We start from the raw sequence: 55,563 nt of genomic DNA, 5'->3' as shown, positions 1-55,563 counted from the left end.
CCGGATGACCCGCGAGCTCAAGGCCTACGTGCAGGCGCTCACCGCCAGCCGCGACCAGCTCCGCGGCCACCTCGCGATCCTCGGCGAGACCCTGTCCAGCACCCACGACGTCGACCGGATCCTGCAGGTGATCCTGCGCACCGCGCTCGCCGCGACCGGCGCCCGATCGGGGCTCGTGCTGCTGCTCGACCCGGCCGGCGGCCAGCTGGTGGCGCGCTGCGCGATCGGGCTGACCGGCGCCTGGGACCTGCCCGACGACAAGCTGGCGACGATGCGGCTGCCGGTCGGCTCGGGCGTGCTCGGCGCGGTCGCGGCGGCCGGCGAGCCCCGGCGGGGGCACGGCGAGCTCGCCTCCACCGAACCGCCGTGCCGAACCTATGTGGCAGTGCCGATCCGGGCTCCCGTGGTCGACGATCCGCTGCTGCCCAGCGAGCCGACGCCCGCCACGCTCGGAGTGCTCGCCCTCTACGACCGGGTCGGCGGGGACGACTTCGACGACGCCGACCTGCGCACCCTGCGCACCTTCGCCGGCCAGGCCGGGGTTGCCGTGCACAACGTGCGGGTACACGAGGAGGCGCAGCGGCTCTCGCTCACCGACCCGCTCACCGGACTCTGGAATTACCGTTACCTGCGGGAATCGTTGCGCCGGGAGGTGGAGCGGGCCAGCCGGTTCGGCCGGATGCTGGCGGTGCTGGTGCTCGACCTCGACCACTTCAAGGAGGTCAACGACACGTACGGCCACGCGGCCGGTGACGCGGTGCTGGGCGAGTTCGCCCGCCGCATCCGGATCGGGCTGCGCGAGGTGGACGTGGCGTTCCGCCAGGGCGGGGAGGAGTTCGTGGTGCTGCTGCCGGAGACCGACGCGTACGGCGGGGCGATCGTGGCCGAGCGTCTGGGCGCCGTGGTGCGCGACCGGCCGGTGCCGATCGAGGGGCGCGGCGCGATCCCGGTCACGGTCTCGATCGGGGTGGCGGTCTTCCCCGAGCACGGCGCCGACGCGCAGCGGGTGCTCCAGGCGGCCGACGACGCGCTGTACGCGGCGAAGAGCGCCGGGCGCGACACCTACCGGCTCGCCGACCCTTCGGTGGGCGTGCCGACCGGTGGGCCGCAACCGCCGCGCCAGGCACACGGCCGATAGTCTCACGGCATACCAGGGCATGATCTGAGCGAAGGTGCGGTGACCTCGATGACCCCGAACGCGCATGCGACCGGCCGCAGGGCGGTCAAGGCCGTCATTCCCGCGGCCGGTCTGGCCACCCGGTTCCTGCCGGCGACGAAGGCGGTGCCCAAGGAGCTGCTGCCGGTCGTGGACCGGCCCGTCCTGCAGTACATCGTGGAGGAGGCGGCGGCCGCCGGCATCACCGACGTGCTGCTCGTGACCGGCCGCGGCAAGACCTCCATGGTGGACCACTTCGACCGCCGCCCCGACGTCGAGCAGCGCCTCGAGGAGAAGGGCGACCTCGAGCGGCTCGCGGCCGTGCGCCGCACCAGCGAGCTCGCCGATATCTACACCTGCCGCCAGGGCGAGCCGCTCGGCCTCGGCCACGCGGTCGGCACCGCCGCCTCGCACGTCGGCGACAACCCGTTCGCGGTGCTGCTCGGCGACGAGTTCGTCGAGGAGGACAAGCCGCTGCTGCCCGCGATGCTCGACCTGCAGGCGCGCACCGGCGGCATCGTGCTCGCGTTCATGGAGGTCAAACCGGAGGAGACCTCGCGGTACGGCATCGCGTCCGTCGCCCCGTCCGATCTTGGCGACGACGTCGTCCAGGTGACCGGCCTGGTCGAGAAGCCCTCGCCCGACGAGGCGCCTTCGAATCTGGCAGTTCTCGGCCGCTATGTGCTGCCCGGGAGCGTCTTCGAGGCGATCGCCAACACCAAGCCCGGCAGCGGCGGCGAGATCCAGCTGACCGACGCGATGTACCAGCTCCTGCAGGACGGCGTTCCGGTGCACGGCATCGTCTACCGCGGTCACCGCTACGACACCGGCATGCCGCTGGGATACCTTCAAGCCGTGGTGATGCTGGCCAGCAAGCGCGCCGACCTCGGCGCGGAGTTCCGCACGTGGCTCGCCGACTTCGTCGCCGGCGGTGCGAAGGGATGACCGCGACGGCCGATGCCGAGGCGGCCGCCAACGAGCTGATGCCTCTCGCCGAATACCTGGGCAGCGTGCTGCGCAGGTTGCGGGCGCTGCCTCCGCTCGACCTCGACCTCACCCAGGCGCACGGCAACGTCCTCGCCGGGGACGTGCTCGCGCCGCACCCCTACCCCGCCTTCGACCAGGCCGCGATCGACGGGTACGCGGCCCGGTGGGAGGACCTCGCGTCGGCCGGCCGGGTCGGCTCGCACCCGTCCTTCGGCAAGTTCGAGGGCGGGCCGCGACCGGTCCGGCTCAACGTGGTCGGCGACCTCGGCGCGGCCAGCTGGCGTCCCGTGCGGCTCACTCCCGGCACCTGCTTCTCGGTGGCGGCCGGGGCGCCGCTGCCGATCGGCGCCGACGTCGTCGTGCCCGTGCACTGGACCGATCAGGGCATGGCCGCCGTCGAGATCCTGCACGCTCCCAAACGAGGGTCCGGCGTCCGGCGTACGGGCGAGGAGCTGGCCGCCGGTCAGGTCCTCGCCTCGGCCGGCGCCTACGTCACCCCCGCCATGGTGGCCACCTTCGCCGCCTCCGGCATCGGGCACGTGATCGTGCGACCCAGCCCTCGCGTCGTGGTCGTGGCCACCGGCGACGAGCTCGTCGACGTCGGCCGGCCGAGCCAGCCCGGGCAGGTCGTCGACGCCAACTCGCACGCGCTCACCGCCGCCGCGGTCGAAGCCGGCGCGCTCGCGTACCGGATCGGCATCTGCGACGACGACCCGGAGGGCCTGCGCGGCCTGCTCGAGGACCAGACCCTGCGGGCCGACCTGATCATCACGACCGGGGGCACCGGAACCGGCCCCGGCGACATGCTCCGCCGCGTCCTCTCCCGCCGCGACCCCGGCCGCGGCGCCGTCGAGTTCACCGACGTGGCCCTCTGCCCCGGCGCGACCCTCGGCTTCGGCACCGTCGGTGGCGAGGAGGTGCCGGTCGTCTGCCTGCCCGGCGAGCCCGGCGCCGCCCTCATCGGCTTCGAGGTCCTCGCCCGCCCGGTCATCCAGCTCCTCGCCGGCGCCGAGCCGGTGTTCCGCCGCAGCGTCAAGGCCCACCTGCTGGAGACCGTCTCCTCGCCCGGCGGCCTGCGCGAGTTTCGCCCCGCCCACGTGGCCGAGCGGCGCGGTGGCGGCTACACGGTGCAGCCCCTCGCCGGTGGGCCGTACACTCTCTCCGGCCTTGCCGAGGCCAACGGTCTGCTGGTCCTCGGTGAGCGGGTCACCACGGCGGCCGCCGGCTCGACCGTGGACGTGTTGCTCCTCGACCGGAGGCGATGATGCTCGGATCCACGCCCGGATGGCCTGCCGTCCTGGCTGATGGGCCCGTGCTGCTGCGCCCCTACAAGAGAAGCGACGCGCGGGCCTGGTCCGAGGTGCGCATCGCCAACAAGGCCTGGCTCGCGCCCTGGGAGTCGTCGCCGCCCGGCCCGTGGGCCGAGATGAATTCCACCCGCGCGTACGGGTACGTCTACCAGGACATGAAAAGGGCGGCCCGGCGCGGCGACAGCATGCCGTTCGCGGTCTGCTTCGAGGACCGGCTCGTCGGGCACATCAACCTGGGCAACATTGTGCGGCGGGCGTTCAGCTCGGCGTACGCGGGCTACTGGGTCGACGCCCGGGTCGCCGGCCGCGGCGTCATCCCGACCGCGCTCGCGCTCGCCGTCGACCACGCCTTCGGCCCCGGCGGCCTACACCGCATCGAGGTCAACATCCGCCCCGAGAACCGCCCCTCCCGGCGGGTGGTGGAGAAGCTCGGCTTCCGCGAAGAGGCCTACCACCAGCGCTACATGCACATCGACGGCGCCTGGCGTGACCACCTTGGATACGCCCTGACCAGCGAGGAGGTGGCCGCCGAGGGCGGTCTCCTGGCGCGCTGGCGACGCGTACGTGCTTGAACCTTCGATCTTCGCAGCGTGACGCGCCCGGCGCGGCGCGCGCATTTCCGCAGCTCGCGCCCGTAGCCTCGGGGAGATTGGGTCTTGCGGTCCGCAGCTATTACCGCTAAAGCGGGCCGCCCGTAGCTGACGGGAGGGGTGAGGGTGCCGACCTCGGTGCTCCTCGCCGTCCTCGCCGCGGCCGGACTGCTCGCCCTCGCTCCGGCGCTCGTGCGCCGGTACGACGCCACCGAGCGCCTGGCCGCGGAGCGGGCGTCGTCGACGGCGCGGGTGCTGCAGCGCCGCCGCCGTCGCCGCACCGTGCCCGGGCGCCGACCGATCAACCCCGCGCGGGCGGTGACGGTTACGGTCCTGGTTCCGACATCGGCGCCGCCGGCCGCCCCGCAGCGCCGCCTGCGGTTGGTGACGGGCAAGCGGCCGGCGCGCCACATCCCCGCCCGGCGGCACACGCCGGCGGTGGTCCGGCGCCGCCGTGTCTTCGCGGCACTGCTGCTGCTCAACGTGATCGAGCTGGTCGGCGTGCTGGCGGTCGGACCGGGGTTCTGGATCGGGTTCGCGGTGACCGGCTCGCTGCTGGCGCTCTACCTGGTGCACCTGCGGAACCGGGCGCTGGCGGACCGGCGCCGGCGGCGGATCGAGGCGCGGGAGGCGGCGTGGCTGGCGGCGCGGCAGGCCGAGGTGCGGCGCGAGCAGGCGCGGCGGGCGGCGGCGCGGCGGGAGGCCCAGAGGCGGCTGGCGGCACAGCGGGAAGCGGTGCGGCGGGCGGCGATGGGGCTCGACCGGGATCCGTCGGAGCTGCCGGCGGCGTCGGTTTCGTACCGGCGGGCTGGTGGTTTGCGGGGCCGGGCGTACGAAGCTGGGGGAGGGGGCCGGTTCGCGGGCTGACGGGCTGACCTGTTAGCCTTGCTGCGGTTCGACGGACGAAAGTTCGTCGAGGGGCTGTGGCGCAGACTGGTAGCGCACCTCGTTCGCATCGAGGGGGTCAGGGGTTCAAATCCCCTCAGCTCCACAAGTGTTTGGGTGGCCCTTGCTCACGTTGAAGCGTGAGCAGGGGCCACTTGTCATTTCTGCTCCGGGGGCCGAGCCCCCGGAAACCCCGCGGTGCGGTGTCGGGTCCGGGCTGAACCTCGGGTTTGCGCGCGGTACGCAAAGTTATACGAATATTGAGCGACCCTGTGATGCGTTCGAATAACTGCGCATAACTGTGCCGCACCGAACCGACGCCGAGACAAACTCCGGCCGGTTGTGTGCGGATCCGTGGCTTTGAGTCACTCCAACAGGAGCAGACGGTGTTGCAGTACGTGGATGCTCATGGGAAACGGCGCTGGACAACGTAGTGATGCCCGGCCCGCGTTTCGCGCGGACCGGGCCGATTGCGTCTCAGAGGCTGCGAGCGGTGACGTTGCCGTAGTTGGTGGTGGCTCGGATGGTCAGGGCGGGCTCGCCGTCGGTGTTTCGCAGGGCGTTGTGGATGCGGCCGTAAGGGGTGCCGGCGTCCAAGGAAGCCGAGGCGCCGGAGGCCGCGTCGATGGTGATGTCGCCGGACTGGGTGGTCAAGGTGACGGCGCCCTGAGTGGCCTCGGCGACCTTGATGTCGCCCTTCTGGGTGGAGATCTCGGCGGGGCCCAGGAGGCGGGCGACCACGACGCTGCCGGACTGGACGGTCAGGTGGGCGGAGGCGGTCTCGTCCAAGGTGATGTCGGCCTGGGCGGCGTCTACGGTGACTTCGCCGAAATTGCCTGTGCCGTGGAACTGGGCGGCGGCGACCTTGGCGTTGACTCGGGAACCTGTCGGCAGGTGGACGGTGACGTCGGCGGCGCCGGAGTTGCCGAAGAGGCGGTTGCTTGGGGGTGCGGCCTCCACCCGGAGGACGCCGTCGGCGTAATCGACCCTGATCTGGTCGGCCGCTTTGACGTCGCGCTCCTTGGTGGCGTCGGCCGGCCGGACCTCGACGGTGGTGTCGGGGCGGTCGGCGGCGACCAGACGGATCCGCGCGGCGGGGATGTCGAGGACGGCGGCGATCGGGGCGGTGGTGTCGAACTTCTGCATCGGGGGCTCCTCGTTGCGGTTGGTGTTTCCGATGTCAGAAACGCTACGTTGCGTTCGAGAAACTGGCAACACAGATATTGCATTGAGTGGGCATACGATCAGGTCAAGGACTATATATCATTGCAACGGCGCTGAATCTAACGCAACGTCGGGCTCCAAGGGCAGGCGGGTGGCACGGGCCACGAAGCTGATCGCGTGGTACCAGCCGCAGAGCAGCAGGAGGTCGATCAGCTGGGGTTCGTCGAAGGTCGCGGCCAGGCGGGCCCACAGTGCGTCGTCGATGTCGCTGGTGTCGTGCAGGGCGTCCACGGCCTCGATCAGGAGACGCTCGGTGTCGTCGGACCAGCAGGCATCCGCGGCGGAGCCGTGGGCCAGGGAACGCTGCTGGTCGGGGGTGAGGCCTACCCGGGCGCCGAACATCTGGACGTGGACGGACCACTCGTACGCGCAGCCGCAGCGGGCGCAGGTGCGGTCGATGACGATCTCGCGTTGGCGCATGGTCAGGGTGAGATCGCGGCCCAGCTCGTAGCGGCCCCAGCCGTGCATGGCGCGGGCCATCGGCAGGTTGCGGGCGAAGAGGCGGAACAGGCCGATCGGTGGTCGCCCGGGCGGCATCATGGCGGCCAGCAGGGTGGCGGCTTCTTCCGGGTACGGCGGCTGGAGCGTGGCGATGCGCGACATGAGCCCCTCCTGTTTCGGATTTAGAAACGGACGCTAGTGTTTCTGAAAACGAAACGCAAGGAGGTGCGCATGCCGGCTCCACGTCCGGGACGGCCGGTCCGCGGCTCGACGACCGGGCGGCCGATCATGGCGGCGATGGATCTGCTGGGGCGGCGGTGGGCGCTGCGGCTGATCTGGGAGCTGCGGGACGGGCCGGCGGGGGCGCGGGCGCTGCTGGCGCGTTGTGAGGGGTTGTCGTCGAGCGTGCTCTACCAGCGGCTCGGGGAGCTCACCGAGAGCGGGCTGGCGGTCGCGGGCGACTCGGGGTACGAGCTGACGGCGCTGGGGAAGGACCTCGGACGCGCGTTGGGCCCACTCGACGAGTGGGCCAACCGCTGGGCGGCCAAATAAAGCTAGACGCGAGTGAGCGAACGGTCCGCGACCGGCCAGCCGAGCAGGGTGCGCAGCTCCTCGGGGGTGGCCAGCTCGTCGGCGCCCAGCTCGGCGCGGGCGATCTGGCGGGCGGCCGTCTCGTCGGGGTCGTAGCCGTACACCTCGGGCCACTGCCGGCGCAGGCGCGGCTCGCCGCCGAACGTCGGGTCGGCGTTGTCGAGGACCATCGGGTCGCCGTACACCGCGCCCTGGCAACCGGCGAGCAGGCCGTACCAGATGGCGCTGCACAGGCGGTTGGAGACGACGCGGCGGTGCCGGCGCAGCTCGGCGAGCTGGCGCACCAGGAAGCCGCGGTCGTGGTCGCGCCACCAGAAGCCGCGGTAGCCGTGGCAGATGACCCGGAAGCCGGCCCTCTCGTACAGCCGGCGGATCGCCTTGACCCGGTGCTCGTTCCAGTACAGGCAGACCGTGACGGGGCCGGACTCGTGGGCCTTGAGCTCGGCGATGAGGCGGCGGTGGTCGCCCATCACCTCCTGACCCTCCCAGCCGTGGAACGGGTAGAAGATCGTGCCCTCGCGCTCCTCGTCGGCCGGCTGCAAGGGGTCCATCTCGAGCAGGTACGCGAACGGGGAGCCGACCACCACCGCGTCGCGACGGCCCTGGGACCAGGCGCGGCGGCGCACCTGCTCGGACCAGACGAGCAGGCGGCTGCCCTCGACGAACGGCACGCCGGGGGCGAGACCGTCGCCGATGTTCCACCCGTGCTGGAGGTAGCCCTGGATCCGCGGCGGGTGCAGGGGCTCGGGCAGCGCGCAGTACTTGGCCAGCACATGGGCGTGGCCGTAGTAGTAGTTCGCGTGATGCATGCCCTCACCGACCCCGAAATCTCGCCGGAAACCCGACCGGAATACGTTCGGTTCCGGCGCTGAAGCCTAGCGCGGCGCCGAGGCGGGCCCGGCGCGTGCGGCCACGTTGAACAGCGGATGAACGGGAAGTGTGGCCCATGAGAAGACGGCAGCGCGGCGATTATTCGCAGTCGGCGCTGGTGCTCGGAACGGCCCAGCTCGGCGGCGCGTACGGCATCGCCAACCGCACCGGCGTGCCCGGCGCGACCGCACGCGAGCGCCTGCTGGCCACCGCCCGCAAACTTGGCGTGACCCATCTCGACACCGCCCGCGCGTACGGCGAGAGCGAGGAGCGCATCGGCGCCGTCGACCACGGCCTCTCGGTGATCACCAAGGTGGCGCCGGGCGGGGATGTGCGCGCGAGCGTCGACGCCAGCCGGGCCGCCCTGCGCGCCACGGGGCCGCTGACGATCCTGCTGCACCGCGCGGCCGACGTCGAGGCGAGCTGGGCCGAGCTGCGGAAGTGTCTGGGGACGGGGGAGGCCGATCGGGTCGGCGTCTCCGTGCAGTCGCCCGGCGAGCTGCGGCGGGTTCTCGACCTGCCCGATCTCGGGTACGTCCAGCTGCCCTGCAACATCCTCGACCGGCGCTGGCTGGAGATCGATCTGGCGTCCCGGCCCGAGTTGGTGGTGACCGTGCGGAGCGCGTACCTCCAAGGTCTGCTTGTGGCCGGCACCGCCGTGACCTGGCCTCATCTGCCGGACGCCGACCGCGACGGCATCGTCGCGACCCTGGACAAGCTCGCGGCCGATCTCGGCCGTGACGGGCGCGCCGACCTGTGCCTCGCCTACCTGTTCTCGCTGCCGTGGGTGACCTCGCTGGTGATCGGCGCCGAGACCGAGGAGCAGTTGTGCGCCAACGCCGCGCTGGTCGACCGCGAGCCGCTCACCGACGGCCAGCGCGAGCTGGTGCTCGCCGCCCTGCCCGAGATGCCGGTGGACCTGCTCGACCCGAGCCGGTGGTCGAAATGATCACGCCGAACGATCTCTTCGGCCTGGACGGCAGGGTCGCGGTCGTGACCGGCGCGACCGGACGGCTCGGCCGGGTGATGGCCGAGGCCCTCGCCGGGGCCGGCGCGACCGTCTGGTTGGTGGGCCGCGACCAGGGCAAACTTGACGCCTTGGCGGCGACGCTTCCGAAGGCGGAAAAAGCCCGCTGCGACGTGACGGTCGACGAGGAAGTCGCCGCGCTGGGAACGAGAATCCGCGACGAGAGCGGTCGCCTCGACGTGCTCGTGCACAACGCGCATGTCGGCAAGGCCGGCTCGCTGCGCACCGCGAAGCCGTCCGATTATCTTCAGGCCGCCGACCTGGCGCTGTCCGCTTTCCAGCGGCTGCTCGACGCGACTCGTGACCTGCTGGTCGCCGCGGCCGCCGACAGCTCCCCGTCGGTGATCGCGGTCGCCTCGATGTACGGGCTGGTCAGCCCCAAGGCGCACCTCTACGACACGCCGGAGGGCGGCAACCCGCCGTTCTACGGCGCGGTCAAGGCCGGCCTGATCCAGCTGGCCCGCTACGCCGCGGCCGAGATGGGCCCGGCCGGCGTGCGGGTGAACTGCCTGACCCCGGGCGCGTTCCCGGGCGGTGGCGGCGATCCCGCCCTGATCGCCCGGCTCGGTCAGCAGACGCCGCTCGGCCGGGTCGGTGACCCCGCCGAGATCGCGACCTCGGTGCTGTACCTCGCTTCGCCGCGCACCAGCTACGTCACCGGTGCGAACGTGGTGGTGGACGGCGGCTGGACGGCCTGGTGAGCTTGCGTTAGGCGACCGCCGTCACCTTGCAGGTCATCGACGCGTCGGCGTTCGTGGTCAGGAGCGTGCTCTGCTCGACGTTCTCGGTGTCGCCGCCGCCGATGTCGCGCACCAGCGCCGTATCGGTGTCCAGCAGCTTGCCGGCGCCGTCGTGGTACTCGATGCGGACCGTCGCGGTCTGGGTGTCCGAGCTGCGGTTGTGCACCTCGAGGCCGACGGTCGCGACGCTGCCGCTGGCGCTGCACTTGGTCACCTTGGCGTCGAAGCCACTCCCCGAGGAGCGGCCGAACAGGTAATACGCGCCGAAGCCGAGAACCAGCACCACGACGCCGATGAGCACCGCGTACGTCGCGGAGAAACCCGAGTGCTGGGGCGGCGGCGGGATCTCACGCGGCGGCGGGGTCTGCTGCCAGTCCGAAGGGGACGGCGCCGGCTCCCAGTTGGGCCGCACGGGAAGCTGCGGCGGCGTGACCGGCTGAATCTGCGGCTGCCAGCCCGGCTGCTGCGCCCAGGAAGGCTGCTGCGGCTGTTGTTGCTGCGGCGGTGTCCAGGCGGGCGGCTGCCCGCCCGCATGCCGGGGCCCCTGCTCACCGGCAGGTGGCCAACGGTCGGGTGAGGGAGGATATCCCTGCGGGGGATTCGCGTAAGACATCGAGCGTCCTTGCACGATGGTGTGGGGGCGCTCACAGCGTGGTCTGAAATTTGATCGACGTCGAGAGTCCGACCAGAGACTCGGATGATCGTCAAGGGAAACTGGATGATCGGATGAATTCACCCTGCGTAACAAAGGTGAGCGTCACTTTCTCGAAGGCATAGCTCAGACCTTTCTGTTTCGTAAAACCCGAAAAATGCTACTTTCGGGTGGTATCTCTGGAGCAAGTCTTCGGAGGTGACGCATGCAAGCTCCCCTGCCCGACAACGAAACCGACCGTCTGGCCGCTCTTTACGCGCTCGACATCCTCGACAGCGCGCCGGAGCAGGACTTCGACGACATCGTTGCCCTCGCCGCGAACGTGTGCGGCACCCCGGTAGCCCTGGTCACCCTGGTCGACACCGACCGTCAGTGGTTCAAGGCACGGGTCGGCACCGACCTCACCGAGACGTCTCGCGACCTCTCCTTCTGCGCGCACGCGATCCTCGGCCGCGACCTGCTCGTGGTCCCCGACGCGGCGAAGGACGCCCGATTCTCCGACAACCCTTCGGTGGACATGGAGGGCGGCATCAGGTTCTACGCCGGCGCGCCGTTGATAACCACCGACGGGTACGCGCTCGGCACGCTCTGCGTGATGGACAAGAACCCGCGCAAGCTCGACGTCGAGCAGCAGCAGGCGTTGCGCGCGCTGGCCCGCCAGGTCACCTCCCAGATGGAGCTGCGCCGGCACGCGATCGCGCTGGCCAACACCACGGCCCGGCTGCAGGAGCTGGAACGGCGCAAGGACGACCTCGCCGGCCTGGTCGGCGGCGAGCTGCGGGCGCCGCTGCGGCTGATCTCGTCCTATCTCGACAAGCTGGGCAGCACCGGCTTCCAGGACGCCGAGATGGCCGAGCTGGTGGGGCGGGCGACGGCCGGGCACATCCGCGGCTTCCTCGACCTGCTGCAGCACCTGACCACGATGGCCGAGGCCGGGTTCGGCAGCGAGAGCCTGCACATGCGGCAGATCGACCTGACCCGGATCACCCAGCGGGCGGTGGAGTCGGTGCGGCCGATCGCGGCGACCAAGCAGATCTGGATCCTCAATCAGGCCGGCGGGCCGGCGCTGCCGATCATCGCCGATCCCGTACGCCTCGAGCAGGTGCTCACCCATCTGCTGTTCGCGGCCGTGAAGTACACGCCGTCCGGCGGCCGGGTACGAGTCGGCACCGAGATCGAGTCGGGCCCGACCGTGCGCCTCGACGACATGGACATGCCCGGCGGCATGCGGCCCGACCTGTTCCCGCACCTCTACTACGGCGCGATCGCCAACCCGTCGGAGATCCCCGGCCCGGACCGCGGCCTCGCGGTGGCCAAGAAGATCCTCGACGCGCACCACGCCACGGTGGCGCTCTCCGACCGGCCGGGCGACGGCACCTCGCTGCACGTCGTCTTCCCGTTCGCCCAGGCGACGACGGCCGATCGGATCGCCGATCTCGTCGCGGCCTGACAGATGCCCGCACCCGCCCGGCTGCAGTTCGGGCGGGTGCGGGCGATCTCACCCGGTATAGACCGGGCCGGTGCCGCCACCCGGGGGCGAGCCGGCTGACGGAAGATCCTCGGGGTCGGGCCGGCTCTGCATAGGCGGCCGGGCCACGGCCCGTCCCGACGCGGGATGCGAGGGTACTTTGGCCTGGTCCAGAGTGGACGGCCAGGTGTCCACCACCGGCGCCACCACCTGTTGCGGCAGCTCGGGCAGCGTGGTCCGCGGCGTCAGCCCGGCCCGGTGCAGCTTGTGCCAGCGCAGCCGTCCGCCGGTCAGCGCGGTCGTCGCCGACTGCATCAGCACCAGGTACATCAGCTGCCGGTAGGCGAACTGCTGGAGCGGCAGCCGCCACAGCGGGCGCATCGACTCCCGGTCGAAGCGGAACGCCACCGCGGCCGTGAACAACTGCAGGGCGAGCATGCCCAGCCAGGCCGTCAGCGTCTCGTTCAGCTCCCAGAACACCAGGCCGTAGACGAGCATGACGTCGACGACCGGGGCGAGCATCGGCAGCGCCACCCCGAACAGCGCCAGGAACGGCAGCCCCACCCGGCCGAACCGGCCCGACGGGCCCTTGTCGAACAGCGCCCGGCGGTGCTTCCACATCGCCTGCATGGTGCCGTAGCTCCACCGGTAGCGCTGGCGGTACAGCTGCTCAAGGGTGGCCGGCGCCTCGGTCCAGGCCTTCGCGCGCTCCTCGTACACGACCCGCCAGCCGGCCCGGCACAGCGCCATCGTGACGTCGGTGTCCTCGGCCAGGGTCTCGTCGCTGATCCCGCCGACCGCGGCGAGGGCCTCGCGGCGGAACCCGCCGATCGCGCCCGGCACCGTCGGCATGCAGTCGAGCACCTCGTACAGGCGGCGGTCGAGGTTGAAGCCGATCACGTACTCGATGTGCTGCCAGGCGGCGACCATCTTCTCCCGGTTGCCGACCTTGACGTTGCCGGCGACCGCGCCCACGCCCGGGTCGGCGAACGCCTGCACCAGCATCCGGATCGAGTCCTTCTCGAAGACGGTGTCGCCGTCGACGGTGACGATCAGGTCGTGCTTGGCCAGGGCGATGCCGGTGTTCAGGGCGTTCGACTTGCCGCCGTTGGGCACGCGCACGACCCGCACGTTGGGCAGCGCCATCCGCTCGACCAGCGCGGCGGTGCCGTCGGTGGAGCCGTCGTCGACGACCACCACCTCGATCCCGCCCGGGTAGTCGCCGCCGGCCAGCGAGCGGACGGCCGCCTCGATGCCCTCCTTCTCGTTGTAGGCGGGCACGATCACCGACACCGGGTCGGTCACCTCGGGACCCCAGCTCCAGCCGGGCTTGCGGCGCTGCCGGGCGTGGCGGGTGGCGAGGAGCAACAACAACCCCGTACGCCCGATGGTGAGCAACCCGACGACCAGGAACAGCCCGGCGATCACCCACAGCAGCCCGTCCGCCGCGCGGACCGTGCCGATCACCGCGGCCCCGCGCCATTCGTCGCTCCGCGGCGCGGCCGGGTTCTCGGCCAGCGCCGGCACGGGCGTGGCGCCCTTGGCCTTGTTGCGCTGGGCGATGCTCTGGTTGAGACCCTCGGTGACGGTGGTGAAGCGGTAGCCGCGGGCCTTCATCCTCGGGATGAACTCGCGCAGCGCCTGGACGGTCTGCGAGCGGTCCCCGCCGGCGTCGTGGAACAGGATGACCGCGGACGTGTCACCGGGCGGGGTGGCGTTGCGGACGATCTGGCGCACGCCGGGCCGCTGCCAGTCCTCGCTGTCCATGTCGTTGACGACGACCAGCAGGCCCCGCTTGCCGGCCTCCTTGACCAGCTCCCAGTTCACGTCGTCGATGGCGTTGGCCTTCGACGAGTACGGGAATCGGGCCAGGTTGGTGTGCACGCCGGTGGCGCGGGCGATCGCCACCTGGGTCTGCGACAGCTCGAGGGTGCGCCGCCACGGCGCGATCCGCTGCATGTTCGGGTGGGTGAAGGTGTGCAGGCCGAGCTCGTTGCCGCCGCCGGTGATGCGGCGGGTGAGCTCGGGGTTGCGCGCCACCTCGGAGCCGATCACGAAGAACGTGCCGTGCGCGTCGTTCTCCCGGAGCACGTCGAGGATCTGCGGCGTCCACGTCGGGTCGGGACCGTCGTCGAAGGTGAGCGCGATGGTGTGGTCCGGCATCCGGCTGCTGCTCTCCTGGCCGCCGGTGGTGTTGATGACCGGGCCCCCGCCGCGGATCGCGAGCGGGACGCCGTCCTGGTCGCCGACCTCGGTCTCGGCGTGGTCGCTGGTGAACTCGGCGTTGATGTACGCCTGGACGACCAGGACGCCGACGAAGACGGCGAGCAGGAGGGTGGCCAGCGCGACGCGGGGTTTGGGGAGGAGGCGGCGGCGTACCGGGCCGCGTGCCTTGCCCCGGGTGCGGGTGATCACGCCGCGGCCACGGAGGGGGCCGGCTCGGGTGACGGCGCGGGCTGGGCGGTCTTGGTGGTCTCGCCGGACGAATCCCCGGCGTCGGCGCTCGAGCCCGACGACCCGGAGCCGGACGACCCGGAGCCGGACGACCCGGAGCCGGACGACCCGGAGCCGGACGACCCGGACCCGCCGCCCGTGCCGCCGGTGCTCGAGCCGCTTCCGCCGCCCGTGCCGCCGGTGCCGCCGCCCACACCGCCTGAAGAGCCGGTGCCGCCGCCGGTGCCGCCCGTGGAGCCGCTCCCGCCGCCGGTGCCACCCGTGGAGCCGCTCCCGCCGCCGGTGCCACCCGTGGAGCCGGTGCCGCCGCCTGTGGTGCCGGTGCCGCCGCCCGTGCCACCGGCCGGCGGGACGGGCGGCGGGATCGTTGCCGGGGTCGTCGGCTGGGTGATCGGGGGAGTCGTCGCCGGTGTCGTCGTGGTCGACTCGACCGGGTGGCTGGTCGTGGTGGCCGGCTTGGGCGTCGTGCCCGTCGTCGTGGCCGGCTTGCGGCTCGCGCTCGTCGTCTTCGCCGGTTTCGACGTGATCTTGGTGGACTCCAGGCGCGGCGCCACGGTGCTCGCCCCGCCGGTGCGGCGCGGCAGCGCGTCGGTGACGAACACCGGCGTCGCCGGGTGGCTCGGTGTCGGCGCCGGGGTCGGGCTGGGCCGGGCCGGCGTCTTGGCGTCGTCGTCGGTGCCGGTCTCGAGCCCGGGCAGCGGCAGCACGGCGCTGGAGCTCACCGGGCCGCCGGCCAGGCTGACGCTGATCAGGCCGCCGTAGAGCATGACCAGGCCGCCGAAGCCGTACGCGAGCCGGCGCAGCAGCCGGCTGCGACGGCCGGTGGTGTCCACGAACACCGGCGCCGGCAGCGCCGCCGGAATCACCACCTCGGTGTCGGGGATGTCGCGCTCGACGAATTGCGGGTTATCTGGCTCCTGCGAAGTCACGCGGCGAGCTTAAAAACATCTATCGCGATCTTGGAGGCCCTCACTCCACCGGGTGACCGATGATCGACGCGGCTAATTCATCCGAAATGATGAGTGTGGACGTTTGACCAGATGGGCCTCGGTGTGTGCCGCTTCGTAATGATCGCTTCTGAGCAGGCGCACAAGAGAATGCCCTCGGAGGTTACGCCATTTCTCCGAATCATTTCCTGTCGCATCAACGACACTTTCCGCGCCATTTTCGTGAGAGCAATTCATGGAGCGATTGGTCGGCCTTATGGGCATACAACCGGTATGTCCGATGTGGCGGCGAGGCTTGATCGAAATTTGAAAGTTCGGCAGGCGACCCGTTGTGCCCGACATCGGAGGTCGTTAAGCTTCATCTTGCGCGCCCCTATCGCCCGCTTCCCCCGTGGCAGGCGATCGGGGCGCGCCCTTACGTTAAGGGCCTTCTCACTGCCCTAGCTCCTTCAAATCCACCGGCTGCCGAGCCACATGCGTGACGACCAGCTCTCGTACGAGATGAGTTGTCCCACGAATATCGGGTGGAAGTAGGCGAAGCAGAGCGCCACCAGCACCACGTAGGCGCCGGCCACCACCGTCCCGATCAGCTGCCGGTCGGTTCTGCCCTTGCCGGAGACGATCCCGGTGGCCGGTGTCATGATCGCGCCGAGCACATAGACGACGGCGAGGATGAGGAACGGCAGCGCGGGCATGACGTAGAACGAGAACATCGTCCGCCCGTCCTTCACCGCGTAGTAGAACCACGGCAGGATGCCGCCCAGCACCGGCACGAGGATCGCCCAGGCCCGCCAGTCGCGCCGGGCGATGCCGAACCAGATCAGCGCCGCCAGGGCGGGCAGGAACGACCACCACAGGATCGGCGTGCCGAGCAGGATGATCTCGCGGGCGCAGCTGGGCGCGCCGCAGTTGCCGGTGTTGTTCCAGTAGAAGGCGACCGGCCGGCCGAGCAGCATCCACTGCCACGGCCAGGACTGGTAGACGTGCCGCTCGGTGAGGCCGCTGTGGAAGTTGAACGCCTCGACGTGGTAGTGCCACAGGTTGCGCAGCGCCCCGATGACCGGCGGCTCGCTGAGCCCGTTGGCCTCGCGGTAGTGCCGGAAGTAGCCGGTGTTCGTGACGAACCAGCCGGTCCAGGTCGAGAGGTATGTGAACAGGGCGACCCACACGGTCACGATGCCCCAGCCGATGTCGCCGAAGATGCCCGCCACGATCGGCTGCCGGATGCCCGCCGAGCGGCGTGCCTGCCAGCGCCAGGCGAGGATCAGCACGCCGAAGAACGGCAGGAAGAACAGCGCGCTCCATTTCACGCCGCAGGCCATCCCGAACAGCACACCCGCGACGAGCAGCCACCACGGCACGATCCGCGGTATCGAGGCGGTCTTGCTCGGGTCGTACCCGTCCTCCAGCGCCCGCAGCAGCCGGCGGCGGTAGTGGTCGCGGTCGAGCACGATGGCGGCGAAGCTGGCCAGCACGAACAGGCCGATGAAGATGTCGAGCAGCGACGTGCGCGAGAGCACCAGCTGGAAGCCGTCGAGCGCCATGAGCAGGCCGGCCGCGCCGGCCAGCAGCACCGAGTGGAACAGCCGGTAGGCGACCCGGATCAGGATGAGGATCATCAGGGTGCCGGCGACCGCGGCCGGGAAGCGCCAGCCCAGCTCCTTGTTGCCGAAGATCAGCTCGCCGAGCGCGATCAGCCACTTGCCCAGCGGCGGGTGCACGACGTACGCGGGGCCGTTGGTCTTCTCGTCCCACTCGACACCGTGGTGGATCATGTCCCACGCGTCGGTCGGGTAGTAGACCTCGTCGAAGATGTAACCCTTGGGCTGGCCCAGGTTTTGGAACCTGAGGATCGCCCCGATCACCACGACGAGGAGCGTCACCGCCCACGAGTGCGGATTGAGCCAGTTGTCGAGGGTGGCCAGGCGGCGGCGGACGACCTCGGGCACGCCGCGTACGCCATGGGGCTCCGCGGCCGCGGGCGGCTCCGGAGTGAGTTCTGTCTCAGCTGTCGCCGTGGTCACCCCGCGATCCTAGGGCCTACTCCTGGGAAGCGATGTATGTGATGCACTTCCGTCGTGACTGCGAAAGAGAACGGCTCGGGACGGGTGGTGCTGGCCGGGGCGCCGCTGGGCAACGTCGGCGACGCGTCGGCCCGGCTGCGCGAAGTGCTGGCCTCGGCGGACGTGGTGGCGGCCGAGGACACCCGCCGGCTGGCGCGGCTGGCGCGCGATCTGGGCGTCACGGTGACCGGCCGGGTGGTGTCCTATTTCGAGGGCAACGACGAGCGGCGTACGCCCGAGCTGGTCGAGGCCCTCGAGCGGGGCGCGACGGTCGCGGTGGTCACCGACGGCGGCATGCCGAGCGTCTCCGACCCCGGTTACCGCCTGGTCCGAGCCGCGCTGGACGCCGGTTTCCCGGTCACCGCGGCACCCGGCCCGAGCGCGGTCACCACCGCCCTGGCGCTGTCGGGGCTGCCCAGCGACCGGTTCGTCTTCGAGGGCTTCCTCCCGCGTACCGGATCGCATCGCCGCTCGCGCCTGCGCGAGCTCGCCGCCGAGCCCCGCACGCTGGTGTTTTTCGAGGCGCCGCACCGGATCGCGGGCGCCCTGGCCGACCTGGCGTCGGCGTTCGGCGAGGACCGGGCGGCCGCGGTGTGCCGGGAGCTGACCAAGACCTACGAGGAGATCCGCCGGGGCACGCTCGCCGAGCTGGCGCGATGGGCCGCCGAGGGCGAGCCGCGCGGCGAGATCACGCTGGTGGTGGCGGGCGCGCCGGCCGGTCCGCCGCCGCGACCGAGCGACGAGGAACTGCGCGCGGCGGTCGCCGAGCGGGAGGCGGCGGGCGCGTCGCGCCGTGATGCCATCCAGGCGGTGGCCGACGACTTCGGCCTCAAGAAGCGCGAGGTCTACAGCCTCGTGCACGGTTCTCAATAGGCGCCGATCAAAAATCCGAGCAGCAGGAGTACGGGTCCGGCCAGGCTGGCCAGGATCGCGCCGCGTCTCGCGCGCCGGGTCTCGAGCCGGCGCGCCCCGGTGACGCCCGCTATCGCGTAGCCGCAGAACAGCACCAGGATGAAGCCGAGCAGCCAGCGCATCTGCAGCAGCGGGCTGGTGTTGCCGAGGTAGGCGCGCGGGCTGTCCGGGCTGACCATCCGGGCCGGCGTGATCGTGCCGGGCACGCGGTGGCCGGGTCCGACGCCGAGCAGGGTGACCTGGGCGATCGTGTACCGGCCGTCGGCGGCGGTGAACCGGCCGGCGCAATGCTGGGTGACGCCGGAGCTGGTGCAAGCGCTCACGGTCGCGTAACCACGGTCGCCGTGCCCCATGGCCAGCCAGAACGGCTCGGCGCTGACCCAGGCGAAGAACGCGGCGAGCAGGCCCAGCGCGACCAGCGAGGCGGAGGCGGCGACCGGGGTCTTCGGGGCGGCCCGGCGGGTGCCGCGGCGCCCGGCGGCGTGCGCGGGCCGGTCGTCCGGAAGCGGCTCGAGGACCTGCTCGGGGTCGGTGTGCCAGAACGGGGAGTTCTCGAGGCGCTCCAGCCGGGCGTCGGTCTGCGGGTCGCCGGTGGCGCGCGGCAGCGGCTCGGTGGGGTGGGAGCGGCGGGTCTGCCGGATCGGGCCGCGCTCGATCGGCGCGGGCGACTCCAGCGGCACGGTGGGGCGGTTGCGGGTGCTGGGCTCGGGCAGGACCATCACGTCCGGCTCGGGCGCCTGCTCCTCGGCGATCGCCTTTTCCGCGGTCTCGCCCTCGATGACCTTGTGCTCGGAGGTGGTCTCGACGGCCCAGGCCGGCTTCGTCGCCTCCGCCGCGGGCGTCTCCGGAGCCGCGGGCGTCTCGGCCAGGGGCGTTCCGTGTGCCGCGGGCGTTTCGAGTGCCGCGGGCGTTTCGAGTGCCGCGGGCGTTCCGTGTGCCGCGGGCTTCTCCATCGCTGTGGGCAGGTCTGGCGCGGGGGTGGGCTGGTCGGCGGCGACCGTGGCGGCCGTGCGGCGGGCGCGGTGGCCGGCCGGCGGGCGCAGCGGGTCGTACCGGTGGGCGTCCACCTGGTCGTGGTGACGCTCCACCGGCGCCGTCTCGGCCAGCTGCGCGGCCGTGTCGCGGACCCCGGCCTCGTGCGCCCCGGCGGCCTCGCCGGTGCGCGCGGGCCCGGCCTCCGCCGGCGGCAGCAGGGTCCCGGTGCCGCCCGGGGCGACCTCCGCCTGGTGCTGCGGCGTGCGCCGGCGCGCGTGCCGGGACCGTCCGGTGGGCGGGTCGGTGGGGGCGCGGTCGGTCTCGCCGCGCCACCAGCCCGGGTCCGGGTCGGAGAACGACCACGGGTTGCCCTCGTTGGGGGGCTTCTCCCCAGGTTGCGGCGTCTCTCCGATCACGGCTCCATTGGACTACGCGACCCGCCGGTGATCACGCACTATTGGGGCGTGTCGTCATAAATGGGCATCTCGCCGTGGGCAGAACCAATCCGTTCGCGGGCCGCGTCCACCGCTCATTACTCTTAGGAACCATGAGTCACGTTCTCGCCGCGGTTGCCTGGCCCTATGCCAACGGCCCGCGCCACATCGGTCATGTTTCCGGCTTCGGGGTGCCGTCCGACGTCTTCAGCCGGTACATGCGGATGTCCGGCCACGACGTGCTCATGGTCTCGGGCACCGACGAGCACGGCACGCCGATCCAGGTGCAGGCGGACGCCGACGGCGTGACCCCGCGCGAGCTGGCCGACCGGTACAACCGCGTGATCGTCGAGGACCTGCACGGCCTCGGCCTGACCTACGACCTGTTCACGCGTACGACGACTCGCAACCACTACGCGGTGGTGCAGGAGCTGTTCGCCGTCCTGTTCAAGAACGGGTACATCGTCCGGCGCACGACGCTGGGCGCGATCTCGCCGTCGACCGGGCGCACCCTGCCCGACCGGTACATCGAGGGCACCTGCCCGATCTGCGGCTACGAGAGCGCCCGCGGCGACCAGTGCGACAACTGCGGCAACCAGCTCGACCCCGAGCAGCTGATCAACCCGCGCTCCAAGATCAACGGGGAGACCCCCGAGTTCGTCGAGACCGAGCACTTCTTCCTCGACCTGCCGGCGTTCGCCCAGGCCATCGGCCATTGGCTCGACCAGCGGGAAAATTGGCGCCCCAACGTGCTGAAGTTTTCCCGCAACCTGCTCGACGACCTGCAGCCCCGGGCGATCACCCGTGACCTCGAGTGGGGCGTGCCCATTCCGCTCGACGACTGGCGTGACCGTTCCGACAAGCGCATCTACGTCTGGTTCGACGCCGTGATCGGCTACTTGTCGGCCTCGATCGAGTGGGCCCGCCGCTCCGGCGACCCCGAGGCGTGGCGGCAGTGGTGGTCGGCCGACGGGCTGGGCAAGGACGCGCAGGCGTACTACTTCATGGGCAAGGACAACATCGTCTTCCACTCGGTGATCTGGCCGGCGCTGCTGCTGGGTTACTCGGGCGAGGGCGACAAGGGCGGCGAGCCGGGCGAGCTCGGCCGGCTCAACCTGCCGACCGAGGTCGTCTCGAGTGAATACCTGACGATGGAGGGCAAGAAGTTCTCCTCGTCCCGCCGGGTCGTCATCTACGTGCGCGACTTCCTGGAGCGCTACGACGCCGACGCCCTGCGGTACTTCATCGCCGCGGCCGGTCCCGAGTCCACCGACACCGACTTCACCTGGGCCGAGTTCGTCCGCCGCAACAACGACGAGCTGGTCGCGGGCTGGGGCAACCTGGTCAACCGCTCGATCTCGCTGGCGGCGAAGAACTTCGGCGCGATCCCCACGCCGGGCCCGCTCACCTCCGAAGACGAAGCGCTGCTCGCCGCCGCCAAGGCCGGCTTCGCCACGGTCGGCGAGCTGATCGGCAAGCACCGCCAGAAGGCGGCGATCGGCGAGGCGATGCGGGTGGTCGCCGAGGCCAACAAGTACCTGTCCGACCAGGCCCCGTGGAAGCTCAAGTCCGAGGAGGACAAGCCTCGCCAGGCCACCATCCTGCACGTCGCGCTGCAGGCGGTCAGCGACGCGAACACGTTGCTGACCCCGTTCCTGCCGCACGCCGCGCAGAAGGTGTTCGAGCTGCTCGGCGGCGAGGGCGTGCACGCGCCGATGCCGCGGATCGAGCAGGTCGACGACCTGGACGGCGGCCCGTCGTACCCGGTGCTGACCGGCGACTACACCGTGGGCGCCAAGTGGGAGTCGGTCCCGCTGGTCGCCGGCACCCCGCTGGCCCCGCCGAAACCGGTCTTCCGCAAGCTCGAGCCGTCCGTTGTGGACGAGGAACTGGCCCGCCTCGAGAGCTGACCTATCTCCATTGATCATCACCGTGGCGATCGTGTAGCTTCCTCCGCACACGGGGGAACACCAGCGTTACATCGGTACGGGCGCGTTCTGACGCGCCCGTGTACCGTCATGTCCCCTTCGTGAGGTTTCCAATCCCCTCGAAGGAGTCTTCTTGAAGACCCGTCTCCATCGTCCGCTCCTGGCCGCCGTCATCGCCGGCGCCGTGCTCGCGGGCGGCGCGGTCTACACCAACCCGGCGTTCGGCGCCCCGTCGACGGCCACCTCCGCGGCGGCCGCCGACGAGACCACCGAGCCCACGATCGACCCGACCACCATCAACCCGACCTCGGAGCCGCCGGTCACGACGGACCCGACGACCGACCCCACCACGGACCCGACGACGCCGCCGGCCACCGATCCGACGACGGACCCGACGACGACGCCGACCACGGACCCGACCACCGTCAACCCGACCTCGGAGCCGCCGGCTACGGACCCGACGACGGACCCCACGACGGGCCCGACGGATCCGACCACCGATCCGACGACCCAGCCCACCACTACGCCGCCGACCACCCCGCCCGACACGACCAAGCCGACCGGCTCGTTCCGGCTGAGCCTGTACTCGCTGTGGGTGGGGCAGCGCACCACGCTGCAGCTGGGCCCGGTCGGCGACGACCACGGCGCGGCCGGGGTCAAGCGCGTGATCAACTGGGGCGACGGCACCACGACCACGCTGCCGGTGACCTGGACCGCGATGGGCAAGCAGTACACCCGGGCGGGCCGTTTCCCGGTCACGCTGACGCTGACCGACGCGGCCGGCAACCAGACCGTCATCGCCACGGCGGTCACGGTGACCGTGCCGGGCAAGTTCAAGCTCAACAAGAGCTCGGTGTGGCACGGCGAGCGCTTCACGGTCGGCATCTCGTCGGTCCCGGCCGGCACCACCCGGATCGTGCTGTACAGCGGCGACGGCTACTACGCCGTCCTGTCCGGCCGGAACCAGACGGTGACCGAGTACTACTACCACCGGTACAAGGACGCCCTGATGCCGGCCGGCCCGGTCACCCTGACCGCGGTCTTCACCAACAAGTACGGCAACACGACGCCGATCTTCGCCGGCCGGGTCACCATCAAGCGTGACGTGTGGTCGCCGAAGGTGACGATCACCAAGCCGTCGAAGAGCAACCGCGCCTCGTCGTGGAAGACCATCCGGGGCACGGCGGCCGACAAGGGCTCCGGCATCCCGGACGTGCTCGTCGTCGTGCTGCGGCAGTCGGGCAGCAAGTTCAACTGCTACACGCCCAAGAAGACGTGGGTGCGCATCTACCCGAGCAGCAACCTGGCGAAGTGCTTCAACTACGCCCGGGTGTCGAAGGGCAAGTGGTCGCTCGCGGTCAAGGGCCAGAAGCGCAACACCAAGCTGGACGTCATCGCCCTCGGCTCCGACTGGGCGGACCGCACCAGCAACACCGCCGAGCGGGTCACGAAGCTCACCCGCTCCTGACACAGCGCGGCCGGCGCCGGCCTTCCAGCCGCCGCCGGCCGCGTCTCCTAAAGCACGTACGGGATGTCGGCGATGTGGTGGTCCATCAGCTCGCCGACCGGGGCCCAGGTCTCGTAGACGCCGCGCTCGTAGCAGCGGGCGCCGGTCGCGTTGAGCGTCTCGGCGTCCGGGCGGACCAGGCGCAGGCGGGCCCAGCTGTCGTCACGCTGCAGGACCCAGCACGGCGTGTTGCGCCACAGGGCCTGCTCGGCGCGGCGGCTCAGCGTGCTCACCGAGTACCGGGCCGCGCGGGTCAGCGCCCGCACCCGGAACTCCTCGGGCGGGTCCGCGACCGCCTCGTACTCCTTGTCCTTTATCCGGCCGACCAGCTTGGCGGAACCGGGTGTCGTGCAGGGCACGTACTCCCGGTCGGGGCTGACACCCGGCAGGTTGTCCAGCAGCGGGCGCCAGCGGGGCCCGGCCAGCCGCAGCCACCCGTGCTGCTCCGGCTGGTACGTGTACAGCAGGATCTCCTCGCCACCCGGCACGTACGCGACGATCTGCGCGTTCGCCGGGATCGGCAGGTCCGCGAAGCCCGCGGTGATGTACTCCGGGATGAGGTCGTCGGTGCTCGGGCTGAAGCCGGTGCCCAGCACCATGGCGCCGACCCGGGAGTGCGCGGGCAGCAGCGCGAGGCCCGGCTGCGCGGGACCGGCGGGCACCTCGTAGTCCAGCGGGTCCACGGCGCGCCAGCGCAGCGCGTACGCGACTTCGGCGCCGTCGGCCGCGCCGTCCGTGCCGAGCAGGGTGAGATCCCGCGGCTCGTGCAGGTGCGCGATGTCGCAGGAGCGGTAGCAGAAGCCGTACGGAAGCCAGCCGCCCAAATGCCCGGCGACCTGTGCGGGGGAGAGGACCTTGGTCATCCGGGTGCCGCGGCGGATCGCCGCGGTCGCGCGGATCCGGCGCAGCATCACGTCGTCGCGATACGCCGCGGACTGACTCATCCGCTGAACCTGGGTCCAGGTGAGATCACGGCGCAGGGGCGCCGACAGGGGCGGCTCGAGTGGATCAGCGCCGACCGCGCTGTCCTCGCCGGTCAAGGTCACGCGCCGCAAGCTAAGCGACAACAGTGGATATCAGGTGAACAAACGGTTGCCACCAGGCGTAAGTGCAGAATGTCTCACATGCCTTCGACACCGTCCCGGTCGCGCCAGGACAAAGAAGCTCGCCGGCGGGGGCAGTTCCCCGCCGCGCCCGAGCCGCTGTCCGTTCCCGTCTTCGACAGCCACACCCACCTGGACCTCACGATCCAGGAGGCCGGGGTGCCCGGCGAAGGCCCCGGCGACCCCGTCGAGGCGCTGATCGACGCCGCCGCCAAGACCGGTATCGATCGGCTCGTTCAGGTCGGTGTGGACGTGCCGTCGTCGCGCTGGAGCGCCGACCTGGCGGCCCGCCACGAGTCCGTTCTCGCGGCTGTCGCCATTCACCCGAACGAGGCGCCGCTCCTGTCCGATCTTGACGCCGCGCTCCGCGACATCGAGGCGCTGGCGGCCCAGCCGCGGGTGCGCGGCATCGGGGAGACCGGTCTCGACACGTTCCGCACCGGCGAGGACGGCCGGCACGCGCAGGAGGAGAGTTTCCGGGCGCACATCGCGATCGCGAAGCGATACGGCAAGGCGTTGATCATCCACGACCGGGACGCGCACCGCGACGTGCTGCGGGTGCTCGACGAGGAGGGCGCGCCCGACACGGTGGTGATGCACTGCTTCTCCGGCGACCCCGATTTCGCCGCCGAATGCGTGCTGCGCGGCTTCCACCTCAGCTTCGCCGGGACGGTCACCTTCGCCAGCGCGGGCGCGCTGCGCGCGGCGGCCGAGATCACCCCGGCCGGGCAGATCATGGTGGAGACCGACGCGCCGTACCTGACGCCGGTGCCGTACCGCGGCCGGCCGAACGCCTCGTACCTGATCCCGCTGACCGTGCGCGCCCTGGCGGAGACCCGCGGCGAGGGCGTCGACGAGCTGTGCGCGGCGATCTCGGCCAACGGCGAGCGCGTCTTCGGTCCCTGGCGCTAGGCCCTGTTTCGTGACCCGGCCATGTGCGAGGCGCGGTCCAGGGGTCGGCTGGCGTCGCCCGCAGGGCGGTCGCATCCCGGTGTTGGATGTGGCCGTTCTGCGGGCGACGTCAGGCGGCGCCTGAGCCACGCCGCAGCCCTGGTCGGGTTACGAAACAGGGCCTAATCCTCGAGCACCCAGGCGGCCACCCCGAGCGTCTCGCCGATGCGGCGCACCGCGTCGGCGAACGTCCTCGGCGCCGCGTTCAGCGGGCCGCGCGACACGAACCGGACCGCCCACCCGTTGCCCTCGGCCACGTTGAAGACGCGGTGCACCACCCGGCTGCCGCGGGCATCGGGCTCCACCGAGGTGACCCCGCGGTACCACCACTCGCCCTGCAGAGCCACCTCACGCCGTACGCGATCGACCGTCACCGTCATCCGGCTGCCGTCCTTGACCACCTCGAAGCTGTCGCCCTGGTCGGTCCCGGCCACCTCGCCGCCGGTCGCCAGCGGCGACAGGCCGCCCGGCCGCACGTCCAGCAGCACCTCGGCGACGCGTTCGGGCGGCGCCTCCACCACGGCGTGCAGCGCCAGCAACTCGGTCATTCCTGCTTTCTACCCCGTCGCGTCCAGCCCGGCCCGCCCCCGGCCGTAGGCTCTGACCTCATGGCTGACGCACTTCTCGGCCCGGCGGAGATCCGGGAGCTCGCGGCGCGCCTCGGCGTCGCCCCGACCAAGAAGCTCGGCCAGAACTTCCTGCACGACCCCAACACGATCCGCCGCATCGTGGCCGCCGCCGGCCTGCGCGACGACGACGTCGCCCTCGAGGTCGGCCCCGGCCTCGGCTCGCTCACCCTGGGCCTGGTCACGGCCGTCCGCCACGTGCACGCCGTCGAGATCGACCCGAAGCTCGCCGCCGCGCTGCCGTCCACGGTCACGGCCGCGAATCTCACCGTGCACCCCGCCGACGCGATGCGGGTGACGGCCGCCGACTTCGACCCCCGGCCCACGATGCTGGTCGCCAACCTGCCCTACAACGTCGCGGTGCCGGTCGTGCTCCACTTGCTGGCCGGGTTCCCCACGCTTCGCGGGGGTTTGGTGATGGTGCAGAAAGAGGTCGCGGACCGGCTCACCGCCGGTCCCGGGTCCAAGGTGTACGGCGTGCCGTCGGTGAAACTGGCCTGGTACGCCGAGGCGCGCCCGGCCGGCAAGGTCCCGCCGGCCGTGTTCTGGCCGGTGCCCAACGTGGATTCCGGACTGGTGGCGTTCACCCGCCGCACCCCGCCGAGGGGTGACATCGATCGCGCTGACGTCTTCGCGGTCGTCGACGCCGCGTTCGCCCAGCGGCGCAAGACCCTGCGTGCCGCGCTGGCCGGCTGGGCCGGCGGCCCCGACAAGGCCGAGAAGGTGCTGGTGGCGGCCGGGATCAGCCCGCAGGCACGCGGCGAGTCCCTGACCGTCGGCCAGTTCTCCGACATAGCCGCCGCGGCAAAACTGTCAGGCGTCGGCGGTAAGCTCAGCGCGTCCGACGCACAGCCCGAGGAGGTGGACTCATGACCGCCGAGGCGAGTACGCGCGTCAGGTGGACGCCAGGCACTCGACGTCGTGATCGGCTGGAGAAACCCGCGGTCTATGCGGCGGCGGGCGTTCGGCATTTCTGGCGGATCGAGACGGAGCCGGTGCATGTGCACGCCTACGACCTGGTGGACGGCCGCTATGAGCCGGCCGGCGATTCGGATGAGGTGCTGCGCTTGAGCAAGCCGTTCGCCATCGAGGTTCCGATTCGGGAGATCGCTCCGTGACGGAGGCGTGGGGGCCGGACGACGACGAGCCGCGCCGGCACAGCGGGCCGGTGCGGGTGCGCGTGCCTGCGAAGATCAACCTGCATCTCGGGGTGGGGCCGCTGCGCCCCGATGGGTACCACGAGCTGAACACGATCTATCACGCGATCAGCCTCTTCGACGAGCTCACCGCGCGGCAGGGCGACACGCTCGCGCTGACCATGGAGGGCGAGGGCGCCGGGACGCTGGCGCTCGACGAGAGCAACCTGATCATCCGGGCCGCGCGGGCGCTCGCCGCGCGCTGCCGGGTGCCGGCCCACGCGCGGCTGCACCTGCGCAAGTCGATCCCGCTCGCGGCCGGGCTGGCCGGGGGCAGCGCCGACGCGGCGGCCACGCTCATCGCCTGCGACCTGCTGTGGGGCACCGGCATGTCGCGGGACGAGCTGGCCGAGGTGGGCGCCACGCTCGGGTCCGACGTGCCGTTCCTGCTGCACGGTGGCACCGCCCTCGGCACCGGCCACGGCGAAGCGGTCAGCCCGATCCTGGCCCGGCCCACCACCTGGCACTGGGTGGTCGCCCTCGCCGACGACGGCCTGTCCACCCCCGAGGTGTACGCGAAACTCGACGCCCTCCGGGAGAGCCCGTTCCCGCCCAAGGCCCTGGCCGGCGCCGACGAGCTGATGGGCGCCCTGCGCCAGCGCGACCCGGCCGTGCTCGGCGCCGCCCTCGGCAACGACCTGCAGCCGGCCGCCCTCGCCCTGCGCCCCGACCTCACCGCCGTGCTCGAGGCGGGCACCGAGGCCGGCGCCCTGGCCGCACTGGTCTCGGGTTCGGGCCCGACCTGCGTGTTCCTCGCCGCCGACGCCGCCCACGCCGAGCGGATGGCAGCTGCCCTCAACGACGCCGCCATCGGCCGCGAAGCCGTGACCGCCCGAGGCCCGATGCCGGGTGCCCGCATGGTCTGACCGCCCGCGCGCCCGGGTAACGTAGACGGCATCGTGGCCAACATCATTAATCTCGACCGGGTCAGCAAGGGTTATGGCGCAGCCGGTCAGCTGCTCACCGACGTGTCTTTGGGTTTGGACGACGATGCCCGACTCGGCATTGTCGGTCTCAACGGGGCCGGGAAGTCCACCCTGTTGCGGATGCTCGCCAAGAGCGAGGAACCCGACTCGGGGCGGGTGACTCACCGGCGCGACCTGAAGGTGGCCTCGCTGCCGCAGACGCTCACGCTGGCAGCCGAGGCCACCGTGCGGGACGTGGTACTGGGGACAGCGTGGCTCGAGCACGGCATGGGGGCCGAGCACGAGTGGGCGGGTGACGCGGGCGTTCGCGCGATCCTCGACGGGCTCGGGATGGGGCATCTGGGGCTGGACACGCCGGTCGGGCCGATGTCGGGTGGCGAGCGGCGGCGGGTGGCGCTGGCGGCGCTGCTGGTGCGCGACAATGACCTGCTGATTCTCGACGAGCCGACCAACCACCTGGACGTGGCGGGTGTCGACTGGCTGGCGCGGTACCTGCTGACGCGCCGCGGGGCGTTGTGCGTGGTCACGCACGACCGGTGGTTCCTCGACGCGGTGTGCACGGCGACCTGGGAGGTCGTCGACGAGAAGGTGTACGCGTACGAGGGCGGCTACGCGGCCTGGATCCTCTCGCGGGCCGAGCGGCAGCGGGTCGCCGCGGCGGTCGAGGCCCGGCGGCAGAATCTATTGCGCAAGGAGATCGCCTGGCTGCGGCGGGGGCCGCCGGCACGTACGTCGAAGCCGCAGTTCCGGATCGACGCGGCCAACGCCCTGATCGCCGACGTGCCGCCGGTGCGGGACACGGTGAGCCTGCAGCGGCTGGCGGTCACCCGGCTCGGCAAGCAGGTCTACGACCTCGAGGACGTGACGCTCACCGCGGGCACCAAACCGATCCTCGACCACCTCACCTGGCAGGTCGGGCCCGGCGACCGGATCGCGATCCTGGGCGCCAACGGGGCCGGCAAGACGACGCTGCTGCGGCTGCTCGCGGGGCTCTCCACGCCGGCGGGCGGGCGGCTCGTGACCGGGTCGACCGTGCGGGCCGCCTTCCTCTCCCAGGAGCTCAAGGAACTGCCGGGACAGCTGCGCCTGCTCGAGGCCGTCGAGGAGGTCGCCAAGCGGGTCAAGCTCGGCGACCGGGAGCTTTCCGCGGGGCAGCTCGCCGAAGTGTTCGGCTTCACCGACAAGCGCATCTGGACGCCGGTCAATGACCTCTCCGGCGGCGAGCGGCGCCGGCTGCAGCTGCTGCGGCTGCTCGCGGCCGAGCCCAACGTGCTGCTGCTCGACGAGCCCACCAACGACCTGGACACCGACACCCTCGCGGCGCTCGAAGACCTGCTCGACTCCTGGCCGGGCACGATGATCGTGGCCTCGCACGACCGGTACCTGGTCGAGCGGGTCACCGACACGGCGTACGGGATGTTCGGCGACGGGGGCCTCGTGCACCTGCCGGGCGGCGTGGACGAATATCTGGCCCGCGCCGCGACGCGCCTGACCATAGGCGTACGGGAAACTCTTGCGCAGGAAACGCCGAGCGTGAGTGGCCTCTCGGCGGGTGAGTTGCGCCAGGCTCGCAAGGATCTTGCCCGGCTGGAGCGGCAGCTCGGGAAGCTCGAGGAGCGAATCGGAAAGATCAATGAGTCGCTGGCCGAGCACGGCGCCGACTATCAGAAGATCATCGAGCTCGAGGCGCAGCTCAAGGCGGTCCAGGAAGAGCGGGGACAGGTCGAAGAAGCCTGGCTGGAGCTGGCCGAGTCCGTGCCCGAAAGTTGATCCGGGGGGTGTGCCTGCGCCGCTTCGGGGGATACGCGAGAATCGGCGTGGACAACACCTGACCTTGGAGACGGACACCATGGCGCACAACCCCGTCAATCACCACCTGCGGCCGCTGTACCGCGTTGTCGGTTTCCTCGCCGGCGCGTACCTGGTCGTGTTCGGGATCGTCGGACTGATCCAGACGTCCGGCGAGGACGCCACCGGCGCCAACGACAAGCTCATCCTCGGGCAGGGCGGCAACCTGCTCCTGTCGATCATCATGCTGGCCGTCGGCGTGATCGTGCTCATCGCGACCGTCATCGGGCGCAACCTCGACACCGCCGCCGACAAGTACCTCGGCTGGGGCCTGCTCGTCCTCGGCACCTACGGCCTCGCGTTCAGCCGCACCGACGCCAACGTCTTCGGCCAGGACATCCAGACGGTGATCGTCACCTACATCGTGGGCATCGTCCTGATCACGGTCAGCCTCTACAGCAAGGTCGCGCCCGCCGCGCAGGCCGGCGCGCCCCGACAGGTAAGGGAGGGACGCACGGCCTGATGGCGCACTACCCCCTCAACCATCACCTGCGACAGACCTACCGCTTCCTGGCCGGCCTCGCCGGTCTGTACCTCACCCTGTTCGGCGTCATCGGCATCGCGAAGACCTGGGGCGACCCGTTCTTCCACCGGGGCGCCGACTGGGTGCTCGGCCTGCGGACCAACCCCGCCGCGAGCTGGCTCTACACCATCATCGGGATCCTGCTGCTCGCCGCGGTCCTGCTCGGCGGCAACCTCTACCACCAGGTCACCCTGGTCCTCGGCTGGGGCCTCTGCGGGCTCGGCGTGGCGATCATGGCGTTCCTGCAGACCGACGCCAATATCCTCAACGCCTCGATGATCAACGTCATCGTGACGATCGCGCTCGGGCTCGTGACCCTCACCGCCGGCCTCTACGGCAAGGTCGGCAGTCCGACTTCCGCACGCGCGGAACAGGCCGCCGCTAGCGGGTCTTCCGCGTGAGCAACGACGGCTTCGTCTCCAGATGGGACAGGCCGTTCCACGCCAGATTGACCAGGTGGGCGGCCACCATCTCCTTCTTCGGCTTGCGCGCCTCACGCCACCACTGACCCACCAGCGCCACCATCCCCACCAGCGCCTGCGAATACAGCTCCGCGAACTTCGGGTCCAGGCCACGACGCTTGAACTCGCCACCCAGGATGTGCTCCACCTGGTGCGCCACGTCGTTCATCACGCTCGAGAAATTCCCCGCCGGCGACAACACCGGCGACTCGCGGACCAGCACCCGGAAACCGTGCGGCTCGTCCTCGATGTAGTCCAGCAATGCCAGCGCGGCCTGCTCCAGCAGCTCCCGCGGATGGCCGGCGGTCAGCGCCGCGGCGATCCTGTCCAGCAAGGAACGCACCTCACGGTCCACAACGACCGCGTACAGGCCCTCCTTGCCACCGAAGTGCTCATACACCACCGGCTTCGACACCTTCGCCCGCGCCGCGACCTCCTCCACACTGGTCGCATCGAAACCGCGCTCGGCGAACAACTGCCGCCCGATCGCGATCAGCTGCTCCCGCCGCTGCGCGGCCGACATGCGCACCCTGGGGGTCGCCGCCGGCCGCTGCCGCCTCACGCGATGCTGCTCGTCGCTGCTGTCGCCCGTATCGGTCACCTGGCCATCCTGCCAGTTGTGCCCTTTGTCCATCTCCCCCGTGGTGGCGGTCACGCCTTCGTCATCTTCGCGGACAGCCGTTCCATGTTGGGCCACTTCACCGCCGACGCGGCGCCCATCTTCTCGAAAAGCCAGATCACACGGGCCGAGATGTCGATCTGACCCTTCAGCACGCCGTGCCGCGCACAGGTCGGATCCGCGTGGTGCAGGTTGTGCCAGCTCTCCCCGAACGACACGATCGCGAGCGGCCAGAAATTCGACGCCTTGTCCCCGTTGCGCACCTCGAACGGGCGCTCGCCGTACACGTGACACACCGAATTGATCGACCACGTGATGTGGTGCAGCAGGCCGATCCGTACGATGCCCGCCCAGAAGAACGCGGTCAGCGCGCCCTGCCACGACCACGTCACCAGGCCACCGATCAGCGCCGGGCCCAGCGTCGAGAAGATCACGATCGCCGGGAACAGCTTGTCGACCCGGTTGATGTCCTTGTCGGCCAGCAGATCCGGCGCGAACCGCTCCCGGTTCGACAGCTCACGGCTGAACATCCAGCCCATGTGCGCGAACCACAGGCCCTTGGTCAGCGCCCAGTAACCCGTGCCGTACCGCCACGGCGAGTGCGGGTCGCCCTCCTGGTCGCTGAACATGTGGTGCCGGCGGTGATCCGCCACCCACTGGATGATGTTCCCCTCGATCGCGAGCGAGCCCGCCAGCGCCAAGGTGATCCGCAGCCAGCGCTTCGCCTTGAACGAGCCGTGCGTGAAGTACCGGTGGAAGCCGACCGTGATGCCCAGCCCGGAGACCACGTAGAAGACGGCGCCGATGGCGATGTCGGTCCACGACAGCCAGCCACCCCAGGCGATCGGCACGGCCGCGAGAACCGCCAGGAACGGGACCACGACGAACGCGTACAGGGCGATGAGGACGCCGCGGGACTGCGGGCCCTCGGTCAGCGGCTTGGGAGCGGCCTTCGGTGCGGCCTCGACGGTGGAAGTCATGACACCTCACTGATCTGGGGACGGCGCTGATTCGGGTTCGGGGGAGATCAATTACTTACGCCTACGTCACCGTAACTTACGCCACCGTAGCCGTAGGTGCGCGCGTCTCCAAGGGCTGGGCGAAATCTTCTTTGGCACACCTACGGTCTTACGGATGAACGTCGAGCCGACTTAATGTAGATACATGAAGGACGAGCGGAGAGAAGAGGCACGACGGCTGCGGGTTGATCCGGGGCTGTCGCGGTCGCAGTTGATGGAGCGATTCGGGGTCGGCAGCGGCACCATGAGCGAGTGGCTGCAGGGGCTCGAGCCGCCGGCGTGGACGCAGCGGCCGAATGCCAAGGACGACCTCCGCGACCGGGCGATCGAGATGCGCCACGGGGGATGCTCGGTGCCGAAGATCGCGTCGGAGCTCGGCGTCTCCAAGTCCACTGCATACCTGTGGACGAAGCACATTCCACTCGACCGCACTCCCGCCGAGCGGGAGGAGCGGAAGCGTCGCCACATGGAACAGATGCGCGAGGCGCGGTGGGAGCCGCACCGGCGGGCTCGCGACGCCGACCGCGCGGCCGTCGGGAAGCGTCTCGGCGAGTTGGTGGGCGACTTGTCGGAGCGGGAGTTGATGCTGATCGGCGCCGTCGCCTACTGGTGCGAGGGGGCGAAGGAGAAGCCGTGGCATCAGTCGACACCCGGTCTTCAATTCATCAACAGCGATCCGCGCCTGATCCTGCTGTTCCTTCGCTATGTCGAGATCCTCGGTGCTGATCCGGCGCAACTCACGTATCGGCTGAGCATTCACGAGTCCGCCGAAGTTCGGGCGGCGACCGAGTGGTGGGCCGCGGTGGTAGGTGTGCCGCCGGGGCGCTTCCGCCGTCCCGTCCTCAAGAAGCACAAGCCTTCCACCGTTAGGCGGAATGTCGGAGATACCTACCGGGGTTGCCTGATCGTCTACGTGCCCAAGTCGAGCCGCCTCTACTGGGAAGTCGAGGGCGTGATGGGTGGTATCGCGACGAGTGGCGATCGCTGGCGTGCCGCTAGGATGTGATCAGAGGTCGTAGCCCCCAGGGGAAATGTCCGAAATAGGTCCCGGATCGTCTAATGGTAGGACCGCGGCTTTTGGTGCCGTTTATAGGGGTTCGAATCCTCTTCCGGGAGCAGTATGCCTGCGGCTGTTTTGTCGCCGCCCGCCTGTGTAAGAGCTAGAGCGAACAATGGAGTCCCGCGTGAGCCAGGCCCCTCGTCGTACCGTTGTTGTTCTTGCTGCTGGGGAAGGCAAGCGGATGAAGTCCGCTACTCCCAAGGTGTTGCATCCGCTGCTGGGGCGCACTCTGCTCGGGCATGTGCTGGTCGCGGCGGGGGCGGCCGGGGCGGAGCAGACGGTCGTGGTGGTGGGGCACAAGGCCGAAGCGGTGAGCGCGCATCTGGCCGAGGTGGCGCCGGCGGCGGTGCCGGTGTTGCAGGCGCAGCAGAACGGCACGGGTCATGCGGTGCGGATCGCGCTGGAGGCGGTGCCGGACGCGTCGGGGACGCTGGTGGTGCTGAACGGTGACGTGCCGCTGTTGCGTGGTGAGACGGTGGCCGCGTTGATCGAGGCGCACGAGTCGGCTTCCCGGGCGGCTACGGTGCTGGCCGCGGCGGTGGAGGACCCGTCGGGGCTGGGGCGGATCGTGCGGGACGCCGCCGGCGGTTTGTCGCGGATCGTGGAGGAGCGGGACGCGTCGGCCGACGTGCGGGCGATCCGGGAGATCAATGCGGGGATCTACGCGTTCGATCTGGCGGCGCTGCGGGAGGCTCTGGGCAAGCTGTCCACGGACAACGATCAGGGTGAGGAGTACCTGACGGACGTGTTCGGGCTGCTGGTCGAGATGGGTAGCCCGGTGGGTGTCTTCGTAGCCGCCGATGCCGAGGAGACGCTGGGGGCGAACGATCGGGCGCAGCTGGCGGATCTGCGGTCGCGGCTGCGGGATCGGGTGAACACGGCGTGGATGCGGTCGGGGGTGTCGATCCTCGACCCGGCGACCACGTGGATCGATGTGACGGTGACGCTGGAGCCCGATGCGGTGGTGGATCAGAATTCGCAGTTGCAGGGTGCGACCTCGGTGGCTTCGGGCGCGGTGATCGGGCCGGACACGACGTTGATCGACACCGTGGTGGGTGCGGGCGCGTCGGTGCTGCGGACGCATTCGATCGGTGCGGAGGTCGGCGCCGAGGCGACGGTGGGTCCGTTCTCGTTCCTGCGGCCGGGTACCCGGATGGGCCGCAAGTCGAAGGTGGGCGGGTTCGTCGAGGCGAAGAACGCGGAGCTGGGTGAGGGCGCGAAGGTGCCGCATCTGTCGTATGTGGGTGACGCGTCGATCGGGGCGCGGGCGAACATCGGCGCGGGGACGATCTTCGCGAACTACGACGGGGTCAACAAGAGCCGGACGACGGTGGGCGAGGCGGCCTTCGTGGGGTCGGACACGGTGCTGATCGCTCCGGTGGAGGTCGGTCCGGGCGCGTACGTGGCGGCGGGCAGCGCGATCGCGTCGGATGTGCCGTCGGGGAGTCTGGGTGTGACGCGGGCGCAGCAGCGCAACGTGGAGGGCTGGACGGTGCGGCGCCGGCCGGGGACGGTGTCGGCGGAGGCGGCCGAGCGCGCCGCGCAGGGCCGGGGCGAGGTGTCCACGGCCGAGTAGCCGGGGACGGCAAGAACGGGCTGAGTAGGGCGAACGGCTCGCCTCGGGGCCGGTCGTGGGTGAAGCTGGGTGAGGCATCCCACGCGGCGGGCTCGGGGGCGTGGCAAGTCGGTGGCCTCGGGGGATACTGCAGGTGACTAATCCCCTCGATCCAACGGGAGCAGCGAGCCGATGGGCAGCATCGTCGCGGAGAACCGTAAGAGCCTGATGCTTTTCTCCGGCCGGGGTTTCCCGGAGTTGGCGGAGGAGATCGGCCAGGTGCTGGGCGTGGCGCCGACGCCGTCGGACTCGTACGAGTTCGCGAACGGCGAGATCTTCGTGCGTTTCAAGGATTCGGTTCGTGGTTCGGATGCCTTCGTCGTGCAGTCGATGACGGAGGGGGTGAACCGGTGGGTCATGGAGACGCTGATCATGATCGACGCGTTGAAGCGTGGGTCGGCGAAGCGGATCACCGTGGTGCTGCCGTTCTACCCGTATTCGCGGCAGGACAAGAAGCACCGGGGACGGGAGCCGATCTCGGCGCGTCTGGTGGCCGATCTGCTGAAGACGGCCGGGGCGAACCGGATTCTGACGGTTGATCTGCACACGGCGCAGATCCAGGGTTTCTTCGACGGGCCGGTGGATCACCTGTTCGCGATGGACATCCTGGCCGAGCATGTGGAGAAGAAGTTCGCGGGCCGGCCGTTGACGGTGGTGGCGCCGGATTCGGGCCGGGTGCGGGTGGCGGAGCGTTGGACGGACCGGCTGGGGGGCTGTCCGCTCGCGTTCATCCACAAGACCCGTGACCCGTTGAAGCCGAATCAGGTGGTGGCGAACCGGGTGGTCGGCGAGGTCGAGGGCCGGGTGTGCCTGATCGTCGACGACATGATCGACACCGGTGGGACGATCACGAAGGCCGCGGACATTCTTTTCGACGAGAGTGCGGCCGATGTGATCGTGGCGTCCACGCACGCGTTGCTGTCCGATCCGGCGACCGAGCGGTTGAAGAACAGCCGGATCTCGGAGCTGGTGGTGACGAACACGCTGCCGTTGCCGCCCGAGAAGCGCCTCGACAAGATCACCGTTTTGTCGATCGCTCCGCTGCTGGCCCGGGCGATCCGCGAGGTCTTCGACGACGGTTCGGTGACCACCCTCTTCGGCGGCCTGAGCTAGACACGGACCCGCTTCGGAGGTCGCGGAAGCAGAGGGTAAGATAGTGCGGTTGCCACGGCGAGGGTGCCCCGCGGTCTGCTGAGGTTCGCAGCCGCTCGGAGGCACCGTGATCGACGCGGTGCTCCGGGCCTGTGCCCAGCGCGCCTTCCCTTGCCCGGCAGCGCCGACGAATGGCCGAGAGGCCGTACGCCACTGCCGGATCCACGCAGCACGCCGACTTACGACGCAGCCCGATCGAAGAGTTTCAGGAGTTTCCCCGTGTCCGAGGTAAAGATCAGCGCCGAGCCCCGCACCGAGTTCGGCAAGGGTGGTGCCCGCCGCACGCGCCGGGCCGGTTTGGTGCCCGCCGTGCTTTACGGCCACGGCGAGAAGCCGCAGCACATCGCGCTGCCGGCCCGTGAGTTCGCGGCTGCCATCCGGCACGGCGGACTCAACCAGGTCTTCACGATCGACATCTCCGGCGCGTCGGGCACCACGCTCGCGCTGCCGAAGGCGATTCAGCGCGACCCGATCAAGGACACGTTCGAGCACGTGGACCTGCTGATCGTGAAGCGTGGCGAGAAGGTCCAGGTCGACGTCCCGGTGACGCTGACCGGTGAGGCCGACCGCAACACGCTCGTGGTGAACGAGTCGACGACGCTCGCCATCGTGGCCGAGGCCATGCACCTGCCGTCGGGCTTCGAGGTCTCGATCGAGGGCCTGCAGGCCGGCTCGCAGGTGACCGCCGCCGACGTGACGCTGCCGCGTGGCGTCGAGCTGGCCGTGGAGCCCGACTTCGTGCTGGCGATCATCTCGCAGGCGCAGACCGCCGAGCAGCTCGAGGGTGGCGAGGCGGCGGCCGAGACCGAGACCGCCGACGAGGAGACCGAGGCCGCGCCCGCGGAGTAAGCGGGGCGAACAAGCCGGCAGTGATCAGGGAAAGCGCCCGCGGTGGGCGCTTTCCCTGACGTGTATGTGGAGGTCCTGGTGAGCGACGAGTCGCCGTGGCTGGTGGTCGGCCTGGGCAACCCGGGCAAGGAGTACGCCGGTAACCGGCACAACGTGGGTTTCATGGTGGCCGACCTGCTGGCGTCCCGGGTGGGTGCGAAGTTCGGCCGGGCGAAGCGCGCGCAGGCCGAGATGGCCGAGGGCAGGATCGGGTTCGGTGGCCCGAAGCTGGTGCTTCTGAAGCCGCTGACCTACATGAACCTGTCGGGTGCGCCGGTGGTTTCGCTGGCCCAGTTCTTCAAGGTGCCGGTTTCGAACGTGATTGCCGTGCATGATGAGCTTGACGTGCCGTTCGGGCAGGTGCGTGCCAAGCGGGGCGGCGGTGAAGGCGGCCACAACGGGTTGCGGTCGATGTCGAAGTCGCTGTCGAGCAAGGAGTACGCGCGGGTCCGTTTCGGGATCGGGCGGCCGCCGGGCCGGCAGGATCCGGCGGATTACGTGCTGTCCGATTTCTCCGGCGCGGAGCGTAAGGAGTTGGAGTTCCTCGTCGACCGGGCGGCGGACGTCGTGGAGGCGATCGTGCTCGAGGGCGTCGAGTGGGCGCAGAACAAATACCACGGCGGTTGATCTTCCGGGGCGGAAACAGCAAGATCCTTTGAGGGGTTTTGTCCGTCTTGCGATCCCGTGACGCTGGCCGCCGTCCGTGCGTTGGTCACACGTACGCACCGCTCGGTGCGGCGGGGCCGGTGCGGCGGGGGGAGGTTTCGGGGTGCAGCAGGAGACGGCCGACGGGTCCCTGACCGAGCCGACCATGCTCCTGCCGGAGATCCGTCCGGCCGTGGCGCCGGAGGGCCGCCCGGCCGGCCCGCCGCCGGAGGGGTACGGCCCGGCGAATCATCCCCCGGCCAACCACGGGCCGCGGCCGAACCGGCCGTCGGACCGCCGGCCGGGACGGAACGCGAAGATCCCGGCGCCGGTGGTCCCGCTGAGCCCGCCCCCGTCGGGCGCGGGCACGCGAGAAAAGCTACGACGCCCGAAACCGGACAACGCGCCGCCGCTGACCGTGCAGGGCGCCCCTGACCGGGGCCGGAACCGCGCGGCCGACCGGCATGGGACCAAGCGCGAGAACCAGTCGTCGGCGGCTCGCCCGGCGGCCCGCCCGTTCGTGCGGGTGCGCGGCCGGCACGCGGCGATGTCGCGGCGGCAGCGGTGGGAGCGGCGCTACGTGCGGGCGCTGGTCCTCGGCGACCTGCTCGCCGGGTCGGCGGCCGGCGCGGTGACGTTCGGGCTGCGGTTCGGCGACGAGGTCACCGCGTACAACCGGGACTACATGGTCCTGTCGGGCCTGCTGCCGGTGCTGCTGCTGGCCGTTCTGGCGGTCTCCCGGGCGTACGAGAGAAGGTTCTTGTTCGTCGGCACCGACGAGTACCAGCGGGTGCTCCGCGGTGGCGTCGGGCTGATCGCGGGTGCGGCGCTCGTCTCGTACGCGCTGGATCTGGATCTTGCGAGGGGCTATGTCCTCGCCGCCCTGCCCACCGCGATCGTCACCTCGGTGGTTCTTCGTTTCGGGATGCGCCGGCGGCTGCACGTGGTCCGGTCGCGGGGGCAGAGCCTGCGCCGGGTGATCCTGGTCGGGCACGAGCTGTCGGTGATCGCGATGGCCCGCCAGCTGCGCCGGGAGCGCTATCACGGCCTGGAGGTGGTGGGCGCGTGCCTGCCGCCGGGGCGCGACGGCCGGGGGATGGGCGCGGTCAAGATCTACGGCTCGTTCGACGACGTGGCGAGCGCCGTGGAGCACGCCGACGCGGACACCGTGGTGGTGCTGAGCTGCCCGGAGCTGGACGGCGAGCAGCTGCGCCGGCTGGCCTGGCGGCTGGAGCGCGACGAGGTCGACCTGATCGTGGCGAGCGCGCTGGTGGACGTGGCGGGCGCGCGCACCACGATTCGCCCGTTCGATGGACTGCCGATGCTGCACGTCGAGCATCCGCGGCTGCACGGCGGATCGCGCCTGGTCAAGGACGTGTTCGACAGGCTCGGAGCGCTCGCGCTGCTGGTCGCGTTCGGGCCGCTGCTGCTGGCCGTCGCACTGTGTGTGCGGGTGACCTCGCGGGGGCCGGTACTCTTTCGTCAGGTACGGGTCGGGCGCGATGGCCGCCAGTTCCGCATCTTCAAGTTCCGGAGTATGTACGTCGACGCCGAGGCCCGGCTGGCCGAGCTTCGGCATCTCAACGAGCACGACGGTGTGCTCTTCAAAATCCGCGACGACCCGCGGGTCACCGGGGTGGGCCGCTGGTTGCGCCGGTTCTCGCTGGACGAGCTGCCGCAGCTGCTCAACGTGGTGCTCGGCCAGATGTCGCTGGTCGGCCCCCGCCCGCCGCTGCCGTCGGAGGTGGCCGTCTACGCCGACGACGTGCGCCGCCGCCTGGCCGTCAAACCCGGCATGACGGGCCTTTGGCAGGTTTCCGGACGATCGGACCTGCCTTGGGAGGAAGCGGTCCGGCTCGACCTGCGCTATGTGGAGAACTGGTCGCTCAGCTTGGACCTGGTGATCCTTTTGCGGACGATGACGGCCGTGGTCCGTTCGTCGGGCGCCTACTAAAAGGACGACAAGGAGCGACATGACAGAGACGTCGGCTCGCATCGTGACCCAGCGGGAAGACGCCACCGGCACCCCACCGGTGATCGACGCGGAGTTCGCGCGCTGGCTGGCCGACCGGGCCGGGCAGGTGCTGCTGCAGGTCCGCGACGACATGGGCTACGAGGACGGCAAGGCCCTCAAGACCGCCGGCGACAAGGCGGCGCACGACCTGCTGCGCGCCGAGCTCGCCCGCTGGCGCCCCGCCGACGCCGTGCTCTCGGAGGAGGACGACCACTCCCGGCTGGCCTGGCAGGACAGCGACACCGAGCCCGCGGCGCGCCCGGAGCGGCTCGGCGCCGGCCGGGTCTGGATCATCGACCCGCTGGATGGCACCCGCGAGTTCTCCGAGCAGGGCCGCACCGACTGGGCCGTGCACGTCGCCCTCTGGACCGCCGACTCGTCCAGCCCCAGCCGTCTGGCGGCGGGCGCCGTGGCGATGCCGGCCCAGCACCGCACGATCGCCACCGACCACCCGCCGGCCTACCCGCCGATGCCGCTGGGCGACCCCGGCGCCCCGATCCGGATCGCGGCCAGCCGCACCCGGCCGCCGGCGTTCGTCACGGCTCTGGCCGAGGAGATCGGCGCCGAGCTCGTTCCGATGGGATCGGCCGGCGTGAAGATCGCCGCGGTGATAAACGGCGAGGCCGACGCGTACGTGCACGCCGGCGGCCAGTACGAGTGGGACTCCGCCGCGCCGGTAGCTGTGGCGCTGGCCACGGGCCTGCACGCTAGCCGTATCGACGGTTCTACGCTGAAATACAACGAGGCCGACCCTAAGTTGCCGGACCTGGTGGTGTGCCGTAAGGATCTCGCTCCTCGGTTGCTTGCAGCGTTGCAGCGTCACCTTCCGTCAGAATGACGGTTCAAACAATGCAACACGGCCGTAAACCCCCGGAAAGGTCGGGAAACCGCATGAGCCAGGCAGGGCACTACCGCGTATCACATCTCGACGCTCTCGAAGCCGAGAGCATCTTCGTCATGCGCGAGGTGATGGCCGAGTTCGAGCGGCCCGTCCTGCTGTTCTCCGGTGGCAAGGACTCGATCGTCATGCTGCGCCTGGCCGAGAAGGCGTTCGCTCCGGCCCGCATCCCGTTCCCGGTGATGCACGTCGACACCGGCCACAACTTCCCCGAGGTCCTGGACTACCGGGACCGCCGGGTCGCCACGCTCGGGCTCAATCTGGTGGTGGCCGGCGTGCAGGAGGCCATCGACACCGGCCTGGTGCGCGAGCTGCCCGACGGCACCCGCAACCGCATCCAGACCCCCGTGCTGCTCGCGGCGGTGGAGAAGTACCGGTTCGACGCGCTGTTCGGCGGCGCCCGCCGGGACGAGGAGAAGGCGCGGGCCAAGGAGCGGATGTTCAGCTTCCGCGACGAGTTCGGCCAGTGGGACCCCAAGAATCAGCGTCCGGAGTTGTGGGCGCTGTACAACGGCCGGCACCACCCGGGCGAGTCGATCCGCGTCTTCCCGCTGTCCAACTGGACCGAGCTGGACGTGTGGCACTACATCGCCCGCGAGGAGATCCCGCTGCCGTCGATCTACTACGCGCACGACCGCGAGGTCGTCGAGCGCGACGGCATGTTCTACGCGGTCAACGAGTTCATCCGCCTCCGCGACGGCGAGACCTCCGAGGTCCGCCGGGTGCGCTATCGGACGGTCGGCGACGCCTCGCAGACGGCTGCGGTGCTGTCCGAGGCCGACACCGTGGAGAAGGTCATCGACGAGGTCGCCGCCACCCGGATCACCGAGCGCGGGGCCACCCGGGGCGACGACAAGGTCAGCGAGGCCGCGATGGAAGACCGCAAGCGAGAGGGCTACTTCTAAATGAGCCAGGCAGTCCTGGAGACGTCGACGCGGATGGACCTCCTCCGCTTCGCCACCGCGGGCAGCGTCGACGACGGCAAGTCGACGCTGATCGGTCGTCTGCTCTTCGACACCAAGACGATCTTCGCGGATCAGCTCGAGGCGGTCGAGGCGGTCAGCGCGGCACGCGGCGACGAGTACACCAACCTGGCGCTGCTCACCGACGGCCTGCGCGCCGAGCGGGAGCAGGGCATCACGATCGACGTGGCCTACCGCTACTTCGCGACGCCGAAGCGCAAGTTCATCATCGCGGACACCCCGGGGCACATCCAGTACACCCGGAACATGGTCACCGGCGCCTCCACCGCCGACCTCGCGCTGATCCTGGTCGACGCCCGTAAGGGCCTGGTCGAGCAGTCCCGCCGGCACGCGTTCCTGACCAGCCTGCTGCGGGTGCCGCACCTGGTGCTCTGCGTCAACAAGATGGATTTGGTCGACTGGGACAAGGCGGTCTACGACCGGATCGCCGACGAGTTCACCTCGTTCGCGGCGAAACTCGAGATCACCGACCTGACGATCATCCCGGTGTCGGCGCTCAACGGCGACAACATCGCCTCCCGGTCGGAGAACAGCCCCTGGTACGAGGGACCGTCGCTGCTGCACCACCTGGAGCACGTGCACATCGCCTCCGACCGCAACCTGGTCGACGTGCGGTTCCCGGTGCAGTACGTGATCCGCCCGCAGTCCACCACGGTCACCGACTACCGCGGCTACGCCGGCCAGGTCGCCTCCGGCGTTCTCAAGCCCGGCGACGAGGTGATGGTGCTGCCGTCGGGGCTGCACAGCACGATCGCCGGCATCGACACCTCCGACGGGCCGGTCACCGAGGCGTTCCCGCCGATGTCGGTCACCGTCCGGCTCACCGACGAGATCGACATCTCGCGCGGCGACATGATCTGCCGTCCGCACAACGCGCCGGACGTCGCCCAGGACATCGAGGCCATGGTCTGCTGGATGGACGAGACGGCGCCGCTGCGGGTCGGCGGCAAATACGCCATCAAGCACACCACGCGTACGGCCCGCACGGTGATCCGCGGCCTTCAGTACCGGCTCGACGTGAACACCCTGCACCGCGACGAGAACGCCGGCGAGCTTCAGCTCAACGAGATCGGCCGGATCCGGCTGCGCACCACCGTGCCGCTGCTCGCCGACGAGTACCGCCGCAACCGCACCACCGGCGGCTTCATCCTGATCGACGAGAGCACCAACCGCACGGTCGGCGCCGGCATGATCATCGAGGCCCAGTAGACGGCCCAGCGACAGGCGAGCGGGGCTCCTGAACCGTCGCCCAGACCACCTTGCCGGTCCGCGTGGGGAGCCATCCCCACGCGGCCGTGGTCGCCGCCACCAGCCGCATGCCCTGCCCGCGCTCGTCCAGCGGCCGGCCGCGCAGCGGACGGGCCTGCTTGATCAGCACCGGCGGGGCGGCGGCGCCGTCCGAGACGCTCAGGTGGATGCCGCCGCCGCGCAGGCTCACCACCACCCCGATCGAGGTACGCGCGTGCTCGATCGCGTTGGTCACCAGCTCCGACATCACCAGCCGGCCCGGGAAGAGCAGGTCCGGCACGCCCCACGCCAGGCACGCGTCGCCCACCAGGTTGCGGGCGAGGCTCGGTGACTCCGGCTCGGGCGGCAGCGTCATCGTCACCCGCTCGGTCAGGGGCATCCGGCCGGCGACGGCCACCCGGGCCTGACGCACCTTCGCGTACACCGGCAGGAACCGCTGGGCGCCCAGGCGCTGCATGCGGTCGGCGAGCGGGAGCAGCGGCGGGATGCACATGGCCAGCACCACGGCCGGCTGCCGCTCGCGGGCGGCGCGCTGCGCGTTGACCCAGGTCGGCGCGCTCGAGCTGGACGGGTCCTGCAACTCGGTCAGGTCCACGATCAGCGCCTCGGGGTGCTCGGCGAGGCACTTGTGCAGCCTGGTCGTGACGGCCTGACGCAGGGGACGATCCCAGGCGCCGCGCACGGTCATCAAGGCGACCGCGGCGTCCACATCCCCCTCGATGAGGACGCGTTCGTCCTCGGCTTGTGGATACGCTGTGCTCACGGACATGACGCCACGGTAACCGCGTTCCGGCCCCTTCCCGATGGCCCCTTAGCTCCTCCGGGTGTCGGCTCTAAGTCCTGCAACGTTGTAAAGTCCCAGCCGTGCCGCCAGGCCTCAAGGACGTCGCGGCCCGTGCCGGTGTGTCGATCAAGACGGTGTCCAACGTCGTCAACGGCTACGTTCACGTCGCGCCGGAGACCCGCGCCCGGGTCCAGGCCGCGATCGACGCGCTCGGCTACGTGCCCAACCCGGCCGCCCGCCGCCTGCGAGGCGGCCGCTCCGGCGTGATCGCGCTGGCCGTGCCCGAGCTGCGCTCGCCGTACTTCGCGGAGCTCGCCGGGCACATCGTGCAGGCCGCCGCGCCGCGCGGCTGGACCGTGCTGATCGACCAGACCGACGGGCGGGCCGACCGCGAGCACGACCTGGTCGCCGGGTTGCGCCGGCACGCCATCGACGGTCTCATCCTCACCCCGGTCCAGGAGCGGGCCGGCCGGCTGGCCCGGCGCTACGGCGTGCCGGCCGTGCTGCTCGGCGAGCGGGTCGGCGAGGGCACGGCCGACCACGTGGCGATCGACGGCACGGCGGCGGCCGCGGACGCGACCCGGCACCTGCTGCGGCTGGGCCGGCGCCGGATAGCCGCGATCGGCGCGCCCGACCGGCCCGACGTGATGCGGGAACAGCGGCTCGGCGGCTACCGGGCGGCGCTCGCCGACGCCGGCATCGCGGCCGATCCGCGTCGGGAGGTTCCCGTCGCCGGGGTGCACCGGGCGCACGGCGCCGACGCCATGGAGATCCTGCTGAGCCGGGCCCGGGACCTGGACGCGGTCTTCTGCTTCACGGACCTGTTCGCTCTCGGCGCCATCCGCTGTCTGGTCGAGCACGGCGTCGACGTGCCCGGCGACGTCGCGGTGATGGGCTTCGACGGCATCGAGGAGGGCCGCTACAGCAACCCGTCGCTGAGCACCGTCGACCAGAACACCGACCGGATCGCCGAGCTCGCGGTCGACCTGCTCGCCGAGCGCCTCGGAGAGCGGCCTGCCACCGCCGCCGCGCCGCGCGAGATCTGCGTCGAGCATCGGATCGTCGCGCGGGAGAGCACGATCGGACGGCCTTAGCCTTCGTCGTCGTGGTGGCGCCCCTCGGTGGCTTCCTCGATCGCCTCGCTGATGGCGCCGGTCAGGTCGCCGGCCGGCACCGCGATGCTCTCGCCGTCGACCTCCTCGACCGGGCGGTGGTCCGCTTTCGGCTCCGGGGCCGTGGCGCCCCCGGAGAAGCCGAACTCGTTGGGCTGGTCGGTTTCCCGCGACTCGCTCGTCATGGGTCCATGGTTACCCGCACCAGGGCCGTTTCAAAGCCTCGTGGCGCCCTCGCCCGCGGTCGCGATCCAGCAGGTGGGGGCCTTGAAACCCCGTTCCGAGTACGCCTGCTCGACCGCCGCCGTCGTGGCCGGCGCCCGGTCCGCGTCGATCAGCGCCAGCACACACCCGCCGAAGCCGCCCCCGGTCATCCGCGCGCCGTACGCGCCCGCCGACAGCGCCGCCTCGACCGCGACGTCGACCTGCGGCACCGTGATCTCGAAGTCGTCGCGCATCGACGCGTGCCCCGCGGTCAGCACCGGGCCGACCTCCTTGGTGCGGCCCTGCTCCAGCAGCGCCACCGTGTCGAGCACCCGCTGGTCCTCGGTGACGATGTGCCGCACCCGGCGGCGCATCACGTCGTCGTCCAGCTTGGCCAGCGCTTCGGCGAGCCCGTCGAACGGCACGTCGCGCAGCGCGGGGACGCCCAGGATGCGCGCCGCCTCCTCGCACGACTTGCGGCGGGCGCCGTACTCGCCGTCCACGTGCTGGTGCGGGGCGTTGCTGTTGATCACCAGGATGGCCAGGCCCTCGGCCGCCAGGTCGAACGGGATCTGCCTGACCTCGTACGTGCGGCAGTCGAGGAACAGCGCACGCCCGGCCAGGCAGCGGATCGAAGCCGACTGGTCCATGATGCCGGTGGGCGCGCCGACGTAGACGTTCTCGGCGCGCTGGGCCAGCGCCGGCCGCTGCTCCAGCGGCAGCTCCAGCCCGCCCAGGTCGATCAGCGCGGTCAGCACCGACGACTCCAGCGCCGCCGAGGACGACAGGCCGGAACCGACCGGGACGTCGGAGTCGAGCGCGATGCGGGCGCCGGGCACGTCGAAGCCCGCCTCCTGCAGGGCCCAGACGACGCCGGCGACGTAGGCCGCCCAGCCGGTCACCTCGCCCGGCGCGGTGGTCCCGAACGAGACCGGGTCACCCTCCTCGGCGGTGGAGCAGACGGTCCACTCACCGGCCGGGGCCGGGCCGACCGCGGCGACCGTGCGCTGCGGCAGGGCAAAGGGCAGGACGAAGCCCTCGTTGTAGTCGGTGTGCTCGCCGATCAGGTTGACCCGGCCCGGCGCGGCCCAGAGGCCGGTGGGCTCGGCGGCGTAGCGCTCCCGGAAGAGGCCTGCGGCGCTCATGCCACGTGCGCCTGGTAAAACGTCCACGCGTCGCCGATCATCGCCTGCAGCGTCGGCTTCTCCGGGACCCAGCCCAACTCGGCCCGCGCCTTGGCCGACGACGCCACCAGCGTGGCCGGGTCGCCCTCGCGGCGCGGCGCGATCTCGGCCGGCAGCGCGGCGCCGGTGACCTCGCGGGCCACCTCGACGACCTGCTTGTTGGAGAAGCCGTTGCCGTTGCCCAGGTTGTAGATGCGGTGCTCGCCCGGGGTGGCCGCCTCCAGCGCCAGCAGGTGCGCGCGGGCCAGGTCTTCCACGTGGATGTAGTCGCGCACGCAGGTGCCGTCGTCGGTCGGGTAGTCGTCGCCGAACAACTGCAGCTTTTCCCGCTTGCCCGCCGCCACCTGCAGCGCGATCGGGATCAAATGGGTCTCGGGGTTGTGCCTTTCACCGATCTCGTAGCCGTCGCGGATATACGCCCCGGCCACGTTGAAGTAGCGCAGCGAGACCGCGGCCAGCTTGTGCGCGTACGCCTCCGAGGTCAGCGCGTGGTCGAAGGTCAGCTTGGTCGCGCCGTACGTGTTGGTCGGCGCCTTCGCCGCGGACTCGGTGATCGGCAGCTCGACCGGGTTGCCGTAGACGGCGGCGGTGGAGGAGAAGATGACGCGCGGGACCCGGGCGGCACGGATCGCGTCGAGCAGCGCCAGCGACTTGACCACGTTGTCGTGCCAGTACAGCTCGGGCTTGACCATCGACTCCCCGGCCGCGATCAGGCCGGCGAAGTGCAGCACGGCGTCGAAACCGGCCTCGGGGGTGAGCACCTCGGCGGCGTCACGGATGTCCTTCTCCACAAAGGTGGCATCCGGCGCGACGGCCTCGCGGAAGCCCGTGCTGAGATTGTCGAGCACGACGACCTCGTGGCCGGCGTCGAGCAGCAGGCGGCTGGTGACGCTGCCGACATAGCCGGCGCCCCCGGTGACGAGCAGTTTCACTTCGGGCCTCTCCTGGAAGATACGGTTGCGCGGTAAGTCTCCCGCGAAAAGCGATCACAAGTCAACAAGAATGAACATAGACTTGCATATGATCTCGCTGTAATCGAGGCAAACCGCCGTCACGCGAGTGGCACCGGGGGCGTTGGCCATTCAGTGACCACGACTGACAGAATGGCGCTCATGTCCGACGTCGACCGCCGACCCCGCGTGCTCTCCGGCATCCAGCCGACCGCCGATTCGTTCCACCTCGGCAACTATCTGGGCGCGGTCCGCAACTGGGTGGCGATGCAGGACACCTTCGACGCGTTCTACTGCGTGGTCGACCTGCACGCGATCACCATGGGGCACGACCCGATCGCGCTGCGCAACCGCACCCGCATCTCGGCCGCCCAGCTGCTCGCCGTCGGGCTCGACCCCGAGCGCTGCACGCTGTTCGTCCAGTCGCACGTGCCCGAGCACGCCCAGCTCGCCTGGGTGCTCAGCTGCATCACCGGGTTCGGCGAGGCCGGCCGCATGGTCCAGTTCAAGGACAAGTCGTCCAAGGCCGCCGACACGACGACGGTCGGCCTGTTCACGTACCCGATCCTCCAGGCCGCCGACATCCTGCTCTACCAGGCCGACCAGGTGCCGGTGGGGGAGGACCAGCGGCAGCACCTCGAGCTGACCCGCGACCTCGCCCAGCGCTTCAACACCCGCTTCGGGCACACGTTCACGGTCCCCTCGCCGTACATCGTGCGCGACACCGCGAAAATCACCGACCTGCAGGACCCGACGGCGAAGATGTCGAAGTCGGCCTCCTCGCCAAACGGCATCATCGAGCTGCTCGAGGAGCCGTCCCGCTCGGCCAAGAAGATCAAGTCCGCGGTCACCGACACCGGTCGCGAGATCCTCTACGACGAGGAGAACAAGCCGGGCGTCAGCAACCTGCTGACCATGTACGCCGCGCTGACCAACAAGGCGATCGACGAGCTGCTCGAGGAGTACGAGGGCAAGGGCTACGGCGACCTCAAGAAGGACCTCGCCGACATCGTCGTCGAGTTTGTCAAGCCGATCCAGGAGCGCACCCGGGCGTACCTCGAGGACCCCGGCTACCTCGACAAGATCCTCGCGATCGGCGCCGAGAAAGCCCGGGCCGTGTCCGCGGTGACGCTGGCGGCGGCGTACCAGAACGTGGGTTTCCTCAGCCCCGCTCGCGAGGCCTGAACAGAAGTGGCCGCGGAGACGACCCGCATCGGCGTCGCGATCGACATCCCCGAGCCGTGGGGCGCGCAGCTCACCCAGCGGCGCGCCGACGCCGGGGACCCGCAGGCCGCCTACACCCCGGCCCACGTCACGCTGCTCGGCCCCACCGAGATCGACAGCGCCGCGCTCCCGGCCGTCGAGCGTCACCTGGAAAAGGTGGCGGCCGCCCAGCAGCCGTTCACCATCCACCTGCGCGGCACCGGCACGTTCCGGCCGGTGACCGAGGTGGTGTTCGTGACGCTCGCGGTCGGCATCAGCGAGTGCGAGCTGCTGGCCGAGGCGATCTCCGCGGCCGACGACATCGACCGCGACTCGCGGTTCCCCTACCACCCGCACGTGACGGTCGCCCAGGACGTGCCGGCCGAGCAGCTCGACGCGGTTTTCGAAGACCTGGCCGGCTTCTCGGCGAAATTCCACGTCACGTCGTTCACGCTGTTCTCGCACGGCGGCGAGGGCCCCTGGCGGCCGCGGCGCGACTACCCCCTGGGTGTTTGAGTTTCATAGGCCGTGATTTCGGTTACGGTGCGCGCGTGAACCCGATCGATCGCGCGTACGAGGCCGTCGAGGCGCGCATCATGCGGGTGCGGGTCAAATCGCGGATATTCGACCATTTCAGCCGGGCCCTGATCCGCTTCTGGGACGTCCAGGGCGGGCGGCTGGCCGCCGCGATCGCCTACTACGGCTTCTTCGCGATCTTCGCGCTGCTGCTGATCGGCTACTCGATCTTCGGCATCCTGCTGACCAACAACGTCGAGCTGCTCGACGCCGTCACCGAGTTCCTCGCCCAGAACCTGCCCTTCCTCGACATCGACGCCATCCTGTCCAGCGGCCGGACGGTCGGCATCGTCGGCATCGTCGGCCTGACCTTCACCGGCATCGGCTGGGTCGAGGCGATCCGCTCCTCGCAGCGGCTGATCTGGCGGGTCCCCGAGCAGCCCGGCTACTTCGGCGTCCGGCAGGCGCTCGACCTGCTGGTGCTGATCGGCATCCTGTTGCTGCTCGCCCTGTCGCAGCTCGCCGTCTACGGCCTCGAGAAGGTCACCGACTGGCTCGCCGACGGCTTCATCCAGTCCAGCGTGAGCTGGCTGCTCACCGTGGCGGTCAACATGCTGCTGGCGGCGGCCCTGCTGGCGGCCGTGCCCCGGCTGCGGATGACCGTGCGCCGGATCGCCCCGCCGGTGATCCAGGTCGGCATCGGCATCACCCTGCTGAACACCGTGGGCAAGTCCTTCGTCGGGCTGGTGCAGCAAAATCCGGCATATGGGCTGGTCGGTTCGGCCGTCGGCGTACTGGTCTATCTCTATGTCTTCAACCAGCTTCTGCTGTTCGGAGCGGCCTGGGCGGCGACCAGCCCGCACGGCAGGGTCGTCGACCTCTCAGCTGACGATAAAAATGCCCCCGTGGGGCAAAATACCTGGATTCGGCACAGCCGCCCGGAATGATGTGCCCGTGGGCACTCTCGTGACGCTTGACCTGCCGGCGGGCTCGCCGGTGGCTGATCTCCCCTGGGTCATCACGATCGGGTCGATGGGCGACGACGACTGGGAGCCGATCGTCTGCGGGCCCTACGAGCGGGCGCACGCGCTGGCGCTGGCGCAGGCCGTGGTCGCCGACGAGGACCTCATGGCGGTGGTCGAGCCGCTGCTGCCCCGGCCGGACGCCGAGGCGATCCGCGACGAGATCGAGCTGGCCCGGGCGGCAGACGAGGCGCCGGCCGAGCCGGCCGACGACGACGATTTCGAGACCCGGCGCGTACGGCCGGGGCGCGCCCCCACCGAGGCGGAGGTGCGCGCGGGCTGGGTCCGGATCGCCGCGCGGCTGGCCGGTTAGCGCCGGCCGATCAGGGTGCGGATCCCGGCGAGATAGGTGTCGCGGTCGGGCCGGCCGGTCAGCAGCCGCTGCAACGCATAGCCGGGCAGCAGCGAGTAGAAGGCGGCGGTGGTGGCGTCCACGTCCGCGCCCGCCGGCAGCTCACCGCTCTCGATCGCGTGGACGATCAGCACCCGCATGCTGTCGCGCAGAGCTTCGTACCGCTCCTTGACAATCGCGCCGATCGCCGGGTCGAGCGTCGCCTCCGCCCACACCTGCAGCGCGATCGGCAGGAAGCCGCCCGGCCCGGTCTGCCGCTCGACCTCCTCGAGGATCAGCGACATCGAGTCGGTCAGCGGCAACCGGCGGGCGGCGACGTCCTCGATGTGCAGCTGGATGCCGCCGACCACGGTGGAGGCGATCGCCGCGATGATGTCGTTCTTGGACTTGAAGTAGCGGTAGACCGCGCCCACCGACAGGCCGGCCTCCTGGATCAGGTCCTGCATCGACGTGTTGTGCAGGCCCTTGCTCAGGAAGCAGACCCGGGCCGCGGCCAGGATCTGCTCGCGGCGGGCGGTGAGGTGTTCCTCGGAGACACGTGGCACGCGTCCCATTGTAAAACGAACGCTCGTTCTTGACTCGGCCTCGTTCCTGGGCGCATGCTGTGAGCGAATAAGAGAACGAGCATTCGTTTTAGGAGTCGAGATGCGCCGCAACCCCCTGGCCCTCGGCGTCTTCATCGCGATCGCGGTGGTCGTCGGGCAGGCCCTGCTCATTCCTCTCTTCGCCGCCCCGGCCGCGAATCTTGCGCCGCGCGACCTGCCGATCGCCGTCGCCGGTCCGCCGCAGGTGGTCGCTCAACTGGAGAAAGAGCACCCGGGCGCCTTCGAGGTGACCACGGTCGCCGACGCCGCCGCGGCGGATTCCAAGATCAAAGATCGTGACGTGTACGGGGCGATCCTGGTCACCGCCACCGGTGCCGAGGTGCACGTGGCCTCCGCGGCGAGCCCGACCGTGGCCCAGCTGCTCACCCAGTCCGCGGCCGCCCTTGGATCGGACGTTGCGATTCGTGATGTCGTCCCGGTCGACCCCGACGACCCGCGCGGCGCCGGCTTCGTCGCCGGGTTCCTGCCGCTGGCCATCACCAGCCTGCTCGCCGGAGTGCTGGTCTACTTCTTCGTGCCCCGCCGCTCGGCCCGGCTGATCGCGCTCACCACGTTCGCCGCCCTGGCCGGGGTGGCCGGCGCCGCCGTGCAGATCGGCTGGCTGGGCATCCTGCCCGGCGACTACTGGGCGGTCGCGGGCACGCTGGCGCTGTTCACGCTCGCGATCTCGGCGGCCATGACCGGAATCGCCGCGCTGGTCGGACGGGAGGGACTCGGCCTCGGCGCGGTGGTGATGTTCCTGGTCGGCAACGCGATCTCCGGCATCGCCGCCGCGCCCGAGCTTCTGCCGCAGCCGTGGGGCGAGGTCGGCCAGTGGCTGCCGATCGGCGCCGGCGGAACGCTGTTGCGGTCCGTGGCCTACTTCGGCGGGAGCGGCGGAGGCTTCGCGGCGACGGTGCTCAGCGCGTACGCGATCGGCGGTCTGCTCTTGGTCTTGATCGGCCGGCGCGGACTCGCGAAGAAGACCGCGGCGGCGGCAACCGAGGCCGAGCCGGAGCTGGTGGGCGCGCACTGAAATAGTGCCCGCATGGTGATTTCGCGGCGATGGGCGGTCTTCCTGATCCTGGTCGGGGTCTGGACCTGGGTGATCTGGCCTCGGTTCGGGCTGGCGATCTGGGAGGACGACCGCTCATTCGCCGATGGGACGCCGACGTCGTTCCTGTGGGTGCACGCGCTGCTGATCGGGGCGTCGCTCGCGATCGGGACCACCGTGGGCGTCCTCGGTGTGCGAGTGTTGAGGGCGAGCCGGCCGAAGAATTAGTGCCCGCAGAGGGTTCCTGGCCGCAAGATTAACGGCATGTTACGCCATTGACCGGCCAATTGCTGGTCAGATCGACCTAAACCGCCGTTCAAAGTGATCTGCGGTTGCGGCGTTATAACGGTGCGCCAACAGTCCGGACCAAACCTCCGCCGCCGTCCTGGCCTGCGGCTACGCTCCCCAACTTGAAGACTCACCGACGGGTGTCGGTGTGCGTTGGAAGGAGGGCGTCTTGCGCCCAGTACGTGGGAAGCGGATCCTTGCGATTCTCGCGGCAGGTGGGCTGACGCTCGCCGCCGCCGCTTGTGGTGACGCCCCGGACGAGACTCCCAGCGGCAGCAGCAGCAGCGCTGCCACCGCAGCGGCATACAAGGCTTGCATGGTCACCGACACCGGTGGCATCGACGACAAGTCGTTCAACGCTTCCGCCTGGGCCGGCATGCAGGCCGCCAAGACGCAGGCCCCCAACGTCGACCCGAGCTACGTCGCGTCGACCGCCGAGGCCGACTACGAGCCCAACCTGCGCGGCTTCGTCACCAAGAAGTGCAACTTCATCCTCTCGGTCGGCGGCCTCATGGGCGACGCCACCAAGAAGGTGTCGGACGAGAACAAGAGCTCGCAGTTCGCGATCGTCGACTCGGGCAGCACCGGGGCGAACGTCTACCCGATGCAGTTCGCCACCCAGCAGGCCGCGTTCCTCGCCGGCTACCTGGCCGCGGGCTACTCGAAGACGGGCACGGTCGCGACCTTCGGCGGCCTGAAGATCCCGCCGGTCACCATCTTCATGGACGGCTTCGCCGATGGCGTCGCCCACTACAACCAGGTCAAGGGCAAGAGCGTCAAGGTGCTCGGCTGGGACAAGGCCAAGCAGGCCGGCTCCTTCGCCGAGGACTTCGCCAGCCCGGCCAAGGGCAAGGCCCTCGCGAACACCTTCGTGGGCCAGGGCGCCGACGTGATCCTGCCGGTCGCCGGCGGCACCGGCCTCGGCGCGGCCGAGGTCGCCCAGGGCTCCAGCGGCAAGGTCTCGATCATCTGGGTCGACCAGGACGGCTGCAAGAGCGCGGCGCAGTACTGCTCGGTCTTCCTGACCACGGTCGTCAAGAACATCACCGACGCCGTCGAGAAGGCGGTCGTCACCGGCGCCGGCGGCCAGCCGCTCAGCCCCACCCCGGGCTACCTGGGCACGCTGGAGAACAACGGTGTCGAGCTCGCGCCGTACAACCAGTTCGACAGCAAGATCGACGCGGGCCTCAAGTCCGAGGTCGACGCGCTCAAGGCGGACGTCATCTCCGGCAAGGTGAAGGTCGAGTCGGCCAACGCGCCGAAGTGACCTGGTAATAGGTAACATCCAGGCCGCCGCCCTGGCCGCGAGAGTTTTTCGCGGCCGGTGCGGCGGCTCATCACTTTCCCCGCCGAGGTCAGGAGATTCCGCTGAGACTCGAATTGCGCGGCATCACCAAGCGCTTCGGCGACCTGGTGGCCAACGACCACATCGACATCACTGTCGAGCCCGGCGAGGTGCACGCCCTGCTCGGCGAGAACGGCGCCGGCAAGTCGACGCTGATGAACCAGCTCTACGGCCTGCTGCAGCCGGACGAGGGCGAGATCCTGGTGGACGGCGAGGCCAAGGTCTTCCGCAGCCCCCGGGACGCCATCGCGGCCGGCATCGGCATGGTCCACCAGCATTTCATGCTGGTTCCCGTCTTCACCGTGGCCGAGAACATCGCGCTCGGCGCCGAGGACATCCGCGGCGGCCCGCTGGGCATCCTCGACCGCCGCCGCAACCGCCGCGACGTGCTGGAGACCTCCAAGAAGTACGGCCTGCCGGTCGACCCCGACGCGCTGGTGGAGAACCTCCCGGTCGGCGCGCAGCAGCGGGTCGAGATCGTCAAGGCGCTCACCCGCGACGTCGACCTGCTCATCCTCGACGAGCCGACCGCGGTGCTCACCCCACAGGAGACCGACGAGCTGCTCTCGGTCATGCGCTCGCTGGCCGAGACCGGCAAGTCCATCGTCTTCATCACGCACAAGCTGCGCGAGGTCAAGGCGATCGCCGACCGGATCACGGTGATCCGGCGCGGCCGCACGGTCGGCACCGCCAGCCCCGACACCTCCGAGGACGAGCTCGCCGCGCTGATGGTCGGCCGCGACGTCAGCCTCGAGGTCACCAAGACCCCGTCCGAGCCCGGCCGCGAGGTGCTCACGGTCAGCGGCCTGGTCGTCGACGACGACCGCGGCGTGCGGGCCGTCGGCGGCGTCGACCTGACCGTCCGGGCCGGCGAGGTGCTCGGCATCGCCGGCGTGCAGGGCAACGGCCAGACCGAGCTGGTCGAGGCGATCATGGGCCTGCGCGGCGTCCGGGCCGGGACCATGGCGCTCGACGGCGAGAGCCTGGCCGGCATGAGCACCAAGAAGATCCTGCGCTCCGGGGTCGGCTACATCCCCGAGGACCGCAGCCTCGACGGCGTGGTCAAGGAGTTCTCGGTCGCCGAAAATCTGGTGCTCGACATGTACGACCGGCCGCCGTTCGGCAACGCCTTCAAGCTCAACCCCAAGGCGATCGGCGAGAACGCCGGCGAGCGGGTCGAGCAGTTCGACATCCGTACCTCATCGGCCGAGCACGCGGTCAGCACGCTCTCCGGCGGCAACCAGCAGAAGGTCGTGGTGGCCCGGGAGATGTCCCGCCCGCTGCGCCTGATGATCGCCAGCCAGCCGACCCGGGGAGTGGACGTCGGCTCGATCGAGTTCATCCACAACCAGATCGTGCACGAGCGCGACAACGGGACCGCCGTGCTCGTGGTCTCCAGCGAGCTCGACGAGGTGGTCGGCCTCGCCGACCGGATCGCGGTGATGTACCGCGGCCGGATCCTGGCGACCGTCTCGCCCGACATGGCCCGCGAGGAGATCGGACTTTTGATGGCCGGCATCACCCAGGCCGCCGCGGAGGAATCAGAGTGACCACCGAAGTAGAAGCAGCGCCTTCCTCGCCGCCGCCGGCGCCACCCAAGAAGGAAGACTCCTTCTTCAGCCTCTTCCTCAAGAACCTCTGGTCGGCCAACACGGTCACCGTGACGATCCTGTCGATCCTGCTGGCGCTGGTGATCGGCGCCGTGCTGATCGTCGTCTCCGACTCCGAGGTGCTGTCGAAGTTCTCCTACTTCACCTCCCGGCCCAGCGACGCCCTGCAGGCCAGCTGGGACCTGGTCAGCCAGGCCTACGCCGACCTGTTCAAGGGCTCGATCTTCGACCCGGCCGCGTTCCAGGCCTGGGTCGACGGCACCGGCACCTGGCAGGCCGCGTTCAACCCGATCTCCGAGACCCTGACGTACGCGACGCCGCTGGTGTTCACCGGCCTGTCGGTCGCTATCGCCTTCCGCGGCGGCCTGTTCAACATCGGTGGCCAGGGCCAGGCGGTGATCGGCTGCATCCTCGGCGGC

At 70.5% G+C, this 55,563-nt stretch carries 55 protein-coding genes and 2 tRNA genes (2 of these 57 cut by a window edge); 40 read left to right on the top strand and 17 right to left on the bottom strand.

Going from position 1 to position 55,563, the window contains the following annotated elements:
- From ACQPZX_RS46310 to ACQPZX_RS46285, 6 genes are all read left to right on the top strand, one after another.
- Positions 1-1,138 carry the 3' portion of a diguanylate cyclase gene (locus ACQPZX_RS46310; protein ID WP_433370860.1) on the top strand. 761 nt of this gene lie to the left of the window's left edge, so the window shows 1,138 of its 1,899 coding nt (coding positions 762-1,899); its start codon lies off the left edge, out of view; it ends in the stop codon at positions 1,136-1,138.
- 48 nt (positions 1,139-1,186) lie between these two features.
- Positions 1,187-2,101 carry a UTP--glucose-1-phosphate uridylyltransferase gene (locus ACQPZX_RS46305; RefSeq protein WP_433370857.1) on the top strand — a complete coding sequence of 305 codons (915 nt, stop codon included), beginning with the start codon at positions 1,187-1,189 and terminating at the stop codon, positions 2,099-2,101.
- Positions 2,098-3,408 carry a molybdopterin molybdotransferase MoeA gene (locus ACQPZX_RS46300; RefSeq protein WP_433370854.1) on the top strand — a complete coding sequence of 437 codons (1,311 nt, stop codon included), beginning with the start codon at positions 2,098-2,100 and terminating at the stop codon, positions 3,406-3,408. The genes ACQPZX_RS46305 and ACQPZX_RS46300 overlap by 4 nt, the downstream gene beginning before the upstream one ends.
- Positions 3,405-4,025 (top strand): GNAT family N-acetyltransferase, encoded by a 621-nt coding sequence (locus ACQPZX_RS46295; protein ID WP_433370851.1) that lies wholly within the window; start codon positions 3,405-3,407, stop codon positions 4,023-4,025. The genes ACQPZX_RS46300 and ACQPZX_RS46295 overlap by 4 nt, the downstream gene beginning before the upstream one ends.
- Positions 4,026-4,169: 144 nt before the next feature.
- Complete coding sequence (gene sepX, locus ACQPZX_RS46290) at positions 4,170-4,910, top strand: divisome protein SepX/GlpR (protein WP_433370848.1); 741 nt, start codon at positions 4,170-4,172, stop codon at positions 4,908-4,910.
- Between the two features lie 50 nt (positions 4,911-4,960).
- Positions 4,961-5,034 (top strand) — tRNA-Ala (locus ACQPZX_RS46285).
- Positions 5,035-5,405: 371 nt separating this feature from the next.
- On the opposite strand, the gene ACQPZX_RS46280 is transcribed toward ACQPZX_RS46285, so the two are convergent.
- Both ACQPZX_RS46280 and ACQPZX_RS46275 read right to left on the bottom strand, forming a co-directional pair.
- Positions 5,406-6,074 carry a DUF4097 family beta strand repeat-containing protein gene (locus ACQPZX_RS46280; RefSeq protein WP_433370845.1) on the bottom strand — a complete coding sequence of 223 codons (669 nt, stop codon included), beginning with the start codon at positions 6,072-6,074 and terminating at the stop codon, positions 5,406-5,408.
- Between the two features lie 117 nt (positions 6,075-6,191).
- Positions 6,192-6,755, bottom strand: coding sequence for a carboxymuconolactone decarboxylase family protein (locus tag ACQPZX_RS46275; protein ID WP_433370842.1), 564 nt, complete (start codon positions 6,753-6,755; stop codon positions 6,192-6,194).
- 69 nt (positions 6,756-6,824) lie between these two features.
- On the opposite strand from ACQPZX_RS46275, the gene ACQPZX_RS46270 reads away from it, so the two are divergent.
- Positions 6,825-7,145: a winged helix-turn-helix transcriptional regulator gene (locus tag ACQPZX_RS46270; protein ID WP_433370839.1), complete on the top strand. Its 321-nt coding sequence runs from the start codon at positions 6,825-6,827 to the stop codon at positions 7,143-7,145.
- A 2-nt stretch (positions 7,146-7,147) separates the two neighbouring features.
- On the opposite strand, the gene ACQPZX_RS46265 is transcribed toward ACQPZX_RS46270, so the two are convergent.
- A complete protein-coding gene (locus tag ACQPZX_RS46265) occupies positions 7,148-7,993 on the bottom strand; it encodes a hypothetical protein (RefSeq protein ID WP_433370837.1) in 846 nt (281 codons plus the stop codon).
- Between the two features lie 137 nt (positions 7,994-8,130).
- Here ACQPZX_RS46265 and ACQPZX_RS46260 point away from each other — a divergent pair, with 137 nt between their 5' ends.
- Entirely contained in the window at positions 8,131-9,003 is an 873-nt protein-coding gene (locus ACQPZX_RS46260) for an aldo/keto reductase (protein WP_433370834.1), read from the top strand.
- A complete protein-coding gene (locus tag ACQPZX_RS46255) occupies positions 9,000-9,782 on the top strand; it encodes an SDR family NAD(P)-dependent oxidoreductase (RefSeq protein WP_433370831.1) in 783 nt (260 codons plus the stop codon). Before ACQPZX_RS46260 ends, ACQPZX_RS46255 begins: the two co-directional genes overlap by 4 nt.
- A gap of 7 nt (positions 9,783-9,789) precedes the next feature.
- Here ACQPZX_RS46255 and ACQPZX_RS46250 read toward each other — a convergent pair whose 3' ends face one another.
- Positions 9,790-10,233, bottom strand: coding sequence for an FxLYD domain-containing protein (locus tag ACQPZX_RS46250; protein ID WP_433370828.1), 444 nt, complete (start codon positions 10,231-10,233; stop codon positions 9,790-9,792).
- Between the two features lie 445 nt (positions 10,234-10,678).
- Here ACQPZX_RS46250 and ACQPZX_RS46245 point away from each other — a divergent pair, with 445 nt between their 5' ends.
- Positions 10,679-11,923, top strand: coding sequence for a GAF domain-containing sensor histidine kinase (locus ACQPZX_RS46245; protein ID WP_433370825.1), 1,245 nt, complete (start codon positions 10,679-10,681; stop codon positions 11,921-11,923).
- 48 nt (positions 11,924-11,971) lie between these two features.
- On the opposite strand, the gene ACQPZX_RS46240 is transcribed toward ACQPZX_RS46245, so the two are convergent.
- The 3 genes from ACQPZX_RS46240 to ACQPZX_RS46230 form a co-directional block, all read right to left on the bottom strand.
- On the bottom strand, positions 11,972-14,356 hold the full coding sequence (locus tag ACQPZX_RS46240) for a bifunctional polysaccharide deacetylase/glycosyltransferase family 2 protein (protein ID WP_433370822.1): 2,385 nt from the start codon (positions 14,354-14,356) through the stop codon (positions 11,972-11,974).
- On the bottom strand, positions 14,353-15,324 hold the full coding sequence (locus ACQPZX_RS46235) for a hypothetical protein (protein ID WP_433370819.1): 972 nt from the start codon (positions 15,322-15,324) through the stop codon (positions 14,353-14,355). The genes ACQPZX_RS46240 and ACQPZX_RS46235 overlap by 4 nt, the downstream gene beginning before the upstream one ends.
- A 467-nt stretch (positions 15,325-15,791) precedes the next feature.
- Complete coding sequence (locus ACQPZX_RS46230) at positions 15,792-17,366, bottom strand: dolichyl-phosphate-mannose--protein mannosyltransferase (protein WP_433370816.1); 1,575 nt, start codon at positions 17,364-17,366, stop codon at positions 15,792-15,794.
- 54 nt (positions 17,367-17,420) lie between these two features.
- Here ACQPZX_RS46230 and rsmI point away from each other — a divergent pair, with 54 nt between their 5' ends.
- Positions 17,421-18,278, top strand: a complete 858-nt coding sequence (rsmI, locus tag ACQPZX_RS46225; protein WP_433370813.1) for a 16S rRNA (cytidine(1402)-2'-O)-methyltransferase — start codon at positions 17,421-17,423, stop codon at positions 18,276-18,278.
- Here the strand turns inward: rsmI and ACQPZX_RS46220 are convergent.
- Positions 18,272-19,708 carry a hypothetical protein gene (locus tag ACQPZX_RS46220; protein WP_433370810.1) on the bottom strand — a complete coding sequence of 479 codons (1,437 nt, stop codon included), beginning with the start codon at positions 19,706-19,708 and terminating at the stop codon, positions 18,272-18,274. The two genes, rsmI and ACQPZX_RS46220, sit on opposite strands and share 7 nt — an antisense overlap.
- 131 nt (positions 19,709-19,839) lie before the next feature.
- Between ACQPZX_RS46220 and metG the strand changes: the two genes are divergently transcribed.
- Positions 19,840-21,636 carry a methionine--tRNA ligase gene (gene metG / locus ACQPZX_RS46215; protein WP_433370808.1) on the top strand — a complete coding sequence of 599 codons (1,797 nt, stop codon included), beginning with the start codon at positions 19,840-19,842 and terminating at the stop codon, positions 21,634-21,636.
- A 151-nt stretch (positions 21,637-21,787) separates the two neighbouring features.
- Entirely contained in the window at positions 21,788-23,122 is a 1,335-nt protein-coding gene (locus ACQPZX_RS46210; RefSeq protein ID WP_433370806.1) for a hypothetical protein, read from the top strand.
- Between the two features lie 47 nt (positions 23,123-23,169).
- On the opposite strand, the gene ACQPZX_RS46205 is transcribed toward ACQPZX_RS46210, so the two are convergent.
- Complete coding sequence (locus tag ACQPZX_RS46205) at positions 23,170-24,207, bottom strand: hypothetical protein (RefSeq protein ID WP_433370803.1); 1,038 nt, start codon at positions 24,205-24,207, stop codon at positions 23,170-23,172.
- 69 nt (positions 24,208-24,276) lie between these two features.
- Between ACQPZX_RS46205 and ACQPZX_RS46200 the strand changes: the two genes are divergently transcribed.
- On the top strand, positions 24,277-25,176 hold the full coding sequence (locus tag ACQPZX_RS46200) for a TatD family hydrolase (RefSeq protein ID WP_433370800.1): 900 nt from the start codon (positions 24,277-24,279) through the stop codon (positions 25,174-25,176).
- 161 nt (positions 25,177-25,337) lie between these two features.
- Here the strand turns inward: ACQPZX_RS46200 and ACQPZX_RS46195 are convergent, their stop codons facing one another.
- The gene (locus tag ACQPZX_RS46195) at positions 25,338-25,763 is read right to left on the bottom strand and encodes a hypothetical protein (protein ID WP_433370798.1); all 426 of its coding nucleotides are present in this window, start codon (positions 25,761-25,763) and stop codon (positions 25,338-25,340) included.
- A 60-nt stretch (positions 25,764-25,823) separates the two neighbouring features.
- On the opposite strand from ACQPZX_RS46195, the gene rsmA reads away from it, so the two are divergent.
- The 6 genes from rsmA to ACQPZX_RS46165 all read left to right on the top strand — a co-directional run bounded on the left by rsmA (position 25,824) and on the right by ACQPZX_RS46165 (position 30,735).
- Positions 25,824-26,714 carry a 16S rRNA (adenine(1518)-N(6)/adenine(1519)-N(6))-dimethyltransferase RsmA gene (gene rsmA, locus ACQPZX_RS46190; RefSeq protein WP_433370795.1) on the top strand — a complete coding sequence of 297 codons (891 nt, stop codon included), beginning with the start codon at positions 25,824-25,826 and terminating at the stop codon, positions 26,712-26,714.
- Positions 26,711-26,959 (top strand): Uma2 family endonuclease, encoded by a 249-nt coding sequence (locus ACQPZX_RS46185; RefSeq protein ID WP_433370793.1) that lies wholly within the window; start codon positions 26,711-26,713, stop codon positions 26,957-26,959. The genes rsmA and ACQPZX_RS46185 overlap by 4 nt, the downstream gene beginning before the upstream one ends.
- Positions 26,956-27,903 carry a 4-(cytidine 5'-diphospho)-2-C-methyl-D-erythritol kinase gene (locus tag ACQPZX_RS46180; RefSeq protein WP_433370790.1) on the top strand — a complete coding sequence of 316 codons (948 nt, stop codon included), beginning with the start codon at positions 26,956-26,958 and terminating at the stop codon, positions 27,901-27,903. Before ACQPZX_RS46185 ends, ACQPZX_RS46180 begins: the two co-directional genes overlap by 4 nt.
- A 33-nt stretch (positions 27,904-27,936) precedes the next feature.
- On the top strand, positions 27,937-29,733 hold the full coding sequence (locus ACQPZX_RS46175) for an ABC-F family ATP-binding cassette domain-containing protein (protein WP_433370788.1): 1,797 nt from the start codon (positions 27,937-27,939) through the stop codon (positions 29,731-29,733).
- 79 nt (positions 29,734-29,812) lie between these two features.
- Entirely contained in the window at positions 29,813-30,274 is a 462-nt protein-coding gene (locus tag ACQPZX_RS46170) for a DUF4383 domain-containing protein (protein ID WP_433370785.1), read from the top strand.
- A complete protein-coding gene (locus tag ACQPZX_RS46165) occupies positions 30,274-30,735 on the top strand; it encodes a DUF4383 domain-containing protein (protein ID WP_433370782.1) in 462 nt (153 codons plus the stop codon). Before ACQPZX_RS46170 ends, ACQPZX_RS46165 begins: the two co-directional genes overlap by 1 nt.
- Here the strand turns inward: ACQPZX_RS46165 and ACQPZX_RS46160 are convergent.
- Positions 30,716-31,318 (bottom strand): TetR family transcriptional regulator, encoded by a 603-nt coding sequence (locus ACQPZX_RS46160; RefSeq protein ID WP_433385902.1) that lies wholly within the window; start codon positions 31,316-31,318, stop codon positions 30,716-30,718. The genes ACQPZX_RS46165 and ACQPZX_RS46160 overlap by 20 nt on opposite strands.
- Positions 31,319-31,446: 128 nt before the next feature.
- Positions 31,447-32,394 carry an acyl-CoA desaturase gene (locus ACQPZX_RS46155; protein ID WP_433370779.1) on the bottom strand — a complete coding sequence of 316 codons (948 nt, stop codon included), beginning with the start codon at positions 32,392-32,394 and terminating at the stop codon, positions 31,447-31,449.
- Positions 32,395-32,578: 184 nt separating this feature from the next.
- On the opposite strand from ACQPZX_RS46155, the gene ACQPZX_RS46150 reads away from it, so the two are divergent.
- The 10 genes from ACQPZX_RS46150 to cysN all read left to right on the top strand — a co-directional run bounded on the left by ACQPZX_RS46150 (position 32,579) and on the right by cysN (position 42,897).
- The gene (locus tag ACQPZX_RS46150) at positions 32,579-33,439 is read left to right on the top strand and encodes a resolvase (RefSeq protein WP_433370776.1); all 861 of its coding nucleotides are present in this window, start codon (positions 32,579-32,581) and stop codon (positions 33,437-33,439) included.
- 39 nt (positions 33,440-33,478) lie between these two features.
- A tRNA-Gln gene (locus ACQPZX_RS46145) sits at positions 33,479-33,549 on the top strand.
- 68 nt (positions 33,550-33,617) lie between these two features.
- Positions 33,618-35,069, top strand: coding sequence for a bifunctional UDP-N-acetylglucosamine diphosphorylase/glucosamine-1-phosphate N-acetyltransferase GlmU (gene glmU, locus ACQPZX_RS46140; protein WP_433370773.1), 1,452 nt, complete (start codon positions 33,618-33,620; stop codon positions 35,067-35,069).
- A 171-nt stretch (positions 35,070-35,240) separates the two neighbouring features.
- Positions 35,241-36,221 (top strand): ribose-phosphate diphosphokinase, encoded by a 981-nt coding sequence (locus tag ACQPZX_RS46135; RefSeq protein WP_433370771.1) that lies wholly within the window; start codon positions 35,241-35,243, stop codon positions 36,219-36,221.
- A gap of 258 nt (positions 36,222-36,479) precedes the next feature.
- Positions 36,480-37,109: a 50S ribosomal protein L25/general stress protein Ctc gene (locus ACQPZX_RS46130; RefSeq protein ID WP_433370768.1), complete on the top strand. Its 630-nt coding sequence runs from the start codon at positions 36,480-36,482 to the stop codon at positions 37,107-37,109.
- A 78-nt stretch (positions 37,110-37,187) separates the two neighbouring features.
- Positions 37,188-37,775 carry an aminoacyl-tRNA hydrolase gene (gene pth / locus ACQPZX_RS46125; RefSeq protein WP_433385899.1) on the top strand — a complete coding sequence of 196 codons (588 nt, stop codon included), beginning with the start codon at positions 37,188-37,190 and terminating at the stop codon, positions 37,773-37,775.
- Positions 37,776-37,917: 142 nt separating this feature from the next.
- Positions 37,918-39,747, top strand: coding sequence for an exopolysaccharide biosynthesis polyprenyl glycosylphosphotransferase (locus ACQPZX_RS46120; RefSeq protein WP_433370765.1), 1,830 nt, complete (start codon positions 37,918-37,920; stop codon positions 39,745-39,747).
- Between the two features lie 19 nt (positions 39,748-39,766).
- The gene (locus ACQPZX_RS46115; protein ID WP_433370762.1) at positions 39,767-40,645 is read left to right on the top strand and encodes a 3'(2'),5'-bisphosphate nucleotidase CysQ; all 879 of its coding nucleotides are present in this window, start codon (positions 39,767-39,769) and stop codon (positions 40,643-40,645) included.
- A 53-nt stretch (positions 40,646-40,698) separates the two neighbouring features.
- Positions 40,699-41,610, top strand: coding sequence for a sulfate adenylyltransferase subunit CysD (gene cysD / locus ACQPZX_RS46110; protein ID WP_433370759.1), 912 nt, complete (start codon positions 40,699-40,701; stop codon positions 41,608-41,610).
- A complete protein-coding gene (cysN, locus tag ACQPZX_RS46105; RefSeq protein WP_433370756.1) occupies positions 41,611-42,897 on the top strand; it encodes a sulfate adenylyltransferase subunit CysN in 1,287 nt (428 codons plus the stop codon).
- On the opposite strand, the gene ACQPZX_RS46100 is transcribed toward cysN, so the two are convergent.
- Positions 42,881-43,705, bottom strand: coding sequence for an ATP-binding protein (locus ACQPZX_RS46100; RefSeq protein ID WP_433370754.1), 825 nt, complete (start codon positions 43,703-43,705; stop codon positions 42,881-42,883). The two genes, cysN and ACQPZX_RS46100, sit on opposite strands and share 17 nt — an antisense overlap.
- A gap of 95 nt (positions 43,706-43,800) precedes the next feature.
- Between ACQPZX_RS46100 and ACQPZX_RS46095 the strand changes: the two genes are divergently transcribed.
- Positions 43,801-44,814, top strand: coding sequence for a LacI family DNA-binding transcriptional regulator (locus ACQPZX_RS46095; protein WP_433370751.1), 1,014 nt, complete (start codon positions 43,801-43,803; stop codon positions 44,812-44,814).
- On the opposite strand, the gene ACQPZX_RS46090 is transcribed toward ACQPZX_RS46095, so the two are convergent.
- From ACQPZX_RS46090 to galE, 3 genes are read right to left on the bottom strand one after another with little or no spacing between them, the layout of a single operon-like run.
- The gene (locus tag ACQPZX_RS46090) at positions 44,811-45,017 is read right to left on the bottom strand and encodes a hypothetical protein (RefSeq protein ID WP_433370749.1); all 207 of its coding nucleotides are present in this window, start codon (positions 45,015-45,017) and stop codon (positions 44,811-44,813) included. The genes ACQPZX_RS46095 and ACQPZX_RS46090 overlap by 4 nt on opposite strands.
- 30 nt (positions 45,018-45,047) lie before the next feature.
- Positions 45,048-46,181 carry a galactokinase gene (gene galK, locus ACQPZX_RS46085; protein WP_433370746.1) on the bottom strand — a complete coding sequence of 378 codons (1,134 nt, stop codon included), beginning with the start codon at positions 46,179-46,181 and terminating at the stop codon, positions 45,048-45,050.
- Positions 46,178-47,152 (bottom strand): UDP-glucose 4-epimerase GalE, encoded by a 975-nt coding sequence (galE, locus tag ACQPZX_RS46080; protein WP_433370743.1) that lies wholly within the window; start codon positions 47,150-47,152, stop codon positions 46,178-46,180. The genes galK and galE overlap by 4 nt, the downstream gene beginning before the upstream one ends.
- 180 nt (positions 47,153-47,332) lie before the next feature.
- Between galE and trpS the strand changes: the two genes are divergently transcribed.
- The 4 genes from trpS to ACQPZX_RS46060 are packed head-to-tail and all read left to right on the top strand — an operon-like array spanning position 47,333 to position 50,224.
- A complete protein-coding gene (gene trpS, locus ACQPZX_RS46075; RefSeq protein WP_433370741.1) occupies positions 47,333-48,355 on the top strand; it encodes a tryptophan--tRNA ligase in 1,023 nt (340 codons plus the stop codon).
- A gap of 6 nt (positions 48,356-48,361) precedes the next feature.
- Positions 48,362-48,889, top strand: a complete 528-nt coding sequence (locus ACQPZX_RS46070) for a 2'-5' RNA ligase family protein (protein ID WP_433370738.1) — start codon at positions 48,362-48,364, stop codon at positions 48,887-48,889.
- A 35-nt stretch (positions 48,890-48,924) separates the two neighbouring features.
- Positions 48,925-49,836, top strand: coding sequence for a YihY/virulence factor BrkB family protein (locus tag ACQPZX_RS46065; protein ID WP_433370735.1), 912 nt, complete (start codon positions 48,925-48,927; stop codon positions 49,834-49,836).
- A gap of 7 nt (positions 49,837-49,843) precedes the next feature.
- Positions 49,844-50,224 carry a hypothetical protein gene (locus tag ACQPZX_RS46060; RefSeq protein ID WP_433370732.1) on the top strand — a complete coding sequence of 127 codons (381 nt, stop codon included), beginning with the start codon at positions 49,844-49,846 and terminating at the stop codon, positions 50,222-50,224.
- On the opposite strand, the gene ACQPZX_RS46055 is transcribed toward ACQPZX_RS46060, so the two are convergent.
- Positions 50,221-50,808 carry a TetR/AcrR family transcriptional regulator gene (locus tag ACQPZX_RS46055; RefSeq protein ID WP_433370729.1) on the bottom strand — a complete coding sequence of 196 codons (588 nt, stop codon included), beginning with the start codon at positions 50,806-50,808 and terminating at the stop codon, positions 50,221-50,223. The two genes, ACQPZX_RS46060 and ACQPZX_RS46055, sit on opposite strands and share 4 nt — an antisense overlap.
- Positions 50,809-50,908: 100 nt before the next feature.
- On the opposite strand from ACQPZX_RS46055, the gene ACQPZX_RS46050 reads away from it, so the two are divergent.
- The 5 genes from ACQPZX_RS46050 to ACQPZX_RS46030 form a co-directional block, all read left to right on the top strand.
- On the top strand, positions 50,909-51,883 hold the full coding sequence (locus ACQPZX_RS46050; RefSeq protein WP_433370726.1) for a hypothetical protein: 975 nt from the start codon (positions 50,909-50,911) through the stop codon (positions 51,881-51,883).
- Between the two features lie 12 nt (positions 51,884-51,895).
- Positions 51,896-52,129 (top strand): SCO4848 family membrane protein, encoded by a 234-nt coding sequence (locus ACQPZX_RS46045; protein ID WP_433370723.1) that lies wholly within the window; start codon positions 51,896-51,898, stop codon positions 52,127-52,129.
- A 229-nt stretch (positions 52,130-52,358) separates the two neighbouring features.
- Entirely contained in the window at positions 52,359-53,456 is a 1,098-nt protein-coding gene (locus ACQPZX_RS46040) for a BMP family lipoprotein (RefSeq protein ID WP_433370720.1), read from the top strand.
- 113 nt (positions 53,457-53,569) lie between these two features.
- Positions 53,570-55,084, top strand: coding sequence for an ABC transporter ATP-binding protein (locus tag ACQPZX_RS46035; protein ID WP_433370717.1), 1,515 nt, complete (start codon positions 53,570-53,572; stop codon positions 55,082-55,084).
- Positions 55,081-55,563: the start of an ABC transporter permease gene (locus ACQPZX_RS46030; RefSeq protein WP_433370714.1), read on the top strand. Its footprint extends 789 nt past the window's final position; only the first 483 of its 1,272 coding nucleotides appear in the window; its start codon is at positions 55,081-55,083; the stop codon falls past the right edge of the window. Before ACQPZX_RS46035 ends, ACQPZX_RS46030 begins: the two co-directional genes overlap by 4 nt.

It is taken from the genome of Actinoplanes sp. CA-142083 (assembly GCF_050942195.1).
GTDB lineage: Bacteria > Actinomycetota > Actinomycetes > Mycobacteriales > Micromonosporaceae > Actinoplanes.
The sequence above is the reverse complement of the archived record's forward strand: the minus strand, read 5'-3'. Positions and strand labels throughout refer to the sequence as shown.

Bases quoted from the DNA above. Each gene is read 5' to 3' on its own strand.
- ACQPZX_RS46305 (WP_433370857.1), top strand. From the start codon at position 1,187: ATGACCCCGAACGCGCATGCGACCGGCCGCAGGGCGGTCAAGGCCGTC.
- ACQPZX_RS46300 (WP_433370854.1), top strand. From the start codon at position 2,098: ATGACCGCGACGGCCGATGCCGAGGCGGCCGCCAACGAGCTGATGCCT.
- ACQPZX_RS46295 (WP_433370851.1), top strand. From the start codon at position 3,405: ATGATGCTCGGATCCACGCCCGGATGGCCTGCCGTCCTGGCTGATGGG.
- ACQPZX_RS46280 (WP_433370845.1), bottom strand. From the start codon at position 6,074: ATGCAGAAGTTCGACACCACCGCCCCGATCGCCGCCGTCCTCGACATC.
- ACQPZX_RS46275 (WP_433370842.1), bottom strand. From the start codon at position 6,755: ATGTCGCGCATCGCCACGCTCCAGCCGCCGTACCCGGAAGAAGCCGCC.
- ACQPZX_RS46270 (WP_433370839.1), top strand. From the start codon at position 6,825: ATGCCGGCTCCACGTCCGGGACGGCCGGTCCGCGGCTCGACGACCGGG.
- ACQPZX_RS46265 (WP_433370837.1), bottom strand. From the start codon at position 7,993: ATGCATCACGCGAACTACTACTACGGCCACGCCCATGTGCTGGCCAAG.
- ACQPZX_RS46260 (WP_433370834.1), top strand. From the start codon at position 8,131: ATGAGAAGACGGCAGCGCGGCGATTATTCGCAGTCGGCGCTGGTGCTC.
- ACQPZX_RS46255 (WP_433370831.1), top strand. From the start codon at position 9,000: ATGATCACGCCGAACGATCTCTTCGGCCTGGACGGCAGGGTCGCGGTC.
- ACQPZX_RS46245 (WP_433370825.1), top strand. From the start codon at position 10,679: ATGCAAGCTCCCCTGCCCGACAACGAAACCGACCGTCTGGCCGCTCTT.
- metG (WP_433370808.1), top strand. From the start codon at position 19,840: ATGAGTCACGTTCTCGCCGCGGTTGCCTGGCCCTATGCCAACGGCCCG.
- ACQPZX_RS46200 (WP_433370800.1), top strand. From the start codon at position 24,277: ATGTCTCACATGCCTTCGACACCGTCCCGGTCGCGCCAGGACAAAGAA.
- ACQPZX_RS46195 (WP_433370798.1), bottom strand. From the start codon at position 25,763: ATGACCGAGTTGCTGGCGCTGCACGCCGTGGTGGAGGCGCCGCCCGAA.
- rsmA (WP_433370795.1), top strand. From the start codon at position 25,824: ATGGCTGACGCACTTCTCGGCCCGGCGGAGATCCGGGAGCTCGCGGCG.
- ACQPZX_RS46185 (WP_433370793.1), top strand. From the start codon at position 26,711: ATGACCGCCGAGGCGAGTACGCGCGTCAGGTGGACGCCAGGCACTCGA.
- ACQPZX_RS46170 (WP_433370785.1), top strand. From the start codon at position 29,813: ATGGCGCACAACCCCGTCAATCACCACCTGCGGCCGCTGTACCGCGTT.
- ACQPZX_RS46165 (WP_433370782.1), top strand. From the start codon at position 30,274: ATGGCGCACTACCCCCTCAACCATCACCTGCGACAGACCTACCGCTTC.
- ACQPZX_RS46160 (WP_433385902.1), bottom strand. From the start codon at position 31,318: ATGTCGGCCGCGCAGCGGCGGGAGCAGCTGATCGCGATCGGGCGGCAG.
- ACQPZX_RS46155 (WP_433370779.1), bottom strand. From the start codon at position 32,394: ATGACTTCCACCGTCGAGGCCGCACCGAAGGCCGCTCCCAAGCCGCTG.
- ACQPZX_RS46150 (WP_433370776.1), top strand. From the start codon at position 32,579: ATGAAGGACGAGCGGAGAGAAGAGGCACGACGGCTGCGGGTTGATCCG.
- ACQPZX_RS46135 (WP_433370771.1), top strand. From the start codon at position 35,241: ATGGGCAGCATCGTCGCGGAGAACCGTAAGAGCCTGATGCTTTTCTCC.
- ACQPZX_RS46115 (WP_433370762.1), top strand. From the start codon at position 39,767: ATGACAGAGACGTCGGCTCGCATCGTGACCCAGCGGGAAGACGCCACC.
- cysD (WP_433370759.1), top strand. From the start codon at position 40,699: ATGAGCCAGGCAGGGCACTACCGCGTATCACATCTCGACGCTCTCGAA.
- cysN (WP_433370756.1), top strand. From the start codon at position 41,611: ATGAGCCAGGCAGTCCTGGAGACGTCGACGCGGATGGACCTCCTCCGC.
- ACQPZX_RS46100 (WP_433370754.1), bottom strand. From the start codon at position 43,705: ATGTCCGTGAGCACAGCGTATCCACAAGCCGAGGACGAACGCGTCCTC.
- ACQPZX_RS46090 (WP_433370749.1), bottom strand. From the start codon at position 45,017: ATGACGAGCGAGTCGCGGGAAACCGACCAGCCCAACGAGTTCGGCTTC.
- galK (WP_433370746.1), bottom strand. From the start codon at position 46,181: ATGAGCGCCGCAGGCCTCTTCCGGGAGCGCTACGCCGCCGAGCCCACC.
- trpS (WP_433370741.1), top strand. From the start codon at position 47,333: ATGTCCGACGTCGACCGCCGACCCCGCGTGCTCTCCGGCATCCAGCCG.
- ACQPZX_RS46050 (WP_433370726.1), top strand. From the start codon at position 50,909: ATGCGCCGCAACCCCCTGGCCCTCGGCGTCTTCATCGCGATCGCGGTG.
- ACQPZX_RS46045 (WP_433370723.1), top strand. From the start codon at position 51,896: ATGGTGATTTCGCGGCGATGGGCGGTCTTCCTGATCCTGGTCGGGGTC.